This window comes from Klebsiella sp. BIGb0407, from assembly GCF_024807845.1.
GTDB lineage: Bacteria > Pseudomonadota > Gammaproteobacteria > Enterobacterales > Enterobacteriaceae > JGM124.
In genome coordinates this window covers 230,686-288,356 of record NZ_JANUEQ010000005.1, presented here as the reverse complement: position 1 = coordinate 288,356, position 57,671 = coordinate 230,686, and the positions used below count along the sequence as shown (strand labels likewise).

General features: G+C 47.7%; 49 protein-coding genes and 1 tRNA gene (2 of these 50 only partly in view). 28 read left to right on the top strand and 22 right to left on the bottom strand.

What is annotated here, in order from left to right; genetic code table 11:
- The 5 genes from M2387_RS16540 to M2387_RS16520 all read left to right on the top strand — a co-directional run.
- Positions 1-712, top strand: partial view of an oligosaccharide MFS transporter gene (locus tag M2387_RS16540; protein WP_259050970.1) — the 3' portion only. It extends 521 nt beyond the left edge of the window; 712 of the gene's 1,233 nt are visible here — the last part of the coding sequence; its start codon lies beyond the left edge, outside the window; it ends in the stop codon at positions 710-712.
- Between the two features lie 18 nt (positions 713-730).
- Positions 731-2,740, top strand: coding sequence for a beta-galactosidase (locus M2387_RS16535; protein WP_259050969.1), 2,010 nt, complete (start codon positions 731-733; stop codon positions 2,738-2,740).
- A gap of 29 nt (positions 2,741-2,769) precedes the next feature.
- Positions 2,770-3,657 carry an arabinose operon transcriptional regulator AraC gene (araC, locus tag M2387_RS16530; protein ID WP_259050968.1) on the top strand — a complete coding sequence of 296 codons (888 nt, stop codon included), beginning with the start codon at positions 2,770-2,772 and terminating at the stop codon, positions 3,655-3,657.
- A complete protein-coding gene (gene araC / locus M2387_RS16525; protein WP_259050967.1) occupies positions 3,650-4,510 on the top strand; it encodes an arabinose operon transcriptional regulator AraC in 861 nt (286 codons plus the stop codon). The genes araC (M2387_RS16530) and araC (M2387_RS16525) overlap by 8 nt, the downstream gene beginning before the upstream one ends.
- Before the next feature lie 123 nt (positions 4,511-4,633).
- A complete protein-coding gene (locus tag M2387_RS16520; RefSeq protein WP_259050966.1) occupies positions 4,634-5,845 on the top strand; it encodes an MFS transporter in 1,212 nt (403 codons plus the stop codon).
- Positions 5,846-5,921: 76 nt separating this feature from the next.
- On the opposite strand, the gene M2387_RS16515 is transcribed toward M2387_RS16520, so the two are convergent.
- The 4 genes from M2387_RS16515 to M2387_RS25935 all read right to left on the bottom strand — a co-directional run bounded on the left by M2387_RS16515 (position 5,922) and on the right by M2387_RS25935 (position 8,962).
- The gene (locus M2387_RS16515) at positions 5,922-6,494 is read right to left on the bottom strand and encodes an LOG family protein (protein WP_259050965.1); all 573 of its coding nucleotides are present in this window, start codon (positions 6,492-6,494) and stop codon (positions 5,922-5,924) included.
- Between the two features lie 64 nt (positions 6,495-6,558).
- Positions 6,559-7,524, bottom strand: a complete 966-nt coding sequence (locus M2387_RS16510; RefSeq protein ID WP_259050964.1) for a VirK/YbjX family protein — start codon at positions 7,522-7,524, stop codon at positions 6,559-6,561.
- 59 nt (positions 7,525-7,583) lie between these two features.
- Positions 7,584-8,693, bottom strand: coding sequence for an SDR family oxidoreductase (locus M2387_RS16505; protein ID WP_259050963.1), 1,110 nt, complete (start codon positions 8,691-8,693; stop codon positions 7,584-7,586).
- A 125-nt stretch (positions 8,694-8,818) separates the two neighbouring features.
- Positions 8,819-8,962 carry a MipA/OmpV family protein gene (locus tag M2387_RS25935; RefSeq protein WP_409040075.1) on the bottom strand — a complete coding sequence of 48 codons (144 nt, stop codon included), beginning with the start codon at positions 8,960-8,962 and terminating at the stop codon, positions 8,819-8,821.
- A 320-nt stretch (positions 8,963-9,282) separates the two neighbouring features.
- On the opposite strand from M2387_RS25935, the gene M2387_RS16500 reads away from it, so the two are divergent.
- The 3 genes from M2387_RS16500 (at position 9,283) to M2387_RS16490 (ending at position 13,286) form a co-directional block, all read left to right on the top strand.
- A complete protein-coding gene (locus M2387_RS16500; protein WP_259050961.1) occupies positions 9,283-9,966 on the top strand; it encodes a response regulator in 684 nt (227 codons plus the stop codon).
- Positions 9,953-11,335 carry a HAMP domain-containing sensor histidine kinase gene (locus M2387_RS16495; protein ID WP_259050959.1) on the top strand — a complete coding sequence of 461 codons (1,383 nt, stop codon included), beginning with the start codon at positions 9,953-9,955 and terminating at the stop codon, positions 11,333-11,335. Before M2387_RS16500 ends, M2387_RS16495 begins: the two co-directional genes overlap by 14 nt.
- 160 nt (positions 11,336-11,495) lie before the next feature.
- Positions 11,496-13,286: a methyl-accepting chemotaxis protein gene (locus tag M2387_RS16490; RefSeq protein ID WP_259050957.1), complete on the top strand. Its 1,791-nt coding sequence runs from the start codon at positions 11,496-11,498 to the stop codon at positions 13,284-13,286.
- 127 nt (positions 13,287-13,413) lie between these two features.
- Here the strand turns inward: M2387_RS16490 and gorA are convergent, their stop codons facing one another.
- Together gorA and M2387_RS16480 are read right to left on the bottom strand one after the other, a co-directional pair.
- Complete coding sequence (gene gorA, locus M2387_RS16485; protein ID WP_259050955.1) at positions 13,414-14,766, bottom strand: glutathione-disulfide reductase; 1,353 nt, start codon at positions 14,764-14,766, stop codon at positions 13,414-13,416.
- 88 nt (positions 14,767-14,854) lie between these two features.
- The gene (locus M2387_RS16480) at positions 14,855-15,697 is read right to left on the bottom strand and encodes a 23S rRNA (adenine(2030)-N(6))-methyltransferase RlmJ (RefSeq protein ID WP_259050954.1); all 843 of its coding nucleotides are present in this window, start codon (positions 15,695-15,697) and stop codon (positions 14,855-14,857) included.
- 238 nt (positions 15,698-15,935) lie between these two features.
- Here M2387_RS16480 and prlC point away from each other — a divergent pair, with 238 nt between their 5' ends.
- Together prlC and rsmJ are read left to right on the top strand one after the other, a co-directional pair.
- Positions 15,936-17,978 (top strand): oligopeptidase A, encoded by a 2,043-nt coding sequence (gene prlC, locus M2387_RS16475; protein ID WP_259050953.1) that lies wholly within the window; start codon positions 15,936-15,938, stop codon positions 17,976-17,978.
- An 8-nt stretch (positions 17,979-17,986) separates the two neighbouring features.
- Positions 17,987-18,739 (top strand): 16S rRNA (guanine(1516)-N(2))-methyltransferase RsmJ, encoded by a 753-nt coding sequence (gene rsmJ / locus M2387_RS16470; protein ID WP_259050952.1) that lies wholly within the window; start codon positions 17,987-17,989, stop codon positions 18,737-18,739.
- A 67-nt stretch (positions 18,740-18,806) separates the two neighbouring features.
- On the opposite strand, the gene uspA is transcribed toward rsmJ, so the two are convergent.
- Positions 18,807-19,241, bottom strand: coding sequence for a universal stress protein UspA (gene uspA / locus M2387_RS16465; RefSeq protein ID WP_259050951.1), 435 nt, complete (start codon positions 19,239-19,241; stop codon positions 18,807-18,809).
- Positions 19,242-19,716: 475 nt separating this feature from the next.
- Here uspA and uspB point away from each other — a divergent pair, with 475 nt between their 5' ends.
- Positions 19,717-20,052, top strand: coding sequence for a universal stress protein UspB (gene uspB, locus M2387_RS16460; RefSeq protein ID WP_259050950.1), 336 nt, complete (start codon positions 19,717-19,719; stop codon positions 20,050-20,052).
- A 71-nt stretch (positions 20,053-20,123) separates the two neighbouring features.
- On the opposite strand, the gene pitA is transcribed toward uspB, so the two are convergent.
- Complete coding sequence (gene pitA / locus M2387_RS16455) at positions 20,124-21,632, bottom strand: inorganic phosphate transporter PitA (RefSeq protein ID WP_259050949.1); 1,509 nt, start codon at positions 21,630-21,632, stop codon at positions 20,124-20,126.
- Positions 21,633-21,861: 229 nt separating this feature from the next.
- Between pitA and M2387_RS16450 the strand changes: the two genes are divergently transcribed.
- Together M2387_RS16450 and cspE are read left to right on the top strand one after the other, a co-directional pair.
- Positions 21,862-23,070 (top strand): BaiN/RdsA family NAD(P)/FAD-dependent oxidoreductase, encoded by a 1,209-nt coding sequence (locus M2387_RS16450; RefSeq protein WP_259050948.1) that lies wholly within the window; start codon positions 21,862-21,864, stop codon positions 23,068-23,070.
- A gap of 1,200 nt (positions 23,071-24,270) precedes the next feature.
- Positions 24,271-24,483: a transcription antiterminator/RNA stability regulator CspE gene (gene cspE, locus M2387_RS16445; RefSeq protein ID WP_259050947.1), complete on the top strand. Its 213-nt coding sequence runs from the start codon at positions 24,271-24,273 to the stop codon at positions 24,481-24,483.
- 109 nt (positions 24,484-24,592) lie between these two features.
- Here cspE and M2387_RS16440 read toward each other — a convergent pair whose 3' ends face one another.
- Entirely contained in the window at positions 24,593-25,270 is a 678-nt protein-coding gene (locus M2387_RS16440; RefSeq protein WP_259050945.1) for a DNA-3-methyladenine glycosylase family protein, read from the bottom strand.
- Positions 25,271-25,444: 174 nt separating this feature from the next.
- On the opposite strand from M2387_RS16440, the gene ada reads away from it, so the two are divergent.
- The 3 genes from ada (at position 25,445) to M2387_RS16425 (ending at position 28,353) form a co-directional block, all read left to right on the top strand.
- Positions 25,445-26,509, top strand: coding sequence for a bifunctional DNA-binding transcriptional regulator/O6-methylguanine-DNA methyltransferase Ada (ada, locus tag M2387_RS16435; protein ID WP_259050944.1), 1,065 nt, complete (start codon positions 25,445-25,447; stop codon positions 26,507-26,509).
- On the top strand, positions 26,509-27,174 hold the full coding sequence (alkB, locus tag M2387_RS16430) for a DNA oxidative demethylase AlkB (protein WP_259051151.1): 666 nt from the start codon (positions 26,509-26,511) through the stop codon (positions 27,172-27,174). The genes ada and alkB overlap by 1 nt, the downstream gene beginning before the upstream one ends.
- A 78-nt stretch (positions 27,175-27,252) precedes the next feature.
- Complete coding sequence (locus tag M2387_RS16425) at positions 27,253-28,353, top strand: NAD(P)H-dependent flavin oxidoreductase (protein WP_259050943.1); 1,101 nt, start codon at positions 27,253-27,255, stop codon at positions 28,351-28,353.
- A 1,025-nt stretch (positions 28,354-29,378) separates the two neighbouring features.
- Here M2387_RS16425 and M2387_RS16420 read toward each other — a convergent pair.
- Positions 29,379-29,543 carry a hypothetical protein gene (locus M2387_RS16420; protein WP_259050942.1) on the bottom strand — a complete coding sequence of 55 codons (165 nt, stop codon included), beginning with the start codon at positions 29,541-29,543 and terminating at the stop codon, positions 29,379-29,381.
- 226 nt (positions 29,544-29,769) lie between these two features.
- On the opposite strand from M2387_RS16420, the gene M2387_RS16415 reads away from it, so the two are divergent.
- From M2387_RS16415 to M2387_RS16405, 3 genes are all read left to right on the top strand, one after another.
- Positions 29,770-30,207, top strand: coding sequence for a DUF2946 domain-containing protein (locus M2387_RS16415; RefSeq protein WP_259050941.1), 438 nt, complete (start codon positions 29,770-29,772; stop codon positions 30,205-30,207).
- 82 nt (positions 30,208-30,289) lie between these two features.
- Positions 30,290-32,320: a TonB-dependent copper receptor gene (locus M2387_RS16410; RefSeq protein WP_409040074.1), complete on the top strand. Its 2,031-nt coding sequence runs from the start codon at positions 30,290-30,292 to the stop codon at positions 32,318-32,320.
- Between the two features lie 59 nt (positions 32,321-32,379).
- The gene (locus tag M2387_RS16405; RefSeq protein WP_259050940.1) at positions 32,380-32,640 is read left to right on the top strand and encodes a DUF2534 family protein; all 261 of its coding nucleotides are present in this window, start codon (positions 32,380-32,382) and stop codon (positions 32,638-32,640) included.
- 55 nt (positions 32,641-32,695) lie between these two features.
- Here M2387_RS16405 and M2387_RS16400 read toward each other — a convergent pair whose 3' ends face one another.
- The 4 genes from M2387_RS16400 to M2387_RS16385 form a co-directional block, all read right to left on the bottom strand.
- Positions 32,696-33,058, bottom strand: a complete 363-nt coding sequence (locus M2387_RS16400) for a YibL family ribosome-associated protein (RefSeq protein WP_259050939.1) — start codon at positions 33,056-33,058, stop codon at positions 32,696-32,698.
- Positions 33,059-33,153: 95 nt separating this feature from the next.
- Positions 33,154-33,681 (bottom strand): MltR family transcriptional regulator, encoded by a 528-nt coding sequence (locus M2387_RS16395; RefSeq protein WP_259050938.1) that lies wholly within the window; start codon positions 33,679-33,681, stop codon positions 33,154-33,156.
- A 60-nt stretch (positions 33,682-33,741) separates the two neighbouring features.
- On the bottom strand, positions 33,742-34,890 hold the full coding sequence (mtlD, locus tag M2387_RS16390) for a mannitol-1-phosphate 5-dehydrogenase (RefSeq protein WP_259050936.1): 1,149 nt from the start codon (positions 34,888-34,890) through the stop codon (positions 33,742-33,744).
- Positions 34,891-34,951: 61 nt separating this feature from the next.
- Entirely contained in the window at positions 34,952-36,865 is a 1,914-nt protein-coding gene (locus M2387_RS16385) for a PTS mannitol transporter subunit IICBA (protein ID WP_259050935.1), read from the bottom strand.
- A gap of 521 nt (positions 36,866-37,386) precedes the next feature.
- Between M2387_RS16385 and selA the strand changes: the two genes are divergently transcribed.
- Entirely contained in the window at positions 37,387-38,775 is a 1,389-nt protein-coding gene (gene selA / locus M2387_RS16380) for an L-seryl-tRNA(Sec) selenium transferase (RefSeq protein WP_259050934.1), read from the top strand.
- Positions 38,772-40,610 (top strand): selenocysteine-specific translation elongation factor, encoded by a 1,839-nt coding sequence (selB, locus tag M2387_RS16375; protein WP_259050933.1) that lies wholly within the window; start codon positions 38,772-38,774, stop codon positions 40,608-40,610. Before selA ends, selB begins: the two co-directional genes overlap by 4 nt.
- Before the next feature lie 185 nt (positions 40,611-40,795).
- Here selB and fdhD read toward each other — a convergent pair whose 3' ends face one another.
- Positions 40,796-41,626 (bottom strand): formate dehydrogenase accessory sulfurtransferase FdhD, encoded by an 831-nt coding sequence (gene fdhD, locus M2387_RS16370; RefSeq protein ID WP_259050932.1) that lies wholly within the window; start codon positions 41,624-41,626, stop codon positions 40,796-40,798.
- 263 nt (positions 41,627-41,889) lie between these two features.
- Between fdhD and fdnG the strand changes: the two genes are divergently transcribed.
- The 7 genes from fdnG (at position 41,890) to M2387_RS16330 (ending at position 50,878) form a co-directional block, all read left to right on the top strand.
- A complete protein-coding gene (fdnG, locus tag M2387_RS16365; protein WP_259050931.1) occupies positions 41,890-44,940 on the top strand; it encodes a formate dehydrogenase-N subunit alpha in 3,051 nt (1,016 codons plus the stop codon).
- 12 nt (positions 44,941-44,952) lie between these two features.
- On the top strand, positions 44,953-45,876 hold the full coding sequence (gene fdxH, locus M2387_RS16360) for a formate dehydrogenase subunit beta (protein WP_259050930.1): 924 nt from the start codon (positions 44,953-44,955) through the stop codon (positions 45,874-45,876).
- The gene (gene fdoI, locus M2387_RS16355; RefSeq protein WP_259050928.1) at positions 45,873-46,508 is read left to right on the top strand and encodes a formate dehydrogenase cytochrome b556 subunit; all 636 of its coding nucleotides are present in this window, start codon (positions 45,873-45,875) and stop codon (positions 46,506-46,508) included. Before fdxH ends, fdoI begins: the two co-directional genes overlap by 4 nt.
- Positions 46,505-47,434: a formate dehydrogenase accessory protein FdhE gene (fdhE, locus tag M2387_RS16350; RefSeq protein WP_259050927.1), complete on the top strand. Its 930-nt coding sequence runs from the start codon at positions 46,505-46,507 to the stop codon at positions 47,432-47,434. Before fdoI ends, fdhE begins: the two co-directional genes overlap by 4 nt.
- A 151-nt stretch (positions 47,435-47,585) precedes the next feature.
- The gene (locus M2387_RS16345) at positions 47,586-48,620 is read left to right on the top strand and encodes an ElaD/SseL family deubiquitinase (protein WP_259050926.1); all 1,035 of its coding nucleotides are present in this window, start codon (positions 47,586-47,588) and stop codon (positions 48,618-48,620) included.
- A gap of 249 nt (positions 48,621-48,869) precedes the next feature.
- Positions 48,870-48,964: transfer RNA gene (locus M2387_RS16340), tRNA-Sec, on the top strand.
- A 393-nt stretch (positions 48,965-49,357) separates the two neighbouring features.
- Positions 49,358-50,878, top strand: coding sequence for a Na+/H+ antiporter (locus tag M2387_RS16330; RefSeq protein ID WP_259050925.1), 1,521 nt, complete (start codon positions 49,358-49,360; stop codon positions 50,876-50,878).
- A gap of 315 nt (positions 50,879-51,193) precedes the next feature.
- Here M2387_RS16330 and M2387_RS16325 read toward each other — a convergent pair whose 3' ends face one another.
- The 7 genes from M2387_RS16325 to M2387_RS16295 all read right to left on the bottom strand — a co-directional run.
- On the bottom strand, positions 51,194-51,532 hold the full coding sequence (locus M2387_RS16325) for a DUF1869 domain-containing protein (RefSeq protein WP_259050924.1): 339 nt from the start codon (positions 51,530-51,532) through the stop codon (positions 51,194-51,196).
- Between the two features lie 10 nt (positions 51,533-51,542).
- A complete protein-coding gene (locus M2387_RS16320; RefSeq protein ID WP_259050923.1) occupies positions 51,543-51,875 on the bottom strand; it encodes a DUF1971 domain-containing protein in 333 nt (110 codons plus the stop codon).
- A 433-nt stretch (positions 51,876-52,308) separates the two neighbouring features.
- Positions 52,309-53,790 carry an alpha-amylase gene (amyA, locus tag M2387_RS16315; RefSeq protein WP_259050922.1) on the bottom strand — a complete coding sequence of 494 codons (1,482 nt, stop codon included), beginning with the start codon at positions 53,788-53,790 and terminating at the stop codon, positions 52,309-52,311.
- 214 nt (positions 53,791-54,004) lie between these two features.
- Positions 54,005-54,703, bottom strand: coding sequence for an L-ribulose-5-phosphate 4-epimerase (araD, locus tag M2387_RS16310; RefSeq protein ID WP_259050921.1), 699 nt, complete (start codon positions 54,701-54,703; stop codon positions 54,005-54,007).
- Positions 54,700-55,557, bottom strand: a complete 858-nt coding sequence (locus tag M2387_RS16305; protein WP_259050920.1) for an L-ribulose-5-phosphate 3-epimerase — start codon at positions 55,555-55,557, stop codon at positions 54,700-54,702. The genes araD and M2387_RS16305 overlap by 4 nt, the downstream gene beginning before the upstream one ends.
- A 2-nt stretch (positions 55,558-55,559) precedes the next feature.
- Positions 55,560-56,222 (bottom strand): 3-keto-L-gulonate-6-phosphate decarboxylase UlaD, encoded by a 663-nt coding sequence (ulaD, locus tag M2387_RS16300; RefSeq protein ID WP_259050919.1) that lies wholly within the window; start codon positions 56,220-56,222, stop codon positions 55,560-55,562.
- Positions 56,219-57,671, bottom strand: partial view of an FGGY-family carbohydrate kinase gene (locus M2387_RS16295; protein WP_310572785.1) — the 3' portion only. It continues 32 nt past the right edge of the window; 1,453 of the gene's 1,485 nt are visible here — the last part of the coding sequence; its start codon lies beyond the right edge, outside the window; its stop codon occupies positions 56,219-56,221. Before M2387_RS16295 ends, ulaD begins: the two co-directional genes overlap by 4 nt.

The following is a 57,671-nucleotide window of genomic DNA, read 5'->3' as shown; positions in this document are numbered from 1 at the left end:
CGCAGGGGTTTGTCTCCTGGTGGTTATCTCAAGAATGAAGATTGAGACCCGTCAGCAAGATACGCAGCAACTCACAACAAACTCATCGGTTACCTTAAGCGATGCTACCGCGCTGCTAAAAATGAAGAAGTTCTGGTTCTTCGCGATGTATATGGTAGGGGTTGGCGCCGTTTATGAAACTTACGATCAGCAGTTTGCTATCTATTACAGTACCTTCTTTGAGAGCAAAGCCCGGGGGGCTGAAGTCTTCGGTTATTTAACCACGGTTCAGATAGGCCTTGATGCCGTAGTGATGTTCTTCGCTCCCTGGTTTGTTAATAAAATCGGCCCCAAAAACGCCCTGTTATACTGCGGCATGATTATGAGTATGCGCATTATTGGTTCTGCCTGGGCAGACGGCCCGGTCACCATCAGTATGATTAAAATGCTCCATGCTTTCGAAAGCTCAGTCCTGCTGGTTGCGGCATTAAAATATATATTTGCCAATTTCAATCCGCTGCTTTCAGCCACAGTATTTTTAATTGGCTTCCAGTTCTCGAAAAGTTTCAGTTCTATTTTCCTTTCCACCGGCATCGGTCATATGTACCAAAGCATTGGTTTTACCAGCAGCTATATTATTCTCGGAAGCATTGCTTTGGTCTTTACCCTGATGTCATTTATTACGCTGGAAAAAGCACGCGTTTTTATTCCACGGCCGGTAACCGTGAATTAATTTAAGGAGGTAATGTTTATGTCTGATTTATATTATGGTGTCGCATATTATGATGAGTATATGCCGGAAGACCGACTGGAAAAAGATATCGCTTTAATGCTCGAAACGGGGATTAACGTAGTACGTATTGCAGAGTCCACCTGGAGTACGCTGGAACCACAAGAAGGCGAGTATAATTTTTACCATATCGACCGGGTACTGAACGCGATGCATGCTGCCGGGATTGCGGTCATTATAGGTACGCCAACCTACGCTGTTCCGGCATGGCTGGCCGCTAAACACCCGGACATTTTGGTTACCACTGTTGCCGGCCAGCAAAAATATGGCCCTCGCCAGATTATGGATATCGTCAATCCGACTTTTCGTCGCTATGCCGAAAAGATTATCCGTACTCTGATGAATCATGTGCAGCACCATCCGGCTATTATCGGCTGGCAGCTGGATAACGAAACCAAGCATTACGATAATATTGGCCGTTATATGCAGGAAGGTTTCGTCCGTAGCCTGCAAGAGCAATACCCCGATATTGCACAGCTAAATAAAGATTTCGGTCTCGACTACTGGAGTAATCGTATCGATAACTGGCAGGATTTTCCGCCGGTCGAAAATACCATTAATGCTAGTCTGGCCTGCGCGTTTTCTCGCTACCAGCGCCAGCAAGTGACTGAGTATCTGGCCTGGCAGGCAGAAATTGTTCGTGAATATGCAAAGCCTGAGCAATTCGTGACCCATAACTTCGATTTTGAATGGCGGGGTTATTCCTACGGCGTACAGCCGCGCGTCGATCACTTTGCAGCAGCCAGGACGTTAGATATTGCTGGGGTCGATATCTATCACCCCAGCCAGAAGCATCTGACAGGGCGCGAAATTTCCTTTGGCGGCGCAATCACCCGGTCGTTAAAACAAGGCAAAAACTACTTCGTACTGGAAACTCAGGCACAGGGCTTCGCCCAGTGGACGCCTTTCCCGGGTCAGCTACGTCTGCAAGCTTTTAGCCATGTCGCTTCCGGGGCATCAATGGTGTCCTACTGGCACTGGCACTCTATCCATAACTCCTTTGAAACTTACTGGAAGGGACTGCTAAGCCACGATTTTTCACGTAACCCGACCTGGCAGGAAGCGACCACTATCGGGGCTGATTTCGCCCGCCTGTCGCCACGGCTCGCAGAGTTACGTGCAGAGAATGACGTCGCGATACTGGTAAGCAATGAGGCGATGGATGCGCTGAACCAGTTCCGTCCGGGAGAGGCACAGGGCAATATCTATAACGATATTTTCCGCCGTTTCCACGATGCGCTTTACGACCATAATATCAGCGTCGATATCATCCATGATGTAAATGCAGAGACAGCACGCTACCGCACTCTGATTATCCCCGGACTCTATGCCGCTGATGATGGCTTACTGGCTCGAATCAATGCCTATATTGAACAGGGCGGCAGAGCACTGATTGGCTTTAAATCAGGCTTTAGCGATGAAAATGTGAAGGTGCGCAGCAGTACGCAACCGGGTATCTTGCATCAGGCTTGCGGCGTCAGCTACAGTCAATTCTCCTTGCCGGAAGAGACTACAGTGAGTTCATGCCATGCGGCTCTGGATTGCAGTCAGGATAACCAGGCAGAACTGTGGATGGAGTTACTGACCCCAGATGCTGGCACCCGTACGCTATTACGTTATCAGCATCCGGCATGGGGCGAGTATGCGGCAGCCACCGATGCAAATTATGGGTTGGGACGTGCAATTTATGTTGGTTTCTTGCCACAAAAAGCGCTGGTCAGTCAGCTATTCGATCTACTCACTACGGATCTGGCGTTAAATTCACGTACTTCAGCCTATCACTATCCCCTTATCGTGAAGAAAATGAGAAATCGTGACGGCAACTGCGTGAATTTCTTATTTAACTACTCTGCTGAACCGCTGAATTTTAGCAGCGAAACGGCGGGAACCGCGTTATTAAGCGGGGATAAGGTGAGCAACGGCCAGGCATTACATCTCAATGCCTGGGAATTTAGCATCATCGAAAGTTAATCAAACTGCGGCACTCAGGCGGGTAAGCTATGGAACTGAATATTAATGATTTACTGAGTTTCTCGCCTTTGATGAAGACCTTCACCTTCAACGCCTGGGTGGTCGCAGGTTTTACCCCCATAACCCGTGGTTCAAAGCTGGATTACTACATTAACCGCCCGCAAGGAATGAAAGGATACATTATCAATCTCACCCTGCGCGGTCAGGCTTGTGCCAAAACGGCTGATGGCTCTCTGCTGTTTCGCGAAAACGATCTATTGCTCTTCCCTCCCGCCGTGGCACAGCACTATGGCCGGGACGAACACAGCGAGCACTGGGATCATTTATGGATTTATTTTATCCCTCGCCCCTACTGGATAGACTGGCTGAAATGGGATAAAACGATTCACGGCATCAGTAAAACAACGATTAGCGATCCTGCACAATTTCAGCACCTGTGCGATCTGTTTTATGAAGTTATCCACCAGAGTTCAGCTTCCGAACCGCTGTCTGAAGCGCTGGCAATGAACGCCCTGGAACGCCTGATCCTGACCTGTTTTCAACAGCAGCCGGTCAGTAATCGTCATGCCCATGACCCGCGAATTAATACTGTTTGCGACTATCTCAACGAGCATATCGCCCAGGAGATTAAAATTGAGACGCTCGCAGCAATGGTTTTTATTTCTCCTTCACGACTGGCGCATCTGTTTAAAAATGAGCTAGGGCAAACCGTCTATGCCTGGCGTGAAGCACAACGTATTAATCGGGCAAAATGGCTGATTCAAACCACTTCGCTTCCGCTCAATAAAATAGCCTTATCGATAGGATACGGTGACCCGGTCTATTTCACGCGGATCTTTCGTAAGCATAATGGCATTCCGCCGGGTGAATACCGTAAACGCTATACTGAGATACAGGAATACCCTTGTAATGACTGAAGTACAGCCTGACCCGCTATTACCCGGTTACTCATTTAATGCCCATCTGGTTGCAGGCTTAACCTCTATAGAGGCCGATGGTCCGCTGGATTTTTTTATCGACCGCCCGCTGGGAATTAAAGGTTATATTCTTAATTTAACGATTCGTGGCTCGGGAATTATTAAAAATAAAGAACAGAGTTTTATCTGCCAGCCCGGCGACATGTTGCTGTTCCCTCCGGGTGAAATTCACCATTATGGTCGCGAGCCGGAAAGCAAAGAGTGGTATCACCAGTGGGTTTATTTTCGCCCGCGCGCTTACTGGCAGGAGTGGTTAAACTGGACGACGCTTTTTTCACAAACTGGATTTTATCGTCCGGACAAAAACCAACTGGATGATTTCTATTCATTTTTACTACAGATTATTGATGCCAGTCAGACTGAAGGGCGTTATACCGAGTTACTCGCGATCAATCTAATGGAGCAGTTATTACTGCGCCGCATGGCTTCGTTAAATATGCCACATCAGCCTCCCCTGGATAGCCGCGTGCGTGATGCCTGCCATTATATCAGTGACCATCTGACGGACAGCCACTTTGATATCGCAAGTGTCGCTGAGCATGTTCACCTCTCTGCCTCGCACCTTTCGCATCTTTTTCGCCAGCAGTTAGGGGTCAGTATCCTGAGCTGGCGCGAAGATCAGCGCATTAGTCAGGCTAAGTTATTACTGAGTACCACTCAGATGACAATTGCCAGCGTAGGCTATAACCTTGGTTTTGAAGACCAGCTCTATTTTTCCCGGGTATTTAAAAAATGTACCGGGACGAGTCCGAGCGAGTTTCGGGCAGGATGCCACTCATTGAATAATAACTAATAGTGAATTTTCCTCGCTTTCAATGAATATTGAAATCATGTCTACTTGCGCTATGGTGATACTCGTTTTAACAGCAATACAAACAGTATCGTGAAATCTTGCTTATAAGCTGCATCATTCTTTATGTATTTGAAAAAACCAGCCTCACCAAAAATCCAAAACCGTCCCACTGCTCTAGCAATCCTTTTAATTGGCATTGCACAAATATTAGTCTGGGGCGGTTCCTTCTTTCTTCTTTCCGTTCTGGCGCGCCCCATCATGGAAGAAACTGGATGGTCGAGGCAGTGGGTCTACGGTGGTCTGTCGCTGGGGATATTTATCTCAGGGCTGTTACTGCCATGGATTGGAAAATGCATTAAGCGTTATGGTGGTCGTGAAATTCTTGCCTGGAGCGGCATCGTAACCGCACTTGGCTTAATCATTATCGCCTGCACACATAGCCTGCCGTGGTTTATTTTTGCGTGGATGATATTCGGCGTTGCGATGGCGATGGGGCTTTACGATGCGCTGTATGCGGTACTCGGCAATAGTTATGGTAAGAGTGCTAAAACCGCCATCATGACGGTAACGTTGATTTCAGGATTCTGTACTGCGCTTGTCTGGCCTTTATTAGCCTATGGCGTGACCCATATAGGGTGGCGTATGACATGTCTGGTTTGGGCAGCAGTACTTATCCTAACCATCTGGCCCATCTACAAAATTTCACTTCCTGCGGCATCAAAAACGGCCACGATCACGCAGAATTCACGCCATGAAGATGTTCCCATCACCGTTGATAAGAAAATCTATTTATTAATGTCGACAATATTCATGCTGGCAGCGATTATCATGACGGTAATTTCGATACAACTCATTGATATTTTACAAGATGGTGGTCTTTCTTTAGCTGCGGCAGTGGGTATTACCGTTTTTATTGGCCCAAGCCAAGTCGCCGCACGTGCCATAGATATTGTTATTAAGTTCAAACATCCTGTGACTTCGTTACTGATTTCCGTCGTGTTTGTATTTATTGGTTTACTGTTAATCGCTCTATTTCCAGAACACGCTATTATTGCCGTTATTGTGTACGGATGCGGGAATGGGTTACGTTCTATCGTCCGCGGTACTTTGCCCCTTGCTATCCTCAAGCCAGAGGAATTTGCCATTGTCATGGGTAGAATCGCTCGCCCCTCTCTGATAGCCCAGGGAGCAACACCTATCCTTTCTGCAATGATATTTGAGCACTTTGGCGCAGAGGTACTTATGATGACATTGATTACTATGGCGGCAGTGAGCATTGCGTTGTCACTGGCATTGCAAAAACGTATTAAGCAAATTGGTATCCAGGCGGGTTAGACTCTTTACGGATACCTTCCCCAAAGAGTCTGTTCGTTCTAATTACAGAGTGTAGTTTGACTCAGATACGGTGATTTCAGGGCTGGGTTGTCCACTTTGAAACCGGTGGTGTATAGGCTTTGAAATACTCGATAATTTCAGGTAAATCTTCAGAAAATAGCAGCATATCTGCATATCCCTGCTTCATAAAACCTTCACTCACCATTTGCTGCACCATCACTCTGAGTGGATCATAAAAATGATTTATATTCATAAATGCACAGGGTTTGTTATGTATCCCGAGCTGCGCCCAGGTCCACTGTTCAAATATTTCCTCTGCGGTTCCGGCTCCGCCAGGTAGGGCGATAAAACTGGAGGATAATTCCGCCATACGGCTTTTTCTCTCATGCATATTGTCCACCACCTGAAGGTCAGACAATCCGGTATGAGCGATTTCACGTTCCAGTAAGGATTTAGGCATAACGCCAGTGACATGGCCTCCATGAGCAAGAGCGGAGTCAGCCACCGCGCCCATCAGGCCGACACGTCCGCCGCCATAAACGATAGCTATCCCGTTTTCAGCCAGCCATTTACCTACAAGAGATGCCGACTCCATGTAAACAGGAGACAGGCCTTCAGAAGAACCACAGAAGATACCAACGGTGTACATATTTTTTCCCCAGACAAACGAAGGAGATAAGTATACCCCTTTCGTTCCGGACACTCTTGATATTCTAAAACAGAGTGTTTTTACTATGAGTAAGCTGTGTTGTTATCTGAATATTAATATCATCCATAAAATTGTACCTACGGCGATACTCAGCTCTTTTCTTGCTGACTATCTCATCAATACTTTTCCGTTGAAGAATAATTGGCAATTGATAATATCCATCCATTATTTGACAACCCCCGGAAGCTTCCCAAAAAGAATCATAATCAGCATGTATATATTTCCTTCGATTATTATATCGTAGAGATTTATATACATGAGTCTTATTTGTTACCGCATATATATTTTGCACATTCATAAGTTGTGATAAAAGTCGCAAAGTATCAAGTACGATCCTTTTAGGGAAAATACCATGGAAATTTTTGGTGGCTTTATGTATGCGTTGCTGAGCATCCTGAGAATTAGACCCTTGAATCCCTCCAATTATTAATGAGTATTCGTTCAAACGGCAGCATAATGTGAAGGTTATTTCAGCAAGCAGATGGCCTGCTTGATCCTTTAAAACAATAGTCGCTTCACCTTCTCGATCCAGTTTATGTGTAGAAATAAAATTTAATGTGTAGGTTTCTCCATCTTTTCCCTCCAGACAAGCGAGGGTAAGCCCTGTCTCGCTGATGTGAAGTGAAAAATCATCATCATCAAGAAATGCCTTAATTCTTTCATAATGATGAAGGATCGCATTCAAACCATTTTCTGCGCTCAATTTATTGCTCAGATAAGGCCGATGAATACGACATGGCAGACGAGGTTGAGTCAGAAGAATATTTTCATAATAAGGATGTAGCGTAATCATTTTTAGAAGACGATAAGTAAGTACCGGCATAACCATACCGCGAAGGAAAAATTTCAACCTGAATCTCTTTGATATCCATAAATCATGCGGAACAAGAGTCCCTCTTGATAAGGAAAAAAAGAGACCAAACGGATGTTCAGGTAAGTTTTTTAATATTATCTTTTTAATTATACTCATCACTTCGCCATATTAATTTAATAATTTCTTTATAATTTTATTAAACCTGAATCAGTATATTATTTAAAATCAACGGCCATCAACTCGGATAACGTTTTATCCTCAACTGAACGATGGCATACATCGATATAATCAGTAAATTTTGGTGATAGTGGCATTCCTAGTTTAATTAATTTTTCATTATCAAAAACTACGTTCATTTTAGAAAACCCTCCGTAAAGACTCATAGCTTTAAGAACTATTTTCTCATTACAACTTCCAAATAAATTTTTAAAATTAGATTTCTCACGCGATAATTCTTTATAATCTACTTTTTTATATATTTTATTAATCGGAGCCGTGCCCGCAGCTTTTGCCATCGCCTGATCTATATCTGCAAATTTCACACTACTGTCACTTCCAGCTGATATATGATACATAGAATGTTCCAGCACGGGTTCTTGTGAAATCTTCACGATTGCCTGGGCGCAATAATCAACGGGTATTACATCAACTCTATCGTCCAGATTACACATAAACTTCCCTAACTTATGTGCCATACGAAAGACCCAAAATATACTTGCCGATGGAATACATCCATATTGTGTATGCCCTACAACAATGGATGGACGAGCAATAACAAGAGGAAGCTTTGGCAAATTCTCTATCATCATTGTCTCAATGGTTGCTTTACTCCAGGTATATTCAACAAGATGATTTTCTTTAAGTGTATAACTCATATTTTCAATAATATTCGTATTTGGCATTGGGGTACATGACATAGCAGTACCAACATGTATAAACCGCTTAAGCGATTTAACATGACTCATGCGGCTGGCAAATTGAAATGTTCCCTCAACATTAACCTTCCAAATCATTGGGTTATTACCAAATGAAGCAATAGCGGCACAGTTTATAACTTTTTCTACGCTGTCCAATCTTTCATCAGTGGAAAACGACTCAACCTTTGACAAATCACCCTCAATAATATGCAATGATGTCAGTTTATCGAGAATAATCTGTTCCACGCCAAACTTAATTAAATTCTGTTTAACGCGGTTCAATGCAGTATTTGATGAATCACCTCGGGCTAATAAGAGTAAGCTATCTGTTTTTCCTGATTTTATTAATTCTGCAACGATTGCTCCACCAAGAAAACCCGTAGAACCTGTAACCAATATTCTATTCATCTTAATATTCTCTTTTTAACATTCAATAAGGCGTTACGTAATTGAATGTTTTTACGATAACTGTTCTATCTGATAACTTGAAATATCATTTTACAGATATTTATAATTTGGTCGGATAGATAACATTAAAAACTATAGCTAACTGAAGTAAAGAAAGATGTCATATAACGCTCATCAACCATAGGACTGTAATATATAGCATTTGAAAGGCGCGTTACTCTTACACCTATTGAAAGTTTTATGCTTTCAGTTAAAAAATAAGTTGTCATTAAATCAATCTATGAAAGATTCATCATTGCCGATGACTTTCTCTCATTAAGATTTTTTAATGACTCTTTTTTAGTCTCTTTAGGGTCCAGTGCTTATTCCAACACATCCCCACACACTAAAGAAACTATCTGAAATAAAAGGACTCTCATAAGCAGCGTGAGAATTAAAAGCCACTAATGTTATGGCAGTAAGTAGCAATATTTTCATTATAACGTTCCTTTGTTTTTTATACTTTGCCAATTGAACCTTACCTGAGCATTACGTCATGCAAAAAAAAGATGTGTTATTCTCTTTATAAAATAAAATTAGAGAATCAGAGATGCGTGTATTGATTGTCGAAGATGAACCAGAAATGATCGCAGCCCTCACCAAAGCCTTTGAAAAAGAAGGCATGATTGCTGATAGTGTTTCGTCTATTGCTATGGCGAAGGCCGTATTACAAGATGATTTGCACAGTTTAATTTTACTCGACAGACAGCTACCGGACGGCGATGGTGCCTCACTGGTCCCTTTTATACGTAAAATGAACGCGGATTTACCTATTATATTTCTGACCGGGAAATCATCAATTCCTGACAGAATTGAAGGTCTTGATCTGGGTGCTGATGACTACCTTAATAAACCTTTCGCATTCGAAGAGCTGATGGCGAGGATCCGTGCTATAGGAAGGCGTCCCGCGAAAATCAGTATTCCGAAAATCACCATCGCTAACCTGACTTTTGACTTCAGTAACCGCGATGTTCAGGTTGATGATATCCCTTTGGCACTTCCCCGACGACAGCTGCTTGTTCTTGAAGCTCTGTGCACTCGCGCAAGAAGGACTGTTCTAAGAGAATGGCTTATTGAACGCGTGTATGGATTTGATGAGGATGTTCAGTCCAATTCTCTTGATTCGCACATTTCCAGGCTCCGTCGCTCCCTGGAAATGTCAGAAGCAAGGGTCACCATTCATGTCATTCGTGGTGTAGGCTATTTACTTAAGGAAAATAATGAAACTGCTTAAAAGGCTTTCCCTCGCCTCTAAAATGTCTCTAAGTATTATCCTTCTTCAGTTGATAGTGCCTAATTTAACTATCGGATATTTTATTATCGAATCGATAAGAACAAACGACTTATCATTTTTAGGAGTAATACCTGATTCAAAAGTAGAAATAGTTCTTAACTCTGCTGCATATGATAATAATAAATTAATTATTCATCGTTCAGATGCTCTTGAGTCTCTTCTATCCATCCCTGATGCCTGGGCCGTGATCGGCGATGAAAGTGGACAAAGAATATATTTAGGTAACGTCCCTGCCGTTTATGATGGATTAATTGCGAATTTTAATGACTTAGGCATGTCAGAAATTCAAACGACTGAGGATCACAACCAACTATCAATGAAAGTATTATCAAAAAGAATTGATAATAAAGTGGTCAAAGCGATGGTCGGCGGGGTCGCTATTTATAACACAATCGATATTTTTGCGACATCCTCATGGGATATTGTTTTGTATATTTTTATACCTATGGGCATCGCTACTATCATTCTCGTTCCTTTCATCACCAGAAGAATTCTTTCAGGTATATCCAGTGCGGTAAATGATGCAAAATATATTAATGAAAGTGACCGAAATACAAAAATTCGGGAAACAGGCATTCCAAACGAAGTGATGCCCTTGGTCAAAGCTGTCAATGGAGCACTGCAACGCCTCAGAGAAGGCTATGATGAACGCGATCGCTTCCTGTCCAGTGCAGCACACGAACTCAGGGCTCCCATTGCTATTATCGAAGCTCGTCTGAGTATTATTAACGACCCTGCCGCGAGAAGTATTCTGGGAAATGATGTAGCCAGACTAGCAAACCTGGCGGAGTCTTTACTCGACCTACAAAGAATTGGTAAAGGACTCTCTAATTATTCCAAAGTTGATCTCAAAAAAATGCTTGTGTACGTCATTTCTGACTATTCCCCACTCATAATATCTTCAGGATATGATATTGAATTTATTTCATGCCAAGAGGATGTTTACGTTATGGGTGATGAAGCCTCTCTGATGAGAGCCGTCATCAATATTCTTCAGAACGCAGTCATACATGGCGGCGGTCACGGTCTGATAACCGTTACACTCAGCGATGATGGCCATATAAGCATTCAGGATGAAGGCCCAGGCATTCCCCAGGCAGAACGGGAGCGGATATTTGAGCCTTTCCAGCGTATTATTCCTCGCTCTCAGGGAACGGGACTTGGACTTCACTTAGTGAAAGAAATCATTCATCTGCATAAGGGTGGGGTCACTGTATGGGAGGGGGAAAAAGGGGGGGCTGTTTTTGAAATTCATCTCCCATGTTGCACATTATCTGATGATAGAAAGACGGTGAACTCGATAACCTGAGTAGCATTAATACATAAATGACCACGACAAAATGCTCATGGTGGATGAAGCGTGAACCTGCATGTCTAAGACTCCAGGAATGCCTTAATATGATCTAGCTCAAGTTTTATTTTACTGTGCCGATGCTGGTAGTACGACTGTCCTACGTAACGAGCATTTTATGCTAAAAACGACCCGCTCCCGCATCCTTGCAGCCTGTTCGACTATTGTTGTATTTTCGCTTGTTATCAATACCTTTCTTAATTTCACCATAGCCAATAATGCAAATAAAGAGTCAATCCAGAATATGCTGGATGAGACAACGACCAGCCATAGTATGGCGATTAGCGACTGGGTTTCCTCCAGAACACTGATGATCTCCGCACTGCATGACTATGCCCTACAGAATGAAGAGCCTCTTCCGGTTTTTAAACAGATTATGGAGTCCGGTGGGTTCCTGAACGTCTACATGGGCTACGCCAATGGAACGCACCAGTTTGTTAAACCGGGCGGTATTCCTGCCGATTACAATCCGACCATCAGGCCCTGGTATCAGCAGGCGGTGAAGGAAGGCAAACCGCTAGCAACCACGCCATACATTGATATGGTAACGAATGATCTGGTCGTTTCTTTTGTCACCCCTGCACTGGAAGGCAGTAGGGTTAAAGGTGTCATCGGCGGCGACGTGACGATGAAAAGCGTGATCGAAAACGTTAAGGCTATCAATCCTACCCCGGCGAGTTTCGGCATTTTGATTGACCGTAACGGTACAATCATTGCACACCCTGATGAAAATCTGACGCTGAAAAATATTACCGATATTGCCCCCGCAATTAACCTTAACGACATTCTTTCAGCAGGTAACGCCCAGGATGTGGACTTTTCCGGGTCGGAAAAGCGGGTATTAGCCAAGCCAATTACCGGCACAAACTGGTACATATTGGTGGCATTGGATAAAACCGAAGCGACAGCCAGCATGCGCTCCCTGCTCACAACATCGGTGATAACGCTGGTCATTATCACTGTACTGGGAACGCTGATTATCGGCTTCATCATCACATCCATTCTCAAGCGCCTGCTGCAAGTTCGCGACGCAATGGAAGATATCAGCAACGGTAACAACGATCTGACACAGCGCCTGCCGGATGAAGGTCATGATGAAGTGGCACAAATCTCCCGCTCGTTTAATATTTTTATCGGGAAGATTAGCCTGGTTATGGTGCAGATCAGAGATATTAGTTCATCGCTGCAGGTTGCGGCGGATGAAATTTCAGCGGGAAACAATGACCTTTCTGCACGTACTGAATCTGCAGCGGCGAGCATTCAGCAAACAGCCGCTTCGCTTGAAGAGATTTCGGCGGCGGTGACGCAGTCGGCAGGCTCTGCTAAACAGGTTAACGATAAAGCCCTGCTGCTGTCGAAAGATGCAGGAGCCGGTGGAAAAGTGGTATCTGATGTTATTGTCACGATGGAAGAGATAGTGGCAGCCTCCGGGAAAATCGGCAACATTATCGGTGTGATCGATGGCATTGCGTTCCAGACCAACATTCTGGCGCTTAATGCTGCCGTAGAGGCTGCACGGGCAGGTGAACAAGGGCGTGGCTTCGCCGTTGTCGCCGGTGAAGTGCGCAACCTGGCACAACGCAGCGCGCAGGCTGCAAAAGAAATTAAAGAGCTGATTGAAGCGACGGTCTCAAGCGTGACGTCTGGCTCAGTACAGGTTCGTCAGGCAGGCAACACAATGAATGAAATTGTCGGCGGCGTATCAACGGTAAGCTCGGTGATGTCTGAAATCACGCATGCGGCGGATGAGCAAATGCGTGGCATCAATGAGATCAACAAAGCCATCGCGCAGTTAGATTCGATGGTGCAACAAAACGCTGCCCTGGTGCAGGAATCCGCCGCTGCCTCAGGCGCGCTGCAATCACAGGCCGAAGAGCTGAATTCTGTTGTCGGGGGATTTCGGGTCTGACAGATTGAGAAACTGAGGATGTATTGCACGTCAGAGATGGCGGGTAAAACCCAGGAAAATTAACGTTGGGCTTAAGCCCAACGTTTCAGTCAAAAAGCTGGCCTTCGATAGCCAGTTTTCTACGCAATTAACGCATTGTCACAAACTCTTCCGAGCCAGTCGGGTGAATCGCTACGGTATTGTCGAAGTCTTTTTTGGTGGCACCCATTTTCAGCGCAACCGCAAAGCCTTGCAGCATTTCATCCATACCAAAACCAATCCCATGAATACCGACAATCTTCTCATCAGCACCCACGCAAACCAGCTTCATACGGCATGGCTGACGATGGCTGGTCACGGCGGTATACATCGCGGTAAACGATGAGGTGTAGACTTTCACCTGGTCATCGCCATACTGCTCACGCGCCTGAGGCTCAGTTAAGCCTACAGTACCTATTGGTGGGTGGGAGAATACTACTGTCGGGACATTGCTGTAGTCCAGATGTTCGTCCGGCTTGTTGTTAAACAGGCGCTCAGACAGGCGACGACCTGCGGCAACGGCAACCGGAGTCAGCTCTACGGCTCCAGTGTTATCACCAACCGCATAGACGCCAGGGACGTTAGTATTCTGGAACTTATCAACCTTGATATAGCCTTTTTCGTTCAGTTCAACGCCTGCGGCTTGCAGGTTAATATTGTCAGTCGCTGGCTCACGACCAATCGCCCAGATCAGACAATCAACGGTTTCAGAACGGCCATCTTCCAGGGTAATCGTCAGGCTGTTATCGGCATTTTTTACCACCGACTGAGGAATTGCCTGGGTATGCAGCGTCGGCCCTTCGTTTTTGATAACTTCCAGTAAGGTATCAACAATCAGCGGGTCAAAATTACGCAGGGGTGCATGCTTACGCACAAACAGATGGGTTTCTGCACCCAGCGCTTTCACCACACCGGCAATTTCAATAGCGATATAACCCGCACCCACGACCGCCACACGTTTTGGCAATCCAGGTAAGGCAAAGAAACCATCAGAATCGATACCGTATTCAGCACCCGGAATTGCCGGATGAGACGGGCGTCCGCCAGTGGCAATCAGGATATGGTCAGCGGTAATAATCTCACCGTTAACTTCTACACTATGGGCATCAACAAAAGTCGCAAAACCACGAATCACATCAACTTTATTCTTACCTAAGACATTGTCATAGGAGGTATGAATGCGGTCGATATAGGCGGTACGGCTGGCAATCAGCTTATCCCAGTCAAAGTGGTTCAGCGTGGTGTCAAAGCCATAGTCCGGCCCGTACTGATGAATAGCTTCGGCGATTTGTGCCGCATGCCACATCACTTTTTTAGGTACACAACCGACGTTAACGCAAGTACCACCGAGATCTTTCGCCTCAATTAGCGCGCACTTCTTCCCATACATTGCCGCACGGTTAATGGAGGCAATACCACCGCTACCACCGCCAATGGCGAGGTAATCATAATGTTTGGTCATGATGTTTCCTAAGTTGAGTCGAAAAATTAGAACCGATTGTAACCTGGCAAGCGAAAGGTTCCACCAATGGCTGCAATCGCTATATCCGTTATTCCGGTACCACCTGATTCAGGGTAGTAGAACCATTCCCATTAGGGACCAGAATTTTATGCAACCAAGGCAATACGTTAGCCATCTGTTTCTCTAACTTCCACGGCGGGTTAATCACAATCATGCCTGATGCCGTCATTCCGCGCTGGTCACTGTCAGGTCTTACCGCCAGTTCAATTTGTAGAATATTACGGATACCCGTCTCTTCGAGCTCACGCAGCATACGCTTGATTTGCTGGCGTAATACCACCGGATACCACAGAGCATAGGTTCCGGTCGCAAAGCGTTTGTGCCCTTCACTGATGCCTTTCACTACCGCCTGATAGTCGGTTTTCATTTCATACGGTGGGTCAATCAGAATCAGGCCACGACGTGAGATTGGCGGTAATTTTGACTTTAACTGCAAGTAGCCATCGGCACGTTCAACCCTGGCGCGAGAATCTTTCTGAAATTCAGAGCGCAGTAACGGGAAATCAGAAGGGTGTAATTCCGTCAGTTGCAGGCTGTCCTGCTCACGCAGCAGATGGCGGGCAATCAAAGGCGAACCCGGATAGTAACGCAGCTGTCCGGAGCGATTCAGTGCCTTTACTGCACCGATATAAGCTTCCAGTTCGGCCGGTAAACTATCCTGCTGCCAGATACGGGCAATACCTTCCATATACTCGCCGGTTCGCTCCGCATGGGCACTGCTCAGCTGATAGCGGCCTGCACCAGCGTGAGTGTCGAGGTAGAGAAAAGGTTTCTCCTTCTCTTTTAGCGCCTCGATGATCAAACTCTGGACGGTGTGTTTCAGTACGTCGGCATGGTTGCCAGCGTGAAAGCTATGGCGATAACTCAGCATGAGGAGTGAACTTCCGGAAATAAGAAAACAAGTTGCTTATAGTTTACCGTAGATTGTACCAGATTGCCGCTGTAGCTTATCAGTCGCCTGAAAAGTCCGGTAAAGAGGGGGCCGGGATTGAAATTATCCCGACTTGACCCCATGCTAGATCTTAAGCACAAACGCCTATACCCGTCGTACTTCAAGTTGCCTGGGTATATTCAGCGTTTGACCTCCCTATTTAATCAGGAACGCGCATATGACTAACCCTTTGTTGACGCCCTTCGAACTGCCGCCGTTTTCCGCTATTAAACCAGAACACATTGTTCCTGCTGTAACCCAAGCGTTAGAAGAGTGTCGTGCAACGGTGGAAAGTGTTGTGGCACAAGGCGCACCTTTTAGCTGGCAAAGTCTGTGCCAGCCGCTGGCGGAAGTGGATGACCGTCTGAGCCGAATTTTCTCTCCGGTGAGTCATTTAAACTCTGTTCAGAACAGCCCCGAACTGCGTGAAGCCTATGAGCAGACCCTGCCGCTGCTGTCAGAATACAGCACCTGGGTAGGCCAGCATGATGGTCTCTACAACGCTTATCGTTCTCTGCGCGATGGTGAAGGCTATACGGCGCTGAATCTCGCTGAGAAAAAAGCCGTTGATAATGCCCTGCGTGATTTTGAGCTGTCCGGTATTGGTCTGTCTAAAGAGAAACAACAGCGCTACGGCGAAATTTCTGCCCGCCTGTCAGAACTCGGATCGGCCTATAGCAATAACGTGCTCGACGCAACAATGGGCTGGAGCAAACTGGTTACCGACGAAGCTGAACTGACCGGGATGCCAGAAAGTGCCCTGGCCGCGGCACGTGCCCAGGCTGAAGCCAAAGAACAAGACGGCTGGTTATTAACTCTGGATATCCCAAGTTACCTGCCGGTTCTGACCTACTGTGATAACTCTGCACTGCGCGAAGAACTTTACCGCGCCTATGGCACCCGTGCTTCTGACCAGGGCCCTAATGCCGGGAAGTGGGACAACACGCCGGTGATGGAAGAGATCCTCGCTCTGCGTCACGAGCTGGCACAGTTGCTTGGTTTTGGCAGCTATGCAGAAAAATCCCTCGCCACCAAGATGGCAGAAAATACCCAGCAAGTACTGACCTTTTTAACCGACCTCGCCAAGCGCGCTCGCCCTCAGGGCGAAGAAGAGCTGGCCCAGCTACGTGCCTTTGCTAAAGAGCACTACGGCGCAGAAAATCTCGAGCCCTGGGATATCAGCTGGTATAGCGAAAAGCAAAAGCAACATCTGTACAGTATCAGCGATGAGCAACTTCGCCCTTACTTCCCCGAAGAGCGTGCGGTAAACGGCCTGTTTGAAGTGGTTAAGCGTATTTACGGTATCACGGCTAAAGAGCGCCATGATATCGACGTCTGGAGCCCGGAAGTCCGCTTCTTCGAGCTGTATGACGAGCAAGGCGAATCGCGCGGTAGCTTCTATCTTGATCTCTATGCCCGCGAACATAAGCGTGGCGGAGCATGGATGGATGACTGTGTCGGCCAGATGCGCCGTGCCGATGGCTCGCTGCAAAAGCCAGTCGCCTATCTGACCTGTAACTTTAACCGCCCGGTTAGCGGCAAGCCTGCGTTATTTACCCACGATGAAGTGATCACCCTGTTCCATGAGTTCGGCCACGGTTTGCATCATATGCTCACCAAAGTTGAAACTGCTGGCGTATCCGGTATCAACGGCGTGCCGTGGGATGCCGTCGAGCTACCAAGCCAGTTTATGGAAAACTGGTGCTGGGAACCTGAAGCCTTAGCATTTATCTCCGGTCACTATGAAACCGGCGAGCCATTGCCGACTGAGTTACTGGAAAAAATGCTGGAAGCGAAAAACTACCAGGCGGCACTGTTTATTCTGCGCCAGCTGGAGTTCGGTCTGTTCGACTTCCGCCTGCATGCTGAGTTTAACCCGGAACAAGGGGCTAAAGTCCTGCAAACCCTGGCCGAGATTAAGCAACAGGTTGCCGTTATCCCTGGACCTTCATGGGGCCGTTTCCCGCATGCCTTTAGCCATATCTTCGCTGGCGGCTATGCGGCGGGTTACTACAGCTACCTGTGGGCAGATGTTCTGGCAGCAGATGCCTATTCTCGCTTTGAAGAAGAAGGTATTTTTAACCGCGAAACCGGGCAGTCCTTCCTCGACAACATTCTGACTAAGGGCGGTTCTGAAGAGCCAATGACGCTGTTCAAACGCTTCCGTGGTCGTGAACCTGAGCTGGATGCAATGTTGCAGCACTACGGTATTAAAGGTTAATTTCCTCAGTGAAAATTTGTTTATTGACTGAGTCAGGCGCTGGAAACAGCGCCTTATCTCTTTTAGCGGATCGCTGGCAGCTCGAGCACGATGACAATGCTTTAATGGCTTTGGTACTGACCCCGGAGCATCTGGAGCTGCGAAAACGTGATGAGCCTAAACTCGGCGGTATTTATGTCGATTTTGTTGGTGGCGCGATGGCGCATCGCCGTAAATTCGGTGGCGGCCGTGGTGAAGCGGTGGCCAAAGCGGTAGGGATTAAGAGCGGTTACTTGCCCGATGTAGTTGATGCGACTGCGGGTCTGGGCCGGGATGCCTTTGTTCTCGCTTCGGTCGGTTGTCGGGTGAGAATGCTGGAACGCCACCCGGTAGTTGCCGCCTTGCTGGATGATGGCTTACAGCGTGGTTATCAGGATCCGGAGATCGGTTCCTGGCTACAGGAACGCTTACAACTGATCCATGCTTCAAGTCTGGCAGAACTGGCTAACCTGACTCCCCGGCCGGATGTGGTCTATCTGGACCCGATGTTTCCGCACAAGCAAAAAAGTGCGCTGGTGAAAAAGGAAATGCGGGTATTTCAGTCGCTGGTGGGACCGGATGATGATGCAGATGGATTACTCGAGCCTGCGAGAATACTGGCCCGTAAACGCGTGGTAGTAAAACGGCCAGACTATGCCCCACCGCTGGCAAATGTCGCAACACCTAACGCGGTAGAAACTAAAGGACACCGGTTTGATATTTATTCCGGTACGCCGGATTAAATTATTAACCCACGCAGAATATCACCAGGGTTATCTGTGCGTTGATAACCCTGGAAAGCCAGGCAGGTTACTCTTCTTCGTCCTTCAGAGGGACAATCAGCATATCAACATGAACGGTATTGATTAGCTGGCGTGCAGAAGACATCAGTTTGCTCCAGAAATCCTGGTGATGTCCGCAGACCACTAAGTCCATATCATATTTCTTGATAGCATCAACCAGTACCTGACCCAGGTCACCACTGCCGCTCAGGGTTTCAGTGATAGGGTAGCCTGCTTCGGTAGACAGTTCGTGCAATGCATGATGTGTTTCCTGAGAGATACGTTTTTGCATATCGCCCAGATTAACGTCAATCAGACCGGTATAGAGATCGGAGTAATTCACATCGACATGGATCAGAGAAACTTTCGCGTTATAGGGACGCGCCATTGATACTGCTTTTTCTACCAGTACTTTGCTTTCCGGAGAAAGATCGACTGCGATTAGAATGTGTTTATAAGCCATAATGTTACCCCTTCCATAAATTTTTGATGACTCTGGTCGTCATCTTAAAATGTCCGTGCAGCAAGCAATGTCTTAAACATAACGACTTCAATTGTAGATGGTATTTCTACCACAAAGCGACTTATTAAAAGTGTCTGTACGCCCTGTTTTTGCCATTTAACACAAAAATACTTCAAGATGTCATTATAACGCTGACCATAAGACATAACGATATGTTGTTATTGACGATATTAATTTAGCTTTAGAATATCCTTTAATATCAAATTAAATCAATAAATTATATTTAATTACTCTCTAAATATAAAAAGGAGTGATTATTTTTTCACCTTTGTGATAAATCAGAGTTCTTCTACACTGTAAAAGTGCTGAGGCGAAACCAGAAGCAACCACGTCGCATTCAGCAGCCATTGTCTGGTGTCAGTCTGCAGGACATTATTAATCAGGAAAATACTGAGACATTACTGGGGAGGCGTACATGATTAACACCGTCGCGCTCTTTTGGGCGCTTTGTGTGATTTGTGTAGTGAATATGGTGCGTTATTTCTCATCATTGCGCGCACTCTTGGTCGTACTTCGCGGATGTGATCCACTGCTGTATCAGTACGTGGATGGGGGTGGGTTCTTTACTTCTCATGGTCAGCCCAGTAAGCAAATGCGTCTGGTACGTTACATCTACATCCAAGGCTATCTGGACCATCATGATGAAGAGTTTATTCGTCGTTGCCAGCGTCTCAGGCGTCAGTTTATTCTGACCAGCTCCCTGTGTGGGGTGGTAGTGATAAGTCTGATAGCTCTAATCATCTGGCACTAAACCTGTCGACAGAACATAAAAAAAGCGGGTCATAAACCCGCTTTTTAATTTCTGCTAATCTGCGACTGGCTTTAGATAAAGAACAGTGAAAGCCAGTACAGTCCGCCTGACAGCAAGATAGAAACGGGTAAGGTAAAGACCCAGGCCATCAGAATATTGGTGACCGTTTTCCGCTGTAAGCCACCGCCATCGACCAGCATAGTACCGGCAACGGAAGATGACAGTACATGAGTCGTAGACACCGGCATACCGGTATAACTTGCCATACCAATCGACACGGCAGCGGTCAGCTGAGCGGACATACCTTGCGCATAGGTCATGCCTTTCTTACCGATTTTTTCACCAATAGTGGTAGCAACACGACGCCAACCGATAGTGGTACCAATACCCAATGCCAGAGCAACAGCAACGATAATCCAAATCGGAGCGTACTCAATGGTACTCAGTAAATCACTTTTCAGCTTTTTCAGTAAACGACGATCGTCAGCGCTCACTTCAGGCAGTTTAGCCACTTTATCTGCGGTATCAGAGATACACAGCATGATACGGCGTAACTGGCTGCGGTTCTCAACTGAAAGCTGGCTATAGCTCTCAATATTGCTGAGCATCCCTTTGGCACGCTCCAGAATGGCAACTGAGTTCTCTGCATGGCAATGGAACTCGGAAGTATCCTCTGGCGTCAGACCGGCATTTGGAGAAGGTGTAGGGATGATTTGCTGCTCACCCATCGACTTCTTCACTAAATTCGGATGCTGTTGGAAATAGGTTTCGACGTTAGCAATCGCATCACGTGTCCGGGTTATTTCGTAACTGGAAGCTTCCATATTCACGATAAAACCAGCAGGAGCGACGCCGATCAAGACCAGCATGATAAGACCAATGCCTTTCTGACCGTCGTTTGCACCATGAGCAAAACTAACACCAATAGCAGACAGAATCAGAGAAATGCGCGTCCAGAAAGGAGGCTTCTTCTTACCATCTTGCTTTTCACGTTCCGCAGGAGTGAGGTGGATACGTGCCCTTTTCTTGGTACCGCTCCAGTAACGACGCAGCAGGAAAATTAACCCACCCGCAATCACTAAACCGATAATCGGCGACAGCAGTAATGACCCGAAGATCCCCATGACTTTAGGCAGGTTTAACGCATCAACAACCGAGGAATCAGTCAGTAAAGCATTAGTCAAACCGATACCAATAATAGAGCCGATAAGGGTATGCGAGCTGGAAGCCGGCAACCCAAAATACCAGGTACCGAGGTTCCAGATAATAGCTGCCAGCAGCATTGAGAATACCATTGCCAGGCTATGTGCGGAGCCGACGTTGAGCAACAGGTCGGTAGGTAGCATATGCACAATCGCATAGGCCACACTCAACCCACCAAGCATCACGCCCAGAAAGTTAAACAGCGCAGCCATTGCCACCGCTAAATGCGATTGCATTGCTCGCGTATAAATCACCGTTGCTACTGCGTTTGCGGTATCGTGGAAACCATTAATAGCTTCGTAGAAAAGTACAAATGCCAGAGCAAGTAAAAGCAAAAGTCCGGTATGGAAATCCAAACCGGCAAACAAATATTCCATAGACGTTACGCCATTTTGAGGACATGAACGCGGCGCATTATGTAAGACAACCTCCGCCACGGCAAAGTGAAATCTGGACTTTTTTTGACTTAGATCGTCACCCTCATGATGAGGTGAAATATTTAATTGTTATTTTTCATATACATAACCTTTATAATGACGTTATTGCTGGCACAGCTAACTACGGTTATTTACAATCCTTTTCCTTAAGCATAGTCGGGAGTTGGTCGTGGAAAAGTTTAATGTCATTATTATTGGTGCGGGAGCCGCTGGAATGTTTTGTGCGGCGATGGCCGGACAAGCTGGGAGCCGGGTATTACTGATAGATAATGGCAAGAAACCAGGACGTAAAATTCTGATGTCAGGTGGTGGGCGCTGTAACTTCACAAACCTGTATGTCGAACCGGCGGCCTATCTCAGTCAGAACCCCCATTTTTGTAAATCTGCGCTGGCACGTTATACCCAGTGGGACTTTATCGATAAAATTAACCAGTATGGTATCGCCTGGCATGAAAAAACCCTCGGTCAGCTATTCTGTGATGATTCTGCACAACAGGTAGTCGATATGCTGGTGGCTGAGTGTGAAAAAGGCCATGTCACACAATGGTTACGCCGTGAAGTCCTCTCTATCACCCGTGATGAAGCCGGTTTTACTCTCCAGCTTAACGGTGAAACGGTACAGGCTGAAAAACTGGTTATTGCCAGCGGTGGTTTGTCGATGCCGGGCCTCGGAGCTACCCCCTTCGGCTATAAAGTCGCTGAACAATTTAATCTTAAGGTCTTGCCGACACGAGCCGGTCTGGTTCCCTTTACTCTGCATAAGCCACTGCTGGAACAACTCCAGGTGTTATCTGGCGTCTCCGTTCCGGCGGTAATCAATGCCGAAAATGGTGTCTGCTTCCGGGAAAGTATTCTTTTTACCCATCGCGGGCTTTCTGGTCCGGCAGTATTACAGCTTTCCAGCTACTGGCAGCCTGGTGAGTTTGTTACCGTCAATTTACTGCCAGACACCGACCTAAATGCCTTTATCGACCAGCAACGCAGCTCTCATCCGAACCAGAGTCTGAAGAATACTCTGAGCATGCTGTTACCTAAACGTCTGGTCGAGTGCCTCCAGCTATTACAGCAGATACCTGAGGCGACGTTAAAACAGCTGAATCAACGACAGCAAAGTGAATTGATAGAGAATCTGCAAAACTGGCAAGTGCAGCCGAATGGTACCGAAGGTTATCGTACCGCCGAGGTAACCCTGGGTGGTGTCGATACCGACGAACTCTCTTCCCGTACTATGGAAGCAAAAAAAGTCCCCGGGCTCTATTTTATTGGCGAAGTGATGGATGTCAGCGGCTGGCTGGGTGGTTATAACTTCCAATGGGCCTGGAGTTCAGCCTGGGCTTGCGCTCAGGCACTGGTGGGTGAACAAAAAACTAAAGCCTGATCTGGATTGGGAAATATCCGTCGATAACAAAGATAGCGTCAGAAACTGAGTTTATTTCCCAAAAAATCGCTACAAAGCACCGTCACTCCACCATTCAACAGTACACAAAAACCGCAGTTCATAAAAAATTCATATTTAAAACATAGCCTTCAGGTAAATATCCGAACCTACAAATATCTTGTTAAAATGTTAGTCTGGCATGTTATTAAAAATATCATTTTTATAACAACTTACAGATATTTTCTTATTAATACTGGCAATAAAGACATGTCATTAAAAACAGTATTGACACTGTGATTAAAATACGTAAATTGGTATTCAACGGCGGGACAATAAGCCCTTGTCGTTATAAGTAAGAGAGTTTTGTTTAAGTTAAAATGTGATTTGCGATGAACGCCACGAAGTATTTTGTATGGGATGCCGAACGTTGATTGTTAGTTATTTCCCTCACGTCGGCAATGCTGTAAGGCTCTGTAGTTGAGTAACACAATCGCAAAAGAGTAATGCTAGCGCGATGATGTAAGGCCATGATACACAAGGTAATTGCTTACGATTTTGTGTTACATGTCAGTTGAGTTGAGAAATCGTAACGAAAGTAAGGCCACGCATCAAGAATATATATCGCGATGGGGAATGTACTTATTTACGCTACCATTATTATGGTAGAAAGTTTTAACGAAAATAGAGGGGGTTTTGTTGCAAATTAATGCCCAATATTATCTGAAGTAAACGCGTACATTATATTGCAGTACCATGAAGTAGTAATAATGACTAACTCCATTAATGTTAAATGTTAAATCAGCAGTACCTTAAAAGCCCTGGCTGAAACCGCCAGGGCTTTTGTTATTTCTGCTGCTGCCTTTTCTCTATCTATTTGATTCTATTGTCTGGGTAACTGACCTTGCCAGTAACATACTGATGGTCACCAGGACATCACTCTCAGTTACTGCCAGAAACCCGGATAATTCTGACTAAAAAACTAACACTTGCTTAATAAATCAAACCATGTCTATTATATTGTCATCGGTTTGGAATACAGACCTTATGAAAGCAGTTTTAGTAAAGCAGTTCTCAGTTCAAGCGTTATCCTGGATACCCCTTCTTCATGAGCCTCCTCCTAAGTGCCCAATAAGTTAAATTCTGAAAACAGGCCATATTGCCGCTTAAGTGGCTCATAAAAATGAATGAAAGGAAGTATCTATGTCTAACAAAATGACTGGTTTAGTAAAATGGTTTAACCCTGAAAAAGGTTTCGGCTTCATCACTCCTGCTGACGGAAGCAAAGATGTATTCGTACATTTCTCTGCAATCCAGAGCAACGATTTCAAAACTTTAGACGAAGGTCAAAAAGTTGAGTTCTCTATCGAGAACGGCGCTAAAGGTCCTTCTGCGACCAACGTTGTTGCGCTGTAATAGCCGATAACCTCACTGATACTTACGATAGCGATGACGGCAAAAGCCTGAGCAGTTAAGTGATAGTGATAAAAAAACCTGCCTTGTGCAGGTTTTTTCGTTTTTGAGGTTAACGTCCTCTCGTCCTGTTAGCCTTAAACGATTGATAGTCTGGTAGTTTTGGTATACGCCACAAATACCAGCACACTATCGTACGATAAGGGGCATATTGCTGACTCAGGGATTTCAGTTCCTGCTTACTCAGTCTGATGCCAGGGCTGTGCAGATAATGCAATCCTTCCACAATACCAAAATCATCCAGCGGCATAATATCCATCCGCTCCAGCGTGTAAATAAGCAGCATTTCCACCGTCCAGCGGCCTATCCCTTTCAGCGACGTTAGCCGGTTGATGAGTTCATCATCTCCCAGACGAACCGCTTCCTCTCTTGAAGGTACCAGCCCGGTAAATGTCCCGGCGGCGATCCCTTTTAAGGTTTCGACTTTACGGGCAGAAAAACCGCAGGCTCGTAATATGTCACTGTCTGCATCTATCAACTGTTGAGGCGCTGGAAACAGAGTAGCGTCGGTTTGAAAGGCGATGCGTAAACGATTTAATATTGCATCCCCTGCTTTAGCCGTTAGCTGCTGATAGGCCACAGCCCGAATCAATGCCTCATAAGGTTCCCGTTCCGGACGAGCAAAATGCCAGCAAGGACCGATGGCAGTAATAATCGGAGCCCAACCAGGTTGTGTCATCAGCCACTGGCTGGCTGCGTTATACAGTTCTTCATGCGCATCAGAAATCATCACCACCCCATACTATGAACCATTACTCCGAGAGTAGTATTCATTCAGGCTTACAACACTCGGTCTCTTGCTTTTAATTTCCGGATTAAAAAGCAAGAGACCGAGTGTTTACATTAATACCGACTGAGACAATGGTAATCTGAAACCAACGCTATTCCACGACAGGTGAAACAGATGACTAAACCTTCATTTTGGGTAACGGATGATGCTCGCTGGCAAGCCATCGTCGATCGCAATCAAGGTGCAGACGGCCATTTTGTTTATGCCGTGCGAACCACAAGTGTGTATTGCTCACCTTCCCACGCAGCCCGGTTACCCAAACGCGAAAATGTTGAGTTTTTTGATACACCAGAAGCTGCGGAGCAACAGGGCTATCGACCCAGTAAACGTCTGCGTCGCGGTCAGCCAGCACTGGAAAACCGCTACGCGGAAAAAATCGCTGCTGCCTGTCGTTATATAGAACAGCATGAAGAGGAACTCACACTGGCCGATATTGCCAGCCATGCAGGTATCAGCACTTACCATTTTCACCGACAGTTTAAGGCAATTACCGGGCTGACTCCCAAAGCCTATGCCAGCGCTCATCGCAGCCAGCGTCTGCGTGATAGTTTGACAACATCAGAGCGCGTAACCGATGCTATTTTTACTGCCGGTTTTAATTCTAATAGCCCATTTTATGAAACCTCTTCCGCAATACTGGGAATGACACCTAAAGCATGGCGAGCTGGCGGTAAAGGTGCACGGATTTACTTCGCACTGGCTATTTGTTCAATGGGCGATATTCTGGTGGCTCAAAGTGAAAAAGGGATTTGTGCCATTCTTCTGGGAGATGATGCCAGTATCCTGCTCCAGGATTTACAGGATAAATTTCCACAGGCTGAATTAATTGGCGGGGATACACAGTTTGAGGCGCTGATAGCCCAAGTGGTAGGGTTTATTGAGGCCCCGGAAATCGGCCTCAACCTGCCGCTCGATATTCGGGGTACCGCTTTCCAGCAGCGAGTCTGGCAGGCATTGCGTGATATTCCGCCTGGTACAACCGTCAGCTATACCGATATCGCACAACAAATTGGTTCCCCGAAGGCGGTTCGTGCTGTCGCTGGGGCCTGCGCCGCTAATATGCTAGCAGTAGCGATACCCTGTCATCGCGTGGTCAGAAATGATGGTGCACTGTCCGGCTATCGCTGGGGTATTGAACGCAAGCGAGCCTTATTAAATAAAGAGTCGAAAGTAGAGTGATAGAAGACTTATTTGCTGATGATGACAGCCTGCCACGCCAGTGGCAGGAGCCACTCTCATCCGGTGCAATTATTTTGCGTGGTTATGCTGCTGACTGTGTCGAAGAGTTGCTGCAGAGCATTGCTTTGCTGGCAGCTATCTCGCCTTTTCGCCATCTGATAACACCCGGTGGTCACCGGATGTCGGTGGGTATGACCAACTGCGGGGATCTGGGTTGGGTCAGCGATGAATTCGGGTATCGTTATTCAGCTACCGACCCACTAACAGGCAACGGCTGGCCCTCGATACCAGACTGTTTTCGCAGGCTGGCTGAAGGGGCGGCAAAGGCTGCCGGATATTCTCATTTTTCCCCGGATGCCTGCCTGGTTAACCGCTATATTCCCAATGCCCGTCTGACGCTTCACCAGGATAAAAATGAGCGTGATATGACCCAGCCGATTGTTTCAGTCTCTCTGGGGCTACCTGCCACTTTTTTGTTTGGAGGAACAGAACGGGAACATCCTTGCCGTCGGTTTCCTCTGGTACAGGGCGATGTCATGGTCTGGGGAGGAGAATCGAGATTGAACTATCACGGCGTATTGCCTCTGAAGGATGCCCTGCCTCCCTGGCCTTTACGTGAAGCGGTACGCTATAACCTCACCTTTCGCCGCGTGATGCCCGTCTGAACAACTCAATTACATTGCTTTTTTTATCAGCAGCAGCGAGGGTATGATTTTCTGTTCAGTTAATTCTCGGAGGTTAAGATGACAACCGCGCTCTGTCAGGCCTTGAAACTACGCTATCCCATTATTCAGGCTCCTATGGCGGGCGTCTCGACTCCGGAACTGGCAGCCGCCGTGACCGAAGCTGGCGCATTAGGCTCCATCAGTGTCGGAGCCTCGACACCGGAACAAGCAGAAAAGATGATATTAGCGACTCAGGCACTGACTCATGGTGCGATTAACGTCAATCTGTTTTGCCATACTTCTCCCCTGCGTAATCCCTCTCTTGAGCAGCAGTGGATAGCAAAATTTCACGATTTATTCAGACGTTATGATGCGCCTCTCCCTTCCCGACTCAGCGAAATTTACGCGACCTTTAACCACAACCAGCCGATGCTGGAAGTGTTACTCAACACACGCCCGACAGCCATCAGTTTTCATTTTGGACTTCCTGAAAAACAGGTGATTAAGCAGCTAAAAGCACTGGGAATAGTGACCCTTGCCAGCGCCACCAATCTGAATGAAGTCGCTGAGATAGAGGCCTGTGGTATTGATTTTATTATCGCTCAAGGCATGGAAGCTGGAGGGCACCGTGGCATATTTTACCCGGACCAGGAAGATAGCATGATGAGCACCTTTACCCTGGTGCAGGCAATAAAACAGGCAAGTCAGCTACCGGTTATCGCTGCTGGCGGCATTATGAATGGCTCCGGAATTGCTGCTATGCAACGTATTGGGGCTGCCGGGTCCCAGCTAGGAACCGCATTTATCTTATGCCCGGAGTCAGCTGCCAGCCCGGCTTATCGCGCGGCGTTAAAAAGTAAACAAGTGCAGGATACCGTTTTTACCTCAGCCATTTCAGGACGCCCGGCGCGTTGCCTCAATAATGCGTTCTGTAAGATGACACAAGATATTCCGGTACAAAGTATTCCTGACTACCCCCTAACCTATGCTTTGGGCAAAGCGCTGGCGAATGCAGCGACTGCTAAAGGTGAGCCGGGTTTTGCCGCACAGTGGGCTGGCCAAGGGGTGAGTTTAGCCAGAGAGCTTCCTGCCCGGCAATTGGTCGCTCTGTTGGCTGCTGAATTAACCGCTCAGGCAGATCGTAGAGTTGCAATAAAAACTCGTTTAACTGACAGTTAAATAAATTTTGATGGTTCCGGCGTAAAACCCCGCTCTGGATTCCTGACGGTGAAAGCTGACGACTACCGTTTTCACATTAGAGGCAGACCCTGCATGCGCAGTTCATCCGTCAGACGGGGGCTGTTTTGCCTACCGGAAAGCACCTCGAGCGCGTTTCACGAAGTGTGTCGCGACCATCCAGGAGAATGTCCTACTCCTTCTCTGCCGGTTAGGAGGATAATTTCAGATGCCTGTTCTTTTTCCTCGTCGGAGAGGTCATTTTCTGCTCTATTTCCAGAAAAAGCCTGGTTTCCTGCATAGACACCATCATTTATTAGCAATATTCAAACTAAAAATAGCAATTGATTATTTGATCTGTAGTTGGATAATTAAATAGCGTTAATAATGGGTTCTAATTCGGACACAAGAAAATTACGTTCGAAGAGTTTCACGTCGGACTTGTATCCGCCAAAAAATTTAAATACTTAGATATTTTTCAAATGAAATGGTGAATTTATGAAAAAATTGTCATTTATATTTTTTATTTTCATTTCGTTTCCATTGCTGGCAAATACTCTCCCTCCCTTCCCTTATCATTAGAGAAATCACGAGGAATAAAAGATACAATTATATCGGCTATTCTAGCTCAACAAGCCCCTGACCCAACTTCATTTAGTTTATTAAAGCAATATATTATTGACTCTGAAGACGTAATTTTAGAAAATTCAAAAGACTGGACACCTAATGGTCTTTATAATTGCAATAATTATCAATGTTTAACAGTGACCGTTAAGAAGAGTGCCTTAAAACGTATAATGAAAATGGATTTCATTTCATCGCAACCATATGCAATGTTAAATAATTTCAAAGTACTCCACAGCGGTATTTCTGAACCAACTGGCCCTATCATAGATATCACTGAGCAGGATGACTCATTTAAATTTTACTTGCCGTCCAAATATGGGTACGGGGTGAGGGCTGTAACGTTTATACCCGTAAATGGTAGGGACAGGTAATAACTCCAGAGTTTCTTGACGAGATCCTTACTATGGAGGTGCGAATAAATGAGCCGCACTTTCATAATAAGCTACCTGCCCACGCCCCTTACCGGAACCGGCTACGCCATACCAGCTCAATGCCTGATCTCCCATCAGAATTTGCCCAGCACAGGTCGCTTTGTCCCCGACACGAAGAAAATATCCTATTGCCATCACCAATATCCTTATTGGAAAAAGCGGTCAGACAGGATTTTTTAATCCAGAATTGAGTCACCTTAGCTTCTGTACCGCCACTGGTCGCTGAACGTGGATTATAGTCTTAAGGAGGTTGAAGACTCGCTGAGTAATCGCGAACCGGCTCTGTTATGAGCGTTTTTTGAAATACCAGAATCTGGGATCGGCTACACTGCCGTTAATTTCCTTTTCCTCTGGTAACCTATTGTTTGTAAATATGTTAGCCTGGCGTACCACAACCTGGCTGGCGATAGCAGCAGTGATGATGCTTTTTATTGCTCCCTGGATCTCTAAGTCGGTGATGCATCAAACCCACTGCTCGCATGCCGGCTCGCCAATACAGACTATTCAAGCCGTGACGCACGATATGCCTCAGCATATGCCTGTGCCCGAATTCTGCCCGTCTATGCCTGAACATTCGATGATGCCAGGCCTGGTGATGTCTCCAACAGAAGAAATCGCCTGTGGCTACTGCCAGCTATTGATACACCTTCCCTTTATTCTGTTTGCTCTGGCATTTCTGCTCTGGCTGTTACTGCATTTTGTTATCCCTCTTTTCACTCCAGCGCTGTTTTTCTCCTCGCTGTTTCGTCCATGGGAACCACAACGCGCCCGCGCTCCTCCTGCTGTTTCTCAGTCTTAGTTCTTAAACCATTCCCTGCGTAATAAGACCTTATCCGGTAACGGAGAAGCACTGTTGCGCCTGAAAAATAGCAGGATTAATAATGAAAATTTTATCTGTTAAACGTACATCACTGGCATCGATGATTCTTATCGCGCTGGTAAGCCAGATTTCTCAAGCAGCAGACTCACTTGATAGTTCGGTAATAGTTGTCACCGCCCCCGCCAGCTCACCGCTGGAGATTACCACCTCACTGAAAACACCGCGTCAACCGGTTCCGGCAAGCGATGGCTCTGATTATCTTAAAACTATCCCCGGGTTTTCACAGATCCGTAATGGCGGCACAAATGGTGACCCGGTATTCCGCGGCATGTTTGGCTCCCGACTGCGTATTCTGACCAACAACGGCGAAATGCTCGGTGCCTGCCCGTCAAGAATGGATGCCCCTACTTCCTATATTTCACCGGAAAACTTTGATGTCCTGACCCTGACTAAAGGGCCACAAACCGTATTATGGGGCGCAGGCAACTCAGCGGGAACATTGCGCTTTGACCGCGAGACTCCACGCTTTGATAAACCGGGAATTAAGGGTACGGCCAGCGCTCTGACAGCCTCAAATCATCGTCGGGATACCAGTCTTGATACCAGCTTTGGTAATGAAAACGGCTATATCCGGCTTAGCGGAAATAAATCACGCTCTGATGATTATCGCGATGGTAATGACAAGCAGGTTCCTTCCAAATGGGATAAATGGAATAGTGATATCGCTATCGGCTGGACGCCTGGCGCAGATACACTGCTGGAATTAACCGCCGGTAAAGGCAATGGCGAAGCGCGTTATGCCGGACGTGGCATGGATGGCTCACAGTTTAAGCGTGACAGCTTAGGAATGCGTTTTGAGCAGTCCAATATCGGAGAAATTTTTGATAAATTCGAAGCCAGTGTTTATTACAACTACGCCAACCATATTATGGATAACCACTCGCTACGATCACCCTCAAGCATAATATCTTCCGGGGAAAGCCGCTGTAAGTGCGCCAGAGCCAAAGCGGCTCTGGCATCACAGTCTGGTGGAATGGCAATGCAGCTGGACCGCCGTACCCTGGGTGGACGTATGATGGGAACCTGGTTATGGTCTGACGTTGAGCTCCGTAGCGGTGTCGACCTGCAGGAAAATACCCACCGCAGTAAAAGCCATCGCGACTGGAAAAAAGATGCCCGCTTCCAGGATAAAGGTATTTTTAGTGAACTGACCTGGCATCAGAGCGAGCAAAATAAGCTTATCAGTGGCGCACGGCTTAACGCTATGCGGGCGGATAACTATAGCCATCCGGGATCCGCTGACCGTAGTGCAATTCTGCCTGCGGGCTTTATCCGCTTTGAGCATACTCCCCCGGGCATGCCCGTAATGTTCTATGCCGGTCTCGGGTATACAGAGCGTTTCCCTGACTACTGGGAACTCTTCTCGCCAAGCCTTGGTCCGCAGGGAACAAAAGATATCTTCGATACGCTCAAAAGTGAGAAAACGACTCAGATCGACCTCGGGGCGCAATATAATGGTGAGCAGGTTAACGGCTGGATTTCAGCTTATTTAGGGCGTGTGAATGATTTTATTCTGTTCCGTTACTCCCCGTCTAATGCCTCCATCAGTCAGGCGGATAACGTTAATGCCACTATTATGGGTGCTGAAACCGGGGTCAGTTATCAGCTAACCGATAACTGGAAAACAGATGCCAGTCTCGCCTGGTCATGGGGAAAAAATACCAGCGATAAGCAGGCGTTACCTCAAATCCCACCGCTGGAGACGCGTTTCGCCCTGACCTGGGAAAAGGGAAACTGGAGCAGTGCCGGCCTGTTAAGAGTCGTCAGTCATCAGAACCGTATTGCCCTTAATGAGGGTAACGTGGTCGGTAAAGATTTTAGTCGCAGTACAGGGTTCTCTGTGTTTTCCGCCAATGCCAGTTACCGGATTAATTCTGCCGTTAATCTGAGCACAGGGGTGGATAACCTGTTTAATAAAACATACAGTGAGCACCTTAATCTTGCGGGCAATAGCAGCTTTGGCTATTCAGCGAAGACATCCGTTAATGAACCTGGAAGAACCTTCTGGGGAAAAGTGAGCGTGACTTTTTAACCATGATAGTGATGGCCTGGATGGGCCATGATTTGAAAGCATAAAGATGAGGAAACCCTATGCTGCATAAACTTCAGACCCCGGAAGGTAAAAAATTCATCATGATCGTCGCCACGGTCTTCTTAATTGTCTTGTCCGTGATTTCAACTATCACCTTCGAAGGTGTAGTGGATCAGTACAACTTGCCGATGTCCGAATGGGAAACGTCACTGTTCTTTATTCAGGGTATGTGGACGTTTCTGTATAGCATCATCTTTACCATTCTGATCTCTATCCCGATAGGCATCCTGATGCTCGGGCCTAAAGAGTCTAACGGGTAAAACAAAACGGGCCGCAATAAGCGGCCCGTTTATGCGTCACCTGAGGTGATGCGGATTAGAAATCGGTGTGTGAGAAACCGGTCATTTCCTGTAATTCCATTTCACGGCCTAAGGCCGTCATTGGGTGCACAATGACCAGGCCACGAACACTTTTCTTAAGTTTACCCATATCCGCCTGCTCTTTCTTGGTAATCGCACGACGGTAAGGCAGCGCCTGTAATTTCTGCGCTTCTTTACTCAGCTTCTGGTTACGTACGGCATGCAGACGTGCAACTTCAATCTCAAGCGTGGCTTTTTCTTTTTCCAGTTCAGCGTATTTCTCGGCTTCGTTTACCAGAGACATATCCGCCTGCTGGTGACCAATAGCATCCAGACGATCGCTGAGGCGTTTAATTTCTGCTTTTTCGGCTTCTTTCATTTTGTCTTACCATGAATAAAAAGATATCTATGCAACAGGATACACTATCCAGCTGGATAGCGTGAATCGTCATACTCAAGTTGCCGGGATAGAGACTACTTCTGGAAGGCTTTTTTTAAGCTGATTTTTGAAATCAGCTCAGTAAGAGAAAGGACCATAGTAGAACGAACGACTTGTAAATAGCGCTGACGTTGCATTGCCAGCAGCGAGGGTTCACTGCTATCGATAAAATTTTCCGCTAACGGCAGAGCGGCGACACAATGGAGTTCACCGAAAGGTCCGAGAATTTCATCATCGACAAAACTGTATTCACTACCATCATGATTAAGCTCCTCACGAAGCGCCATCAGCAATTCGCAATCTTCATACTCATAACGACCCAGAACGCCCAGCCCGTAAATAAGCTTTAACCGCACCGACAGTTCACCCAATGGGCCATCACCATCCAGCAGGGGTTCAACAGCATATTTCACCGCATAGTCATCTTTGCGAAAGACCTTAAGTACCAGAATATTCACTGCTTCCGTCAGTAATTCGACGGTAGCAATCAATAAACTGCGTACTGTTTTACCCGCATTAAGACGCTCAAGCACATGATTCTCAAAGGCCTGGGTTTCTTCCATCTTTGCCTGCGTTACTAAAATTGGTATTGGGAACAGCCAGTGCTGTTCCCGTTATCTTGCTTAAGCCCGAGCCTGGTGTGCTTTAACCGCTTTGGCCACTACATCACTGTGAATATCCAGCCCGGAGAGTTCAGCAAGCGCAACCTTCACGCCCTTACTCTCCAGCAGCTCTTGTAACTGCTGAGCCTGTGGGTCTTGTTCACTCCGATAGTGCAGAGCTGCCGCAATGCCTTCAATCAGATTCTGATGAGGTAAGTTATATTCCAGCGTACCCAGCAACGGTTTAATCAAACGATCTCCGGCGCTCAATTTACGCAATGGCTGACGGCCCACACGTTCCACATCATCTTTCAGGTAGGGATTTTCAAACCGACCTAAAATCTTATTAATATATGCCGCATGTTTTGCTTCATCAAAACCATAACGCTTGATAAGAACAGCACCACTTTCTTCCATTGCCCCTTTCACCACCGCACGAATTTCTTCGTCCAGAATGGCGTCACGGATGGTCTGGCGGCCGGCCAGTTGACCGAGGTAGGCGGTTATAGCATGCCCGGTGTTCAACGTGAAGAGCTTACGCTCAACAAATGCCATAAGATTATCAGTGAGTTCCATGCCAGCGATAACCGGAGGCTGCCCTTTAAATTGCGTTTTATCGACAATCCACTCACTGAAGGTCTCGACGGTCACTTCTAATGGGTCGTTAGTCGCTGATTCAGAAGGGGGAACAATACGGTCAACGGCAGAATCAACAAAGCCAGTATGCTCCTCAACCCATGCCCAGTCATCAGTGGACAGAGCCAGTTTGACGTGTTCTTTCAACTGGCTGGTACCACGCACCATATTCTCGCAGGCGATAATATTAAGTGGCGTTTCGTTACCACGCGCCCGACGTAGCATCAGGCCTTGTGCCAGGGTTGGTGCAATACGCTCAAGGACTACTGGACCGACAGCGGTGGTAATTAAATCAACCTCAGCAATCAGTTCAACGACCTCTTCGCCAATACTGCTGACAGCATTCACGTTGGAGACAGTATCAATTTGCTGTTCTTCGCCGACGACATGCACCTGATAACTGTGACGAGCGTTGATAGCATCCAGCAAGACCGGGTTCACATCAGCAAACGTCAGCTGAAACCCTGCATCCGCAAGTAACTTCCCGATAAACCCGCGACCGATATTACCTGCACCAAAATGTAATGCTTTCATTGCGTTACCTTTTCTTAATGTGAGCCAACCCTCCCTGACTACAGGGAGGGTACAGAAGGCCTTACTTTTTACCTGCTAACAGGTCGAGAACTTCCTGAACATCGGTGGTATTCACCAGACGTTCTATTACTGATTCATCATCCAGAGCATTTGTCAGACTGGTAATAACTTGGATGTGTTCATTGTTACGCGCCGCGATACCGATAACCAGACGGGCAATGTCATCTGGCTCTTCACCAAAATGAACGCCTTGCGGGTACTGACAGAAAACGACACCTGTTTTCAGCACACGATCTTTCGCTTCGACGGTACCATGAGGAACCGCGATACCTTCGCCCAAATAGGTTGGGGTCAGTTTTTCACGTTCAAACATCGCATCGACATACTCAGGCTGAACATATCCGCCTTTCACCAGTTGCTCACCAGCAAAGCGAATTGCTTCTTCTTTGTTGCTCGCTTTTAAGCCAAGGAAGATATTTTCAGCACTCGGCTTGAACAGCTGATCTTCGCTGGCAACAAAGCTGTCGTCCAGACTTTCGATCACTTTATCCTGGTTACTACTTGAACGCTGAGCTGCCACTAAACGCTCAGTCAGATTGATATACAGGCCGCTATCGAGGAAGTTAGTCAGCGAGATATGCTGAGCATGAGGCGCCTGACGCATAGCGCGTTCGGTTAAGTCACGGTGCGTGATAACCAAGTCAACATCATCCGGCAAGCTGTTAATCGCACAGTTGGTCACGGAAATCGCTTTCAGGCCCGCATCACTGACTTTTTTACGCAGTACGCCGGCACCCATCGCACTGGAACCCATACCGGCGTCACAGGCAACAATGATTTTGCGTACATGACTGAAGTCATTCGACAGGTCAGCAACGACAACTGAAGCGCCTTTAGACTGTGCTTTCATGTCCTGCATACGACGCGCTGCCGCTTCTAAACTCTCTTCTTCTTCTTTCACTTTGCTGGTTTTCAGCAAGATAGCCGAAACAACGAAGGACACTACAGTTGCAGCCACAATCGACGCGATGTTAGCGAAATAAGCACCTTTTGGCGTCATCGCCAGTACCGCCAGAATAGAACCCGGGGAAGCAGGTGAAACCAGGCCACCATTAAACAGTGTCAAAGTGAAGACGCCAGTCATACCACCGAGAATTACCGCCAGCAGTAAACGTGGATTCATCAGCACGTAAGGGAAATAAATTTCGTGGATACCACCGAAGAATTCGATGATAGCCGCGCCGCCTGCAGACTGTCTTGCGTTACCACGACCAAAGAACATATACGCCAGCAGAACACCTAAACCCGGGCCTGGGTTAGCTTCAATCAGGAAGAAGATAGACTTGCCCAGTTCATGCGACTGTTGAATACCCAGTGGCGAGAAAATACCGTGGTTAATAGCATTATTCAGGAACAGAATTTTTGCTGGCTCAACAAAAATAGAGGCCAGCGGCAGCATGTCATGAACAACCATGAAGTTAACGCCTGCTGCCAGTACTTTAGACAGGACTTCAACCGCAGGGCCAATGCCAAGGAATGCCAGAATAGCCAGGATCATACCAATGATACCGGCGGAGAAGTTGTTCACCAGCATTTCAAAGCCGGATTTAATTTTACCGTCAACCCAGCTATCGAAGTGCTTAATTGCCCAGCCGCCCAGAGGACCTGCAATCATCGCACCCAGGAACATCGGCATATCTGCACCGACGATAACACCCATAGTGGTGATAGTACCGACTACACCACCACGGTCACCGCCAATCAAACGACCACCGGTATAACCGATAAGTAGTGGCAGTAGATAAGTGATCATCGGGCCTACCAGCTTCGCCAGTTCTTCGTTTGGCCACCAACCGGTAGGAATAAATAACGCAGTGATAATCCCCCAGGCGATAAACGCCCCAATGTTTGGCATTACCATATTGCTGAGGAAACGACCAAAGCTCTGCACTTTGATCTTGATATCAGATGACATATTCATACCCCTTAGTGGTGTTACGCGCTGAAAAGCAGCCCGAGGTTTATTGTTAACGTGCCGACAGCAGGTCAGCCAGATGCAGTAAATGACGCGAATCTGGCACCGAATTGCGTCGCTGTCCAGCCAGCACCCCATTATGTGATATATGTCACCAACACCATGGGGGTTAATGGGTCAACTTAGTGATTTACATCACAAAACAGACCTGTAAAAAAACAACAGAGACACTTTATTGACCACCACACCAACCTTTATGTGATATATGTCACATTTTGCATCACGACCTTTGTTATTATTATGTGATACTGATCACAATATATTTGCGTATTAATCAAGCAAACAAATTAAAAACCTATCCGTTATCAGCAATAACGCATAGGAAAGAGATCAATTGAAAGTTTATTACAGCAAAAATAGAGGCCTCTTTTTAAGTGTAGTTTACCTGGCAACTCAACGAAGCAGAAAACGTCGACTCCTTGTACAATCAATCTTATCTCCCTTTTAATTACCTGAGTAATATGACAACAACTCAAACACTTTTTAGTAGCATACCCGCGACTAACCGTCTGCTGTCTGATGCTGCCTTCCAACCTCTTCTCGAAGAGTTTGGCCACACGCGGGTTGTCGCGGTACTTCGAAAGTTACAAGAAGAAGCTCGAGCACATATCAATCGTGAGGGCCAATTACCCGAATGGTCTGATAACTGGAGCCATCAGGTTCAGGACACGCTTGTCACTCATCACCGCAGTACGCTACGCCAGGTATTTAACCTGACGGGTACCGTTCTGCACACCAATCTGGGGCGTGCATTGCTGTCAGAAGAGGCAGTGAAAGCCGTCAATGAAGTGATGAGTTCCGCTATCACGCTGGAGTATTCACTGGATGCCGCCGAGCGTGGTCATCGTGACCAGACGGTCGCCGCTTTGTTATGCGAAATCACCGGAGCAGAAGCCGCCTGCGTGGTTAATAACAATGCTGCAGCAGTACTGCTGATGCTGGCGGCTTGCGCTGAGGGTAAAGAGGTTGTTGTTTCCCGCGGTGAACTGGTTGAAATAGGCGGGGCGTTCCGTATTCCCGATGTAATGCGTCAGGCCGGCTGTCAGCTTGTTGAAGTGGGTACCACCAACCGTACCCATTTAAGCGATTATCATCATGCTACAGGCGATAATACGGCCTTGCTGATGAAGGTTCATACCAGTAATTATCATATCGAAGGCTTTACTCACGCGGTCAGTGAAGCAGACCTGGTGAAGCTTGCCAATGAGTCGGGTATTCCAGTAGTGACTGATCTTGGGAGTGGCTCCCTGGTGGACTTAACCCAGTGGGGACTGCCTCAGGAACCGATGCCGCAGCAACTTATCAAAGACGGTGTCAGCCTGGTCAGTTTTTCCGGAGATAAACTTCTGGGCGGCCCGCAGGCGGGGATTATTGTCGGTAAAAAAAGCTATATTGACCGTATTCAACAGCATCCATTAAAACGTGCACTGCGAGTAGATAAAATGACGCTGGCAGCGCTGGAAGCGACCTTACGGCTTTATCAGCACCCGGAAAATCTGGCTAAGCGCTTACCGACATTGCGTCTACTTACCCGTACAGCCGAAGAAATCTCAGCCCAGGCAGCACGATTACAGCCGCTGTTTGCTCAGCGTTTTGGCGCGCAGTTTACCGTCAGCGTTGATCTCTGTTTGTCGCAGATAGGCAGTGGTTCTTTGCCAGTCGACAGGCTGCCCAGTGCAGCACTCACCTTCCAGCCAAAAGATGGTCGAGGCTCTACCCTTGCGGCTCTCAGTCAGACACTGCGTGAGTTAGAGTATCCGATTATTGGCCGGGTCGCCGACGGGCGCCTGTGGCTCGATTTACGCTGCCTGGAACAAGAAGCGTTATTACTGGAGACTATAGCCCTGTGATTATTGCCACCGCCGGACATGTTGACCACGGTAAAACTACCCTGCTGCAAGCTCTGACAGGCATCAATGCCGATCGCCTGCCTGAAGAGAAAAAGCGGGGTATGACTATCGATTTAGGCTACGCCTACTGGCCACAGCCTGACGGGCGGATTATTGGCTTTATTGACGTTCCCGGACATGAAAAGTTTCTCGCCAATATGCTGGCCGGTGTGGGGGGTATTGACCATGCATTACTGGTAGTTGCCTGTGATGACGGCGTCATGGCGCAAACTCGTGAACACCTGACGTTACTGCAACTGACCAGCCAGCCGACTGTTACGGTGGTACTCACCAAAGCCGATAAAGTCAGCGCAGAGCGTATTGAAGAAGTCCGCGCAGAGATCAGTATTCTGTTAGAAGGGCAAGAAACTGCGCCAGTGTTTGTAACAGCTGCTACCACAGAAAGCGGGATCCCGGAATTGCGTCAGCATATCCGGCAGCTCGGTGAACGACCTCACCCTTACCGCCATCGCTTTCGTTTAGCCATTGACCGAGCCTTTACCGTAAAAGGAGCGGGTCTGGTGGTTACCGGAACCGCATTGAGCGGCGAGGTCAACGTCGGCGACAGCTTATGGTTAACCGGGGCAGACCAACCGATGCGAGTGCGCGGGTTACATGCCCAAAACCAGCAAACATCTTCTGCCCGCGCCGGGCAACGCATCGCTCTGAATATCAGCGGTAGTGCGGAGAAAACCGATATCACTCGCGGTGACTGGTTACTCAGTGAGCCGCCCCGTCTGCCCGTGGAACGGGTGATTGTTGAGTTAGACTGCCTTGCTCCGCTTTCACAGTGGCAGCCCTTACATATCCATCACGCTGCCCGCCATATCACAGGCCGTATCTCACTGCTTGAAGGAGCGCTTGCTGAACTGGTACTGGATACCCCACTTTGGCTGGCAGAAAATGATCGCCTGGTACTGCGTGATATCAGTGCCCGTACCACTCTTGCTGGAGCACGAGCGCTGTTGCTGCATGCCCCACGACGGGGTAAAAGACAGCCTGCTTTTCTTCACTGGCTAACAACGCTCAATGCAGCAGAAACCGATGAGCAAACTCTCAATGCTCAGCTGGCGCGCAGCGCCGTGATACTGGATGATTTTGCCTGGGCACGTCAGCTTACTCCTTCGGGCTTACAACAGTTGACTGATAAGTCAGACTATTTTCAGGCCGGAAATCAATTACTCAGTCAGGAAATGGCAAGCCGCTGGCAGCAAAAATTACTGGATACCCTGGCCCGCTATCACCAGCAGCATGATGACCAGCCAGGCCCCGGACGTGAACGCCTGCGACGTATGGCACTACCGTCAGAAGATGAAGGACTGGTACTGGCCCTGATTGAGCAGCTGCGCTCTACAAAACAAGTTATTAACCACCAGGGCTGGCTACACCTTCCCGGCTATGAACCCAAGTTCTCGGTAGAGCAGCAGGCGCTGTGGAATAAAGTCTGTCTTTTGCTGGGGGAACAAGCATGGTGGGTACGTGACCTGGCGAAAGCCACAGGTGCCGACGATAACGCGATGCGCCAGCTATTACGCTTTGCCGCCCGGCAAGGCGAAGTGATCGCCTTTGTGAAAGATCGTTATTATCGTCACGATCAGATCAAAAAATTTGCCAGCCTGATCCGCGAACGCGATCAGGATCAAGGGGCGACCAGTGCCGCTGATTTCCGTGACAGTCTGGGAGTGGGACGTAAACTGGCGATTCAGATTCTGGAATATTTCGACAAGGAAGGCTTTACCCGCCGTCTCGGTAATAAGCATGTGTTGCGCGATAGTTCATTGTTTATGCAGGATTAATATATACCCTAAATAATTCGCGTTATAGGACAAAACGTTTACGTTTTGAACAACGCAAAGCGTTGGCCCGTAAGGGCGAGGCTCATTTATGAGTCTCGTAACGCGGCAAGTAAACGAATCCCGATGAGCGAACTCCAGTAAGTGATTCGGGTGAGTGAACGTAGCCAACGCACCTATAACTTGAATTATGACGGGTACAAGCGCTGAGGGTGGGTATAAACCGTTGCCCGCCCGCTGCGACTAAAGCCCACCAGGGTGAGATTACTCTGCCTGGCAATCTCAATTGCCAGCGCCGTGGTCGCCGACACCGCAAACAGGATCTCCACCCCACACATCACCGATTTCTGGACCATTTCATAGCTGGCACGGCTGGATACCAGCATTGCCCCTTGCTGCCACTGTTGCTGAGAACGTACACCCAGCATTTTATCCAGCGCTACATGACGACCGATATCTTCACAGCCGCCCAGTATTTCACCCTGGTTATTCAGCCATAGGGCCACATGCGTGCAGCCCGTCAGATCACCCACAGGCTGATACTGACGCATTTTACTTAGCGCCTGATCGAGGGCCGCCAGAGAGAAACGCTGAGTAAAGGGTAACTGAGGCAGAGGCCGGCCAATATCATTGAGTTGCTCAACACCACAGATACCGCACCCGGTACGCCCGGTCAGGTTACGGCGACGTTCTTTTAGTCCCATAAAGCGACGACTGGAGAGTTCGACCTGCACTTCGATACCCTGACAATGTGACACAACATCAATTCCGAGAATATCGCGCGGACTATCAATAATTCCCTCTGAAAGAGAGAAGCCAAGGGCAAATGCCTCAAGGTTTTTCGGCGAGGCCATCATTACCACATGAGAAATACCGTTATATACCAGTGCGATAGGAATTTCTTCAGCCACTTCATCCTGCACTTCATGTTGCAGATCATTACGCTGCCAGCAGTCAATTTTTAAGTGCCCTGTGCTATTTCTCATATTTTCTTGTGGATAAGCATCGGTACTTTTCATTTTTTTACCTTAAATCGAAAACAGCCACAGTGTCAGTATGGTATTATCCCGCTAATCCACAAAGGATAGAAGGTCATTGTCTCTTTGCCAACGGTATATTGCAGACCGCCTTCCTCAATCTCAGCCTTAGAAAAATACGTTTCCAGATCCATTTTATCGTCATTCAGACGTTTTTTAACCACAGGGTTTCATTATCAGCCCTGAGGGGTTCTCCACAACCCTAATTTATTCGTCATATAAAATTGTCGTACAAGGAGTAATCTATGCAAGTCAGCAGAAGACAGTTCTTTAAGATCTGTGCTGGCGGTATGGCAGGAACCACGGCAGCAGCACTCGGCTTTGCCCCGGGCGCAGCACTTGCGGAAACCAGACAGTACAAACTACTGAGAACCCGTGAGACGCGTAATACCTGTACATACTGTTCTGTAGGATGTGGGCTATTGATGTATAGCCTCGGTGATGGCGCAAAAAATGCCAAATCCTCCATCTTTCATATCGAAGGCGACGCAGATCACCCGGTAAACCGCGGTGCATTGTGTCCGAAAGGAGCCGGTCTGGTGGACTTTATCCACTCTGAAAGCCGCCTGAAATACCCTTCATATCGCGCACCTGGCTCTAAAGAATGGCAACAAATCGGTTGGGATGACGCCTTTGACCGCATCGCAAAACTGATGAAAGAAGACCGTGACGCTAACTTCATTGCCACCAATGAACAAGGTACCACCGTCAATCGCTGGTTAACCACCGGGATGCTTTGCGCTTCCGCTGCCAGCAACGAAACCGGCTATTTAAGCCAGAAATTTTCCCGCGCTCTCGGCATGCTTGCCGTAGATAATCAGGCGCGTGTCTGACACGGACCAACGGTAGCAAGTCTTGCTCCAACATTTGGTCGCGGTGCGATGACCAACCACTGGGTTGATATTAAAAATGCCAACCTGATCGTGGTGATGGGTGGTAATGCGGCAGAAGCGCATCCGGTGGGATTCCGCTGGGCGATGGAAGCCAAAATCCATAACGGTGCCAAATTAATCGTTATCGATCCCCGTTTCACCAGAACAGCCTCGGTTGCTGATTTTTACACGCCTATTCGTTCCGGGACTGACATTGCTTTCCTGTCAGGCGTTTTGTTGTATCTGATAAACAACAATAAATTTAACCGTGAATATGTTGAAGCCTATACCAACGCCAACCTGATTGTGCGTGAAGATTACGGCTTTGATGACGGCCTGTTTACCGGTTATGACGCAGAAAATCGCAAATACGATAAAACCACCTGGTTCTATGAACTGGATGAAGAAGGCTTCGCCAAGCGCGACCTGACGCTCCAGCACCCTCGTTGTGTCTGGAATTTGCTGAAACAGCATATTTCTCGTTATACACCTGAGGTCGTAACCGATATTTGTGGTACACCGAAAGAAGACTTCCTGCAAGTCTGCCAGTATCTTGCCGAAACCTGCGTTGGCGATAAAACCGCCTCGTTCCTCTACGCCCTGGGCTGGACCCAGCACTCGGTTGGCGCGCAAAATATTCGTACCATGGCGATGATCCAACTGTTACTCGGAAATATGGGTATGGCAGGCGGTGGCGTTAACGCCCTGCGCGGTCACTCCAATATTCAGGGGCTGACTGACCTCGGCCTGCTCTCTACCAGCCTGCCGGGTTATCTCAACCTGCCAAGTGAAAAACAGCCTGATTTAGCCAGCTATATGGCGGCTAATACGCCAAAAACACTGTTAAAAGGCCAGGTAAACTACTGGAGTAATTACCCGAAATTCTTTGTTTCGTTGATGAAATCCTTCTACGGGGATAAAGCCACGAAAGAGAATGACTGGGGTTATGACCTGTTACCTAAGTGGGACAAAGCCTACGACGTCCTGCAATATTTCGAGATGATGAAGCAAGGTAAAGTGAATGGCTATATCTGCCAGGGCTTTAACCCGGTTGCGTCGTTCCCGAATAAAAACAAAGTCATCGCTTCGCTTTCTAAACTGAAGTTCCTGGTCACGGTCGATCCGCTGAATACCGAAACATCGAACTTCTGGCAGAACCACGGCGAGTTCAACGATGTCGACCCGACCACAATCCAGACCGAAGTGTTCCGTTTACCTTCAGGTTGCTTCGCTGAAGAGAACGGCTCAATAGTTAACTCTTCGCGCTGGTTACAGTGGCACTGGAAAGGTGCTGATGCCCCGGGTGAAGCACTGAGTGATGGTGCCATTCTTTCCGGTATCTTCTCACGTTTGCGTACTATGTATGCCAGTGAAGGCGGTACCACACCTGAACAGGTTCTCAGTATGTCATGGGACTACCTGACGCCGGATGACCCTGAACCAGAACAAGTGGCGATGGAGAATAATGGCCGGGCACTTGCCGACCTTATCGACCCGACAACCGGTGCCGTTACCCTGAAAAAAGGCCAGCAACTCAGCTCATTTGCACAACTGCGTGATGACGGTACCACCGCCAGCGGTTGCTGGATATTTGCCGGTAGCTGGACGCAGGACGGTAATCAGATGGCCAGACGCGATAACGCGGATCCATCCGGTCTGGGTAATACGCTGGGCTGGGCCTGGGCATGGCCTCTCAACCGTCGCATTCTCTATAACCGTGCCTCGGCTGACCCGGCGGGTAATCCGTGGGATGAAAAACGTCGTTTGATCTCCTGGGATGGCGCTAAGTGGGCGGGTATTGATGTGCCGGACTACAGTAATGCTGCACCAGACACGGGTGTCGGTCCGTTTATCATGCAACCAGAAGGTCTGGGGCGTCTGTTTGCTCTCGACAAGATGGCTGAAGGTCCGTTCCCTGAACACTACGAACCTTTTGAAACCCCACTGGGCACCAACCCACTGCACCCGAACGTGGTATCTAACCCGGCCGCACGCGTCTTTAAAGACGACCTGGCCGAGATGGGCACGCACGAGAAATTCCCGTACGTCGGTACCACTTATCGCCTGACAGAGCATTTCCACTACTGGACTAAACATGCCCTGTTAAATGCCATTGCCCAGCCACAGCAATTTATCGAAATCGGTGAAAAGCTGGCGAATAAACTGGGTATTGCTCACGGCGATACGGTGAAAGTGTCTTCTAACCGCGGCTTTATTAAAGCCAAAGCGGTGGTGACGAAACGTATCCGTACTCTGGATGTGCATGGTCAGAAGGTCGATACCATTGGTATTCCGATTCACTGGGGTTATGAAGGTGTGGCTAAAAAAGGATTTATTGCCAATACCTTAACGCCATTTGTCGGTGACGCTAATACGCAAACGCCAGAGTTTAAGGCGTTTCTGGTTAATGTGGAAAAGGTGTAACGGAGACGAATTATGGCTTATCAATCTCAGGACATCATCCGTCGTTCCGCGACCAACGGCTTCACACCCGCGCCTCAGGCGCGGGATCACCAGCATGAAGTCGCCAAGCTTATTGATGTGACAACCTGTATCGGCTGCAAAGCCTGTCAGGTTGCGTGCTCAGAGTGGAATGACATCCGCGATGAAGTGGGAACTAACGTCGGAGTCTATGACAACCCGGCAGATTTAACCGCTAAGTCGTGGACGGTTATGCGTTTTTCTGAAGTCGAGCAGAATGACAAACTGGAGTGGCTTATCCGTAAGGATGGCTGCATGCACTGTGCCGATCCGGGCTGTCTGAAAGCTTGTCCGTCAGAAGGAGCGATTATTCAATATGCCAACGGTATCGTCGATTTCCAGTCCGAGCAATGTATTGGCTGCGGCTACTGCATTGCGGGCTGTCCGTTCAACGTACCGCGCATGAACCCTGACGACAACCGGGTCTATAAATGCACATTGTGTGTAGACCGTGTGGTTGTCGGCCAGGAGCCTGCCTGTGTGAAAACCTGTCCAACCGGTGCGATTCATTTCGGCACCAAAGAGGACATGAAAGACCTGGCGGGTGAGCGTGTGGCAGAGCTGAAAACGCGTGGCTATGACAATGCGGGTCTCTACGATCCTGAAGGTGTTGGAGGTACACATGTGATGTATGTTCTGCATCATGCGGACAATCCGACGCTTTATCATGGTTTACCGAAAGATCCGGCCATTAGCCCGACCGTGGAGTTCTGGAAAGGCATCTGGAAGCCGCTGGCCGCAGTAGGCTTCGCTGTCACCTTTGCCGCCAGTATCTTCCACTACGTAGGAGTTGGCCCGAACCGTGCCGAGAAAGAGGACGAAGAAGAAGCCGACAAACCTGATGCTAAGCAGCACCATGATGATGAGGTGCAGAAATGAAGAAAGAAGTGAAAATTCAGCGCTACAGTGCGCCCGAGCGTATTAACCACTGGGTAACCGCCTTCTGCTTTATTCTGGCAGCCGTGAGTGGGCTGGGATTCTTTTTCCCTTCCTTCAACTGGCTGATGCATATTCTCGGAACGCCGCAGCTGGCACGTATTCTCCACCCGTTTGTCGGGGTGGTGATGTTCGCGTCATTTATCATTATGTTCTTCCGCTACTGGCACCATAACTTGATTAACAAAGAAGACATCGTATGGGCAAAAAATATCCATAAGATTGTCGTTAATGAGGAAGTGGGTGACACCGGGCGCTATAACTTCGGTCAGAAATGCGTATTCTGGGCGGCGATTATCTTCCTGGTATTACTGCTGGTCAGTGGGGTTATCATCTGGCGTCCCTATTTCGCGCCTTCATTCCCGATCCCGCTTATCCGCATTGCGTTATTGGTACATTCACTTGCTGCGGTAGCGTTAATTGTGGTTATTATGGTGCATGTTTACGCCGCTTTGTGGGTAAAGGGAACCATCACTGCCATGGTAGAAGGATGGGTGACCTCAACCTGGGCCAAAAAACACCATCCGCGCTGGTATCGTGAATTGCGCCAGAAACAGGATAAATCATCTGAATGAGTATTCGCATAATCCCGCAAGACAGGCTGGAAAAACGCGAGAAACATGCGGTGGATGCTATTCCACCGCTGTTGTTTCCCAGACTAAAAAATCTCTACAATCGCCGCGCTGAACGTCTGCGCGAGCTGGCGACCAATAATCCATTAGGCGACTATCTGCGTTTTGCAGCGCTGATAGCCCATGCCCAGGAAGTGGTGCTTTATGACCACCCGCTGGAAATGGATATGACGGCACTGATTGAGCAGTCAGCCAGGACCGGTAAGCCACCGCTGGATCTGCATATTCTGCCGCGCGATGCGCACTGGCAGCGTCTGCTACTGTCACTGATTGCTGAGCTGAAACCAGAAATGAGTGGCCAGGCATTAGCCGTGATTGAAAATCTCGAAAAAGCGTCTTCCACGGAACTGGAAGAGATGGCGACAGCCTTGCTAAATACCGAGTTTTCTAAAGTCGGTAGTGATAAAGCCCCCTTTATTTGGGCAGCGCTGTCGCTCTACTGGGCACAAATGGCTAGCCTGATACCAGGTAAAGCCACCGCCGAATACGGTGAACAACGTCAGTTCTGTCCGGTTTGTGGCTCCATACCGGTTTCCAGTATGGTGCATATCGGTACCAACAATGCGCTGCGCTACTTGCACTGCAACCTGTGCGAGACGGAATGGCATGTCGTGCGCATTAAATGCAGCAACTGCGAACAAACACGTGACCTGAACTACTGGTCGCTGGACAGCGAACAATCGGCTATCAAAGCCGAGAGCTGCGGCGACTGTGGTACCTACCTGAAGATTTTCTATCAGGAAAAAGATGCCAGCGTCGAAGCTGTCGCCGATGATTTGGCGTCATTAGTGCTGGATGCTCGTATGGAACAAGAAGGTTTTGCCCGTAGCAGCATTAACCCGTTCTTATTCCCGGGTGATCACGAATAATACCAATAAGCAGCACTGTTTCAGGTGCTGCTCTTCTCTCCCCTGTTTTAATTGTTTTCTAAAATACTCTGTTCTTGCTCAGGTGTAGAATTCTATCCATTGATTACCAGCGCTCATAAATAAAAAATATACCTCCAGGGAAGAGATTTTTATGAAAATAAATACCTGTCATGATGACTATTATAATATAAAAGAATTCAGTAGCTTATTTGCCGAAACAATACCTGTGGAAACTATCGAATCATTAAAAAAATCTGCCTCTAAAGGTAATCTTCGCAGTATTGAGTTATTAAATAATCTCGCACTGCGGCCTGATGAATCTGGCAGACTGGCAGAAAAATACCTGTTCGATATGTTCTGTGGAACAATACCTACCGACTATAAATCGGGTGTAGTACAAGATATTCAGGATTCCGCCCTGATGCTATATCAGCTGTCAGCTAACAATAAAATGGCAAATAATACTGATATGTACAAGCTACATACACCCTCAAAATTACTGTATATGGCAGGTGCTGCGGCTGATACGGGCGAAAGATTATCTCTGTCACGTATTTTTGCTCAACGTCACGATGCCTATTCTCAGTATGAACAAGTCGATGATATTGATCTCTGGAACCCAGCCCGTATGCTATCTACCGACGAAGTGAATGCCGCTATCAAGTCTTATACCCGCCTCTACAATACACCTGAGGTAAATTTCCCTATCGGCCTTATCCATCCTGACAGTCATGAAAATATGCTGTCACAACAGATTAGCGATCAGAGCAGACACGACCCCTTTCTCGAACAACCTGAGTTTTTCCCCGTCAATACCGGCGAACACTGGGTAACCTTTGGCCTGTATAAGTCTGATAATGGGCAACCTAAGGCTGTTATCTGTAATACCTGGGATCCCTTAAGCCCTGAAACTAAACAACAGCTCAGTGACGCAGCCTATCTTGCAGGTGTAACAGACTCTGGCAATATTCTGTTTCTGGAACAGAACATCCAGGAACATATCCCTAATGGCTGCGGGATACTGACTGTCGAAGCGATGAGGCGGTTGATGGAAAATAATTTCCGAACGCCAGATGAGGTACTGGAGAACTTTTTAGCTTCTTTTACTCAGACGCCAATTGCAGAACAAGAGCGTTATAACCTGGAAAATCGTTACCGAATCTATGCCGAAACCTATCTTCAGTAGCTCACTCCTGCTTCTGAAGCTGAAAACAAGCCAGATAAAGTGCTGTCGCCCAGGCAAATCGTTGACAAAAATCGTTCAAAACTGACAAAATTGTCTTAAAACACACCATTTCCGGACGACTCAGTTTGTGTTTATGCTGTTTTTTAAGATAATTTAGAGTTAAATTCTGGCTATTTTCTCGCACAATGATTGGGACTATTCAGGAAACTCGGTATAATGCGCACCGCCTCCATGTAGCAATGCAGGCGCGGAAGATCGTCGTCTCTGGTGAGGCGGTTGGATTTCAAATCCAGTGGGCGCCGCCAGCGGTGCCGGGCAGGTTCGACTCCTGTGATCTTCCGCCAATTTTTCTCTTCTCTCGCCCGTAGCCATCCAGCATCATCTCCCTGAATCGCAAAAGTCCGATATAATAAACAATAGACAAGACTTATCGTTGCTTATCCGCCTGTGGGCAACCCAAACATCCCAGGAATACCTGATCAAAGGTTTTGTTATGGACGATGACTGGCTTAAAAGAGGCCTGAGGGAAGAAGGACATCGCAACTTTGCTACAGTGGAAAACGGAGCCTAAAAAGTAGCTCAGAGTGCCCCGAACCCCACAAACACATCTACGATTTCCACCAGCGTTATCAAGAAGTCTTCCGCTACGCTACATTAGCCGGGAAGATTTGAATTTTTTAATCTAGTATTTGAAAGTATATTAATGCAATAGTGTTTTATGTGAAAAGTGATTGATAATGAGTGATCTAAGAGTAATTTTAATCTTTCTGAGTGCCATCATTGTCAGCTCAGCATGCATAAGATGTCTTCCTAAAAAAATACCGTCTCCACTGATTCAAATTGCAATTGGTTATGCCATTGCTATGGCGGGTGGTAGTGGGGTAAAACTAGACCCGAATTTATTCATGTTTTTATTTCTGCCTCCTTTATTGTTTTGGGATGCCTGGCAAATACAGAAGCGTGGTTTTTTTGAGAATATTCGATCCATATTAAGCCTTGCTATGGGTTTAGTGGTGTTTACGGTATTTGGTCTTGGTTTCCTGCTACATTGGCTTATTCCTGTTATTCCGTTACCCGCTGCATTTGCACTGGCGGCTATTTTATCGCCAACCGACCCGGTTGCCATTACTGCCATAACGCGTAACGTGCCTTTGCCTAAGCGCCTGATGCATATTTTAGAAGGAGAAGCTCTGCTCAATGATGCATCTGGTTTAGTATGTATGCGCTTTGCGATTACTGCGATTGCAACCAGTACCTTTTCACTGGAGTCTGCAGTATTTGAATTTAGCTGGTTGGTCTTTGCAGGTATTATCATTGGCGTATCTCTGTCATATATAGCCAACGGCTTATACCACTTTGTAAATAATCGCTTAAGCGAAGATGCCAGCAGTCATATTCTTTTTAGTTTGCTGATTCCATTTGCGGCCTATTATTTGGCTGAGAAAGTCGATGGTTCAGGCGTGCTTGCCGTTGTTTCGGCAGGTATTGTGATGAGTCGCTGGGAATTGTCTCATCTCAGCAAACCTACCACGCAATTAAGACGCCTTTCAGTATGGAAATTGATTCAATTCACACTAAATGCTGCGATGTTTATTTTGTTGGGAGAGCAATTGCCGGCTATCTTTAATCAGGCATCCAGGCTGGTTGAAATGACAGGGCATCTCAGCTCCTATTGGTTGATCATGTATTCGCTGCTGGTCGTGGTAGGCTTGATTGTTATCCGTTTTATCTGGGTTGGCGCAGTACTTCTGATTGTGCGTAAACCCCAGCCAATGCGTATCGTGGTACTGACAGCATTATCTGGCGTTCGTGGGTCGATTACACTCGCAGGTGTATTATCGATACCTTTAGTATTAAGCAATGGCGAAAACTTTCCTGCACGAGACCTCATTGTTTTTATTGCCGCAACGGTCATTATTTTATCATTGCTTGTAGCAAGCGTTTCACTACCTATTGTGCTCAGAGGTTTAAAGCTAAGTCTTAAAAAAAATGCTGTCGATCAAGAGTGGCAAGTACGAGAAAAAGCAATTATTGCTGCTCTGAATGTTATTAATGTACTTAAAGAAAAAGCAACAACGGATGAATTATCAGACGTTGATAAAATCGCAAACAGTATTGCCGTTATTTATACCAATCGTTTAAATAACGCCAGAGATGTAAACGATTTTAAAATCGAATTGGGGCAGGCAAATATCAATTTGAAGATAGAGCGTGAAATATGGCTTGCGACACTTTTAGCTGAACGTCATGTCATCTAGGCTGAAGTACGGAATAACAATTTGCCAGATGATGTAGCACGTGACTTGCTACATGAATTGGATTTGCTGCAAGAACGCTGGAGAATGTGATGTTCTGACTTTGTCTCTGTTTGCCGCTCATGGCGGCAACTCTTAAAGACGCATGAAGCTGGCGGCGGATACTGATGTGCTGCACAGCTTCATAAGCGCGGATAGCGTCCCTGGCAGACTGATTCATTTCCCATTATTTCAGGTCAGATAAATTGCGTATTTCCTGTATTTCTTCCGACTCAGGACTATCACAAAGCGCTATTTTTCAGAAAGATATGTATTGCTTTACCAGCCGCAGACGTTTGTTTCTTCATCAGAATCGTAACCACGCACGATATTAACCAAGTTTTTCACCGCATCGGCGGCAATAGCCGGATCGTTTAACTCAGCAAGAGAGTCAAACTCTTTATCAACAGACACTCCGTTATTTTTGTTAGTCACTGTCAGTATAAAGTGTTTATCACCTATGCCTATGCCCGGCAGGTCATTGATTAAATCAGAAACGGCACTGGCAGCGACATCCGGAACATAAAAAGCCATTGGTTTAAGATAAATTTTCTCTCTTTTTATCTTACTGCTGCAATTTAATATCGATAATACATAACCTTTATTTTCGCTTTCCATTGTATATACCTTAACCCTCTATCAGAATTGCTGGATCGACATAAAAATCAACGTTAAATACCGTGTCGTCAGATAACGCTTCAATTCTGTGCCAACATTCAGGTGGAAATACACCGAACTGTCCTGCCTTGATAATTAACGTTTCAATAGGCTCAGGACTTGTCTCATCAGCATATCCGTAGTAACAAATAGCACCTTGCATCACACTCAAACGTGGGTAAACGCCCTGCCGTGTACCCGTATCGAGATGTCGTTGCCAAATTGATGCGGGCGCAGTGACATTCGTCCAGAAAGGCGTAGTCCGTGTATGAACATAATTAGTGGGTATGACAATCAATTCCATCTCTTCTCCCGATTTCCCATGCTATCGTGCCGGTCCAGTATCGCTGCTGAGAAAAGTAGGGTGTCTATGCTTTCGTTTCACCTTTCCGAACCCAGTCGTTAACTTTTTACATTTAACGATTAATCAGCAGAGGCAAGGGCGGAGCCTTCTTTAATCTTTCGGTGGTAAGCCTGGTGCCGCGGGAGCCAGTGATTGCTGATAAATATGAAGAGCGAACGCGATATCGTACAATGGCACTTAAAAGATTTGAAAAACTAAAAATATATTATAAATACATCTTAAATGATTTTGCCATGACCCTTTGTTGGTAGGTGCTATTTTCATAACCTTTTTGTTTAACGTCTCAATACCCGACCACAGGATGCAGGCACGTCAAAAGTGCCCGCACGCTAATTTTCCTTTTCCTGATTCAAATAACGTCAATCTGATAATGTCACATATCTTTCACCCAGACGCTCACACTGCCAGCATTGCATATGAATTGCGCATTCCCTGCTTCATCGCAGGTTATTGTTTCCGGGCAATGTTCAAGTAAGTCACGCCACGTTGTACCCGCAAGCGCCTCACCCAGTGCGATATCTTTTTCTCCCGCTTCGCCGTTAGATAAGACCACTACGCAGCCAGGCAATTCTGCCGTTCCGCTGCGGCTGAACGCCACGCAGTTTGGGTGATCAAAGTATTCAGTCTGTATGCCATGCGCGTAAAGCTGACGGGCGCGGATGAGCTTTTCAAGTTCCGGTATTACCGGCATATCGATATGTTGCTCTTCCCCATTGTCACCGCTGTCCGAGTAATTAGCACCGAACAAATCAGGATAAAAGACCGTCGGTACGCCTTCTTCACGAAGCAGTATCATTGCGTAGGCCAGAGGTTTAAACCATGTCTCAACGGGAGCTTCCAGAGACTGAAGGGGCTGTGTGTCGTGGTTGTCGACAAGCGTTACCGCATGGAATGGCGAACGCTCCACCAACGTGTTTTCAAAAATTTTGCTGAGATCGTAGTCCGCGCCTGCTTTAGAAGCCTGATGAAAATTCAGGTGCAGGGGCGCGTCAAATAGCATTGTTTGCCCTTCAACCTGATCAATATACTGAATCAGCGTGTCGATTTCGAAAGACCAGTACTCTGCCACAATGAATTGAGTTTCATCCGCTACCTCCTGAATATGCTCAATCCACTCCTTATAAAACCATGCGGGTATATGTTTTACGGCATCGAGACGAAATCCGGTACAGGGCACTTCCTGCATCAACCAGCGTCCCCAGTATTTAAGCTCCTCGAAAACGGCCCGGTTGCGGAAATCAATATTAGCCCCCATAAGGTAGTCAAAGTTGCCAAGTTCACCGTCGACCTGATCGCTCCAGCCATCCTGCGTATAGTCATTTATTATCTTGAAAACGCCGTTTTCATCGGGGTTTTCAATATGATCGACACCACTGAAGCATTTATGATCCCAGATAAACTCAGAATACTGTCCCGCCCTTTCGGGAAAGGTAAAACGAGTCCATGCTTCGCACCCAATCTCTTGCAAGTCAATTTCGTCGCGGTTGTCAGGATTAACACGGTTAACGCTGACCGCTTCTTTCTCATCGGCACCTGTCTTATGGTTCAGAACAATATCCATAAGCACGCCCACATTGTTTTCACGGAGGGCATTTACTGCTGATAATAACTGCGCTTTGTCGCCGTATTTGGTCGCCCGGCTTCCTTTCTGCTCAAATTCTCCAAGATCGAATAAATCATAACTATCATACCCGACCGAATAGCCGCCGCTGCTGCCCTTGTACGCGGGTGGGAGCCAGACCATATTGATACCAATTTCAGCCAGCCATTGAGCCCGTTCAGTTACCTCAGGCCAGAGTTTTCCGCCCTCAGGGTAATACCAGTGAAAAAACTGTAACAACGTTGGGTTGGGCATAACGACACTCCGAAATAACGGGTTGAGTATTCAAGTATGGAACAGGTTTTTAAGAATGTACTGGCGGGTAAATAATATTCAGCTTGAGCAAACAACGAGTGGGGAGTTGATACCGGGTGGGAAATATCCTATGACTGATAAATAATAGCGAGGTCTGATTCTTTACTTCTGTTAAGCATAGTAAGTAAAGAATCAGACCTAACCTGACAACCTATCACTGCCCGTAATAAGCATTCGCTCCATGTTTGCGAAGATAATGCTTATCGAGAAGAACCTGTTGCATATCCCTGATACCCGGTGTCAGTTGACGAGAGAAAATGCCCATATAGGCAACCTCTTCCAGCACCACCGCATTATGCACCGCGTTTTCTGCACTGCTGCCCCAGGCAAAAGGACCGTGGGCATTAATCAGGACAGCCGGGATAGCCGCCGGGCTGATATTGCGCGAACGGAAGGTTTCGATAATCACTTCCCCGGTATTGTGCTCATAGTCCTTGGCAATCTCCTCGGGCGTCATTAAGCGCGTGCAGGGAATATTACCGTAGAAGTAGTCGGCATGGGTGGTGCCCCAGGCCGGCAGATCTAAGCCGGACTGAGCCCAGATGGTGGCATGGCGTGAATGGGTATGGACGATACCGCCAATGGTGTCGAAAGCGCGGTAAAGTGCCAGATGCGTTGCCGTATCGGAAGAGGGTTTTTTCTTCCCTTCCACAACACGACCGCTTTCCAGTTCCAGCACCACAATATCATCCAGGGTCATGACATCGTAATCCACGCCAGAAGGCTTAATGACTACCAGCCCGCTGGCTCTGTCGATGGCACTGACATTGCCCCAGGTAAAGGTCACCAGATTGTGCTCGGGCAGACTGAGATTAGCTTCAAGAACCTGTTGTTTCAGCGACATTAAACTCATATTAATCCTCCTTCCTGCATTTTTTGTTCAATCCAGCGCCGCGCCTGTACAATCTCAGCGACCGGTTCTTCGGCTTTTTCGGTCCACATCTCAATCAGAAATGCTCCGCGATAGTTGATCTGCTTTAATTTGCGGAACACGCTGACAAAATCCACGCAGCCGCTACCAAAGGGCACGTCGCGGAACTGGCCCTTTGAACTGTCAGTGACGGGCTGAGTATCCTTCAGGTGAATCGCGGCGATACGGTCAATACCCAGTTCCAGTTCGGCGCTGACATCGTTACCCCAGGCGCTCAGGTTGCCGACATCCGGGTAAACGGTGAACCAGGGCGAGGCTAACTGGCGATCCCAGTCCTTCCACTTGCTGATAGAGTTCATAAACTCGGTGTCCATAATCTCCACCGCCAGCATCACCTGTGCTGCCGCGGCACGCTCAACGGCCCATGCCATGCCCTCGGCAAAGCGAGCCACGGTGCCCTCATCGCGTGATTCGTAATAAACGTCGTAACCCGCCAGCTGAATCGTGCGGATCCCGATGTCCTTCGCCAGCTGAATAGCCCGATCCATCAGATCGTAAGCCTGCTGACGAATAACCGGATCGTGGCTGCCAAACGGAAAGCGGCGGTGACCGGAAAGACACATCGACGGGATAGTTACCCCGGTTTCAATCATCGCCCCGACCAGAGACAGACGTTCGGCTTTCGTCCAGTCAAGACGCGCCAGGCGATGGTCAGTTTCATCCACCGACATTTCAACAAAGTCGAATCCACAGGCTTTGGCTAACGCCAGGCGCTCAGGCCAGCTCAGGTGAGCAGGCAGCGCCTTTTCATAAATTCCCAGTGGGTGCTGACGCATGGTTATTTCCCCCAAATATGGTTAATCGCCTGATGGAATTCAGCGGCGGTGGCGACTCCGTTAGCGCTGTCGGTCAGTGCGCGGCCAACGATAAAGGCGCGAACATCAATCTCTTTAAACTGCGGTAGTTCTTGCGGGGTAATGCCGCCCGTCACCGATAAACCGAAACCAAGATCGGATAAGGCTTTCATCGCATCCAGATCCTGTTGGCTCCAGCCCTGCCCCTGTGCCTGAGCATCTCGTCCGCGATGATAGATAGCCTGTTTCAGCCCGAGGTCGCGCCAGTTACGCGCATCGCTCAGGGTCCAGTTGCCAAACAGCTCGATTTGAATTTCCCCTTGGTTACGCTGGGCAACCTCATGGGCGCTGGCAAAAGTCGCCAGTGGAGCCGCACAAATAACGGTCATCCAGTTGGCACCGGCATCAAAGGCCAGCTCGGCCAGCGTTGATCCCGCATCGGCAACCTTAAAATCTGCGACCAATATTTTCTCAGGCAGAAGCTGGCGAAGCTGGCGCACGGCCTCGACGCCCGCGCTAAAGCAGAGAATGGTTCCGGCTTCAACGATATCGACGTATTCATGTAGCCGTGTGGCGGCATCCAGAGCGGCATCAAGCCGGGTATGATCGAGCGCCAGTTGTAACTGAGGAACAGTGCGATGACTCATGGTGTGACTCCCTGATTGACGGCGACCAGCGCGGCAACAAGATTTTGATAACGCTGATATTTTTTCTGATATAAGGCGTAATTCTTCATATTCGGCTGGTAACTGATAATCAAAGGGTCCAGCGCCTTCTGTGCCTGCTGAAGTGACGCATAGGCACCCGTACCGGTCATCGCCACTAGCGCAGCGCCAAGACAGCCGCTCTCTTCAATTTGTGGAATTTCCACCGGTAGTCCGCTGATATCGGCAAACATCTGCATCCATACCTCGGAGCGCGTCGGCCCGCCGCTCAGACGCAGAGCGGTAACATGAGGGAAACGTTTGAGAATGCGGTTAAGGTGCGTCAGGTGTGAGAACACCACGCCTTCATAGATAGCTTGTACTAAATGGCCACGCTGGTGACCTGCCTGCATACCGTAGAAACTGGCCTGTAGGTCAGCGCCAGCGTTATTACCGTAAAGGAAGGGCACAAACAGCAATGAACTCGCAGCAGGCGGAAGCTCTGCCACCCACTGATTCAACTGGCCATAATCGTCGATTTCCCACTGCTGACAGAACCATTCGAGGTTAGCGGCTGAGGTTGGGCTGGCTTCGTGGATAATGTACTGATCGTCGATGGCGTAGCGGCCATAAACAAACGGGTAGTCGGTCTCGTCGATTAAGTTATCGGTGATCCCGCTGGTCACCGACCAGGTGCCCATTACCGCATTCACTCTGGTATCGTCGTAGAGCCCGGCGCAAAGCGCGGTGGAAACCACATCAAACAGGCCGCCAACGACGGGTGTTCCGGCGAGTAACCCGCACTGTACCGCCGCCGTCTCACTGATTGTGCCGGCAATCTCCGTCGGTCTGACAATCGGGGGTAGTGCCGGTAAAATTTCAGCAATATCAAATCGCTCCGCCAGAGCAGGCGACCAGTCTTGCTGCTGCATATCATAGAGATTCGATTCAGAGATATTGGTTTCTTCACAGGCCAGGGCGCCGGTCAGGCAGTAGCGCAGATAGTCATGCGCCATCAGCACGCTGCCAATTTCTGCATAGCGCTCCGGCTGATGCTGTTTTACCCAGCTCAGTAGCGATACCGGATGCCCGGTCCACAGCGTCTGTCGGGTCACCGGATAGAGTTCCTGCGGCAGGCCCTCGCGCTGCCACTGCTGGACTAACGCCAGTGCCCGGCGGTCAGAGGAAAGGATGCCATTACCCAGCGGCTGCCCCTGTTTATCCAGCAAAAACAGTCCTTTACCCTGGGCAGAAATCCCCACGCCCAGTACCTCGGCGGCAGGTGTTTCGCTGGATATCAGTACCTGGCGAATCACGGTCGCCGCCACCTGCCATAGCTGATGCATATCACGTTCAGCCTGACCCGGCTCCGGGACCAGTACCGGTAAATTCTGCCGGGCAACCGCACGCTCATTGCCCGCAATATCGTACAGGCCGGCCTTAATAAAGGTG

What these genes read in the sequence shown, in the direction of transcription:
- M2387_RS16535 (WP_259050969.1), top strand. Translation starts at nt 731, where the DNA reads ATGTCTGATTTATATTATGGTGTCGCATATTATGATGAGTATATGCCG.
- araC (WP_259050968.1), top strand. Translation starts at nt 2,770, where the DNA reads ATGGAACTGAATATTAATGATTTACTGAGTTTCTCGCCTTTGATGAAG.
- araC (WP_259050967.1), top strand. Translation starts at nt 3,650, where the DNA reads ATGACTGAAGTACAGCCTGACCCGCTATTACCCGGTTACTCATTTAAT.
- M2387_RS16520 (WP_259050966.1), top strand. Translation starts at nt 4,634, where the DNA reads ATGTATTTGAAAAAACCAGCCTCACCAAAAATCCAAAACCGTCCCACT.
- M2387_RS16515 (WP_259050965.1), bottom strand. Translation starts at nt 6,494, where the DNA reads ATGTACACCGTTGGTATCTTCTGTGGTTCTTCTGAAGGCCTGTCTCCT.
- M2387_RS16510 (WP_259050964.1), bottom strand. Translation starts at nt 7,524, where the DNA reads ATGAGTATAATTAAAAAGATAATATTAAAAAACTTACCTGAACATCCG.
- M2387_RS16505 (WP_259050963.1), bottom strand. Translation starts at nt 8,693, where the DNA reads ATGAATAGAATATTGGTTACAGGTTCTACGGGTTTTCTTGGTGGAGCA.
- M2387_RS25935 (WP_409040075.1), bottom strand. Translation starts at nt 8,962, where the DNA reads ATGACAACTTATTTTTTAACTGAAAGCATAAAACTTTCAATAGGTGTA.
- M2387_RS16500 (WP_259050961.1), top strand. Translation starts at nt 9,283, where the DNA reads ATGCGTGTATTGATTGTCGAAGATGAACCAGAAATGATCGCAGCCCTC.
- M2387_RS16495 (WP_259050959.1), top strand. Translation starts at nt 9,953, where the DNA reads ATGAAACTGCTTAAAAGGCTTTCCCTCGCCTCTAAAATGTCTCTAAGT.
- M2387_RS16490 (WP_259050957.1), top strand. Translation starts at nt 11,496, where the DNA reads ATGCTAAAAACGACCCGCTCCCGCATCCTTGCAGCCTGTTCGACTATT.
- gorA (WP_259050955.1), bottom strand. Translation starts at nt 14,766, where the DNA reads ATGACCAAACATTATGATTACCTCGCCATTGGCGGTGGTAGCGGTGGT.
- M2387_RS16480 (WP_259050954.1), bottom strand. Translation starts at nt 15,697, where the DNA reads ATGCTGAGTTATCGCCATAGCTTTCACGCTGGCAACCATGCCGACGTA.
- prlC (WP_259050953.1), top strand. Translation starts at nt 15,936, where the DNA reads ATGACTAACCCTTTGTTGACGCCCTTCGAACTGCCGCCGTTTTCCGCT.
- uspA (WP_259050951.1), bottom strand. Translation starts at nt 19,241, where the DNA reads ATGGCTTATAAACACATTCTAATCGCAGTCGATCTTTCTCCGGAAAGC.
- uspB (WP_259050950.1), top strand. Translation starts at nt 19,717, where the DNA reads ATGATTAACACCGTCGCGCTCTTTTGGGCGCTTTGTGTGATTTGTGTA.
- pitA (WP_259050949.1), bottom strand. Translation starts at nt 21,632, where the DNA reads ATGGAATATTTGTTTGCCGGTTTGGATTTCCATACCGGACTTTTGCTT.
- cspE (WP_259050947.1), top strand. Translation starts at nt 24,271, where the DNA reads ATGTCTAACAAAATGACTGGTTTAGTAAAATGGTTTAACCCTGAAAAA.
- M2387_RS16440 (WP_259050945.1), bottom strand. Translation starts at nt 25,270, where the DNA reads ATGATTTCTGATGCGCATGAAGAACTGTATAACGCAGCCAGCCAGTGG.
- ada (WP_259050944.1), top strand. Translation starts at nt 25,445, where the DNA reads ATGACTAAACCTTCATTTTGGGTAACGGATGATGCTCGCTGGCAAGCC.
- M2387_RS16425 (WP_259050943.1), top strand. Translation starts at nt 27,253, where the DNA reads ATGACAACCGCGCTCTGTCAGGCCTTGAAACTACGCTATCCCATTATT.
- M2387_RS16420 (WP_259050942.1), bottom strand. Translation starts at nt 29,543, where the DNA reads ATGGCAATAGGATATTTTCTTCGTGTCGGGGACAAAGCGACCTGTGCT.
- M2387_RS16410 (WP_409040074.1), top strand. Translation starts at nt 30,290, where the DNA reads ATGAAAATTTTATCTGTTAAACGTACATCACTGGCATCGATGATTCTT.
- M2387_RS16405 (WP_259050940.1), top strand. Translation starts at nt 32,380, where the DNA reads ATGCTGCATAAACTTCAGACCCCGGAAGGTAAAAAATTCATCATGATC.
- M2387_RS16400 (WP_259050939.1), bottom strand. Translation starts at nt 33,058, where the DNA reads ATGAAAGAAGCCGAAAAAGCAGAAATTAAACGCCTCAGCGATCGTCTG.
- M2387_RS16395 (WP_259050938.1), bottom strand. Translation starts at nt 33,681, where the DNA reads ATGGAAGAAACCCAGGCCTTTGAGAATCATGTGCTTGAGCGTCTTAAT.
- mtlD (WP_259050936.1), bottom strand. Translation starts at nt 34,890, where the DNA reads ATGAAAGCATTACATTTTGGTGCAGGTAATATCGGTCGCGGGTTTATC.
- M2387_RS16385 (WP_259050935.1), bottom strand. Translation starts at nt 36,865, where the DNA reads ATGTCATCTGATATCAAGATCAAAGTGCAGAGCTTTGGTCGTTTCCTC.
- selA (WP_259050934.1), top strand. Translation starts at nt 37,387, where the DNA reads ATGACAACAACTCAAACACTTTTTAGTAGCATACCCGCGACTAACCGT.
- fdhD (WP_259050932.1), bottom strand. Translation starts at nt 41,626, where the DNA reads ATGAAAAGTACCGATGCTTATCCACAAGAAAATATGAGAAATAGCACA.
- fdxH (WP_259050930.1), top strand. Translation starts at nt 44,953, where the DNA reads ATGGCTTATCAATCTCAGGACATCATCCGTCGTTCCGCGACCAACGGC.
- fdoI (WP_259050928.1), top strand. Translation starts at nt 45,873, where the DNA reads ATGAAGAAAGAAGTGAAAATTCAGCGCTACAGTGCGCCCGAGCGTATT.
- fdhE (WP_259050927.1), top strand. Translation starts at nt 46,505, where the DNA reads ATGAGTATTCGCATAATCCCGCAAGACAGGCTGGAAAAACGCGAGAAA.
- M2387_RS16345 (WP_259050926.1), top strand. Translation starts at nt 47,586, where the DNA reads ATGAAAATAAATACCTGTCATGATGACTATTATAATATAAAAGAATTC.
- M2387_RS16330 (WP_259050925.1), top strand. Translation starts at nt 49,358, where the DNA reads ATGAGTGATCTAAGAGTAATTTTAATCTTTCTGAGTGCCATCATTGTC.
- M2387_RS16325 (WP_259050924.1), bottom strand. Translation starts at nt 51,532, where the DNA reads ATGGAAAGCGAAAATAAAGGTTATGTATTATCGATATTAAATTGCAGC.
- M2387_RS16320 (WP_259050923.1), bottom strand. Translation starts at nt 51,875, where the DNA reads ATGGAATTGATTGTCATACCCACTAATTATGTTCATACACGGACTACG.
- amyA (WP_259050922.1), bottom strand. Translation starts at nt 53,790, where the DNA reads ATGCCCAACCCAACGTTGTTACAGTTTTTTCACTGGTATTACCCTGAG.
- araD (WP_259050921.1), bottom strand. Translation starts at nt 54,703, where the DNA reads ATGAGTTTAATGTCGCTGAAACAACAGGTTCTTGAAGCTAATCTCAGT.
- M2387_RS16305 (WP_259050920.1), bottom strand. Translation starts at nt 55,557, where the DNA reads ATGCGTCAGCACCCACTGGGAATTTATGAAAAGGCGCTGCCTGCTCAC.
- ulaD (WP_259050919.1), bottom strand. Translation starts at nt 56,222, where the DNA reads ATGAGTCATCGCACTGTTCCTCAGTTACAACTGGCGCTCGATCATACC.